The sequence below is a fragment of the Kitasatospora sp. NPDC048407 genome (assembly GCF_043200475.1).
Lineage (GTDB): Bacteria > Actinomycetota > Actinomycetes > Streptomycetales > Streptomycetaceae > Kitasatospora.
In genome coordinates this window covers 1-56,463 of the sequence record NZ_JBICXW010000013.1, presented here as the reverse complement: position 1 = coordinate 56,463, position 56,463 = coordinate 1, and the positions used below count along the sequence as shown (strand labels likewise).

52 protein-coding genes and 1 pseudogene (1 of these 53 only partly in view) are annotated in these 56,463 nt (G+C 72.2%); 22 read left to right on the top strand and 31 right to left on the bottom strand.

Annotation, left to right across the window (positions count from 1 at the left end; genetic code table 11):
- From ACGFWJ_RS23160 to ACGFWJ_RS23150, 3 genes are all read left to right on the top strand, one after another.
- Positions 1-341: the 3' end of a hypothetical protein gene (locus ACGFWJ_RS23160; RefSeq protein ID WP_392952586.1), read on the top strand. The gene continues 496 nt to the left of window position 1, outside the view; the window shows 341 of its 837 coding nt (coding positions 497-837); the start codon falls outside the window, past its left edge; its stop codon occupies positions 339-341.
- Positions 342-483: 142 nt separating this feature from the next.
- Positions 484-1,545, top strand: coding sequence for a LacI family DNA-binding transcriptional regulator (locus ACGFWJ_RS23155; RefSeq protein WP_392952584.1), 1,062 nt, complete (start codon positions 484-486; stop codon positions 1,543-1,545).
- Positions 1,546-1,605: 60 nt separating this feature from the next.
- Positions 1,606-2,001: a hypothetical protein gene (locus tag ACGFWJ_RS23150; protein WP_392952581.1), complete on the top strand. Its 396-nt coding sequence runs from the start codon at positions 1,606-1,608 to the stop codon at positions 1,999-2,001.
- On the opposite strand, the gene ACGFWJ_RS23145 is transcribed toward ACGFWJ_RS23150, so the two are convergent.
- Positions 1,964-2,509, bottom strand: a complete 546-nt coding sequence (locus ACGFWJ_RS23145) for a hypothetical protein (protein ID WP_392952578.1) — start codon at positions 2,507-2,509, stop codon at positions 1,964-1,966. The two genes, ACGFWJ_RS23150 and ACGFWJ_RS23145, sit on opposite strands and share 38 nt — an antisense overlap.
- A gap of 121 nt (positions 2,510-2,630) precedes the next feature.
- Here ACGFWJ_RS23145 and ACGFWJ_RS23140 point away from each other — a divergent pair, with 121 nt between their 5' ends.
- Genes ACGFWJ_RS23140 through ACGFWJ_RS23130 form a run of 3 tightly spaced genes read left to right on the top strand, consistent with a single transcriptional unit; the run spans position 2,631 to position 4,619 of the window.
- Complete coding sequence (locus ACGFWJ_RS23140) at positions 2,631-3,083, top strand: GntR family transcriptional regulator (protein ID WP_392952575.1); 453 nt, start codon at positions 2,631-2,633, stop codon at positions 3,081-3,083.
- Complete coding sequence (locus tag ACGFWJ_RS23135; protein WP_392952573.1) at positions 3,073-3,951, top strand: ABC transporter ATP-binding protein; 879 nt, start codon at positions 3,073-3,075, stop codon at positions 3,949-3,951. The genes ACGFWJ_RS23140 and ACGFWJ_RS23135 overlap by 11 nt, the downstream gene beginning before the upstream one ends.
- Positions 3,948-4,619 (top strand): ABC-2 transporter permease, encoded by a 672-nt coding sequence (locus ACGFWJ_RS23130; protein WP_392952570.1) that lies wholly within the window; start codon positions 3,948-3,950, stop codon positions 4,617-4,619. Before ACGFWJ_RS23135 ends, ACGFWJ_RS23130 begins: the two co-directional genes overlap by 4 nt.
- Before the next feature lie 57 nt (positions 4,620-4,676).
- Here ACGFWJ_RS23130 and ACGFWJ_RS23125 read toward each other — a convergent pair whose 3' ends face one another.
- The 4 genes from ACGFWJ_RS23125 to ACGFWJ_RS23110 form a co-directional block, all read right to left on the bottom strand.
- Positions 4,677-5,699 carry an LLM class flavin-dependent oxidoreductase gene (locus tag ACGFWJ_RS23125; RefSeq protein ID WP_392952568.1) on the bottom strand — a complete coding sequence of 341 codons (1,023 nt, stop codon included), beginning with the start codon at positions 5,697-5,699 and terminating at the stop codon, positions 4,677-4,679.
- Between the two features lie 335 nt (positions 5,700-6,034).
- Positions 6,035-7,468, bottom strand: a complete 1,434-nt coding sequence (locus ACGFWJ_RS23120; RefSeq protein ID WP_392952565.1) for a dihydrolipoyl dehydrogenase family protein — start codon at positions 7,466-7,468, stop codon at positions 6,035-6,037.
- 120 nt (positions 7,469-7,588) lie between these two features.
- Positions 7,589-8,140: a hypothetical protein gene (locus tag ACGFWJ_RS23115; protein ID WP_392952562.1), complete on the bottom strand. Its 552-nt coding sequence runs from the start codon at positions 8,138-8,140 to the stop codon at positions 7,589-7,591.
- A gap of 175 nt (positions 8,141-8,315) precedes the next feature.
- Positions 8,316-9,338: an ArsR/SmtB family transcription factor gene (locus tag ACGFWJ_RS23110; protein WP_392952559.1), complete on the bottom strand. Its 1,023-nt coding sequence runs from the start codon at positions 9,336-9,338 to the stop codon at positions 8,316-8,318.
- A 243-nt stretch (positions 9,339-9,581) separates the two neighbouring features.
- On the opposite strand from ACGFWJ_RS23110, the gene ACGFWJ_RS23105 reads away from it, so the two are divergent.
- Positions 9,582-9,854: a hypothetical protein gene (locus tag ACGFWJ_RS23105; protein ID WP_392952556.1), complete on the top strand. Its 273-nt coding sequence runs from the start codon at positions 9,582-9,584 to the stop codon at positions 9,852-9,854.
- A 104-nt stretch (positions 9,855-9,958) separates the two neighbouring features.
- On the opposite strand, the gene ACGFWJ_RS23100 is transcribed toward ACGFWJ_RS23105, so the two are convergent.
- The 18 genes from ACGFWJ_RS23100 to ACGFWJ_RS23015 form a co-directional block, all read right to left on the bottom strand.
- Positions 9,959-11,272, bottom strand: coding sequence for an MFS transporter (locus ACGFWJ_RS23100; protein ID WP_392952553.1), 1,314 nt, complete (start codon positions 11,270-11,272; stop codon positions 9,959-9,961).
- On the bottom strand, positions 11,269-12,402 hold the full coding sequence (locus ACGFWJ_RS23095; RefSeq protein WP_392952550.1) for a PLP-dependent cysteine synthase family protein: 1,134 nt from the start codon (positions 12,400-12,402) through the stop codon (positions 11,269-11,271). The genes ACGFWJ_RS23100 and ACGFWJ_RS23095 overlap by 4 nt, the downstream gene beginning before the upstream one ends.
- 135 nt (positions 12,403-12,537) lie before the next feature.
- Positions 12,538-12,912, bottom strand: a complete 375-nt coding sequence (locus tag ACGFWJ_RS23090; protein ID WP_392952548.1) for a hypothetical protein — start codon at positions 12,910-12,912, stop codon at positions 12,538-12,540.
- 323 nt (positions 12,913-13,235) lie between these two features.
- Entirely contained in the window at positions 13,236-14,081 is an 846-nt protein-coding gene (locus ACGFWJ_RS23085) for a hypothetical protein (RefSeq protein WP_387863225.1), read from the bottom strand.
- Complete coding sequence (locus ACGFWJ_RS23080; protein WP_392952546.1) at positions 14,078-18,652, bottom strand: AAA domain-containing protein; 4,575 nt, start codon at positions 18,650-18,652, stop codon at positions 14,078-14,080. The genes ACGFWJ_RS23085 and ACGFWJ_RS23080 overlap by 4 nt, the downstream gene beginning before the upstream one ends.
- A 610-nt stretch (positions 18,653-19,262) precedes the next feature.
- Positions 19,263-19,694, bottom strand: coding sequence for an SsgA family sporulation/cell division regulator (locus tag ACGFWJ_RS23075; RefSeq protein ID WP_387863221.1), 432 nt, complete (start codon positions 19,692-19,694; stop codon positions 19,263-19,265).
- Between the two features lie 186 nt (positions 19,695-19,880).
- Positions 19,881-20,432, bottom strand: a complete 552-nt coding sequence (locus ACGFWJ_RS23070; RefSeq protein ID WP_387642579.1) for a YceI family protein — start codon at positions 20,430-20,432, stop codon at positions 19,881-19,883.
- A 179-nt stretch (positions 20,433-20,611) separates the two neighbouring features.
- On the bottom strand, positions 20,612-21,487 hold the full coding sequence (locus ACGFWJ_RS23065) for a phosphate ABC transporter ATP-binding protein (RefSeq protein WP_392952542.1): 876 nt from the start codon (positions 21,485-21,487) through the stop codon (positions 20,612-20,614).
- 122 nt (positions 21,488-21,609) lie between these two features.
- On the bottom strand, positions 21,610-22,491 hold the full coding sequence (locus tag ACGFWJ_RS23060) for a sortase domain-bontaining protein (protein WP_392952539.1): 882 nt from the start codon (positions 22,489-22,491) through the stop codon (positions 21,610-21,612).
- Between the two features lie 65 nt (positions 22,492-22,556).
- Complete coding sequence (locus ACGFWJ_RS23055; RefSeq protein ID WP_392952537.1) at positions 22,557-24,236, bottom strand: substrate-binding domain-containing protein; 1,680 nt, start codon at positions 24,234-24,236, stop codon at positions 22,557-22,559.
- 32 nt (positions 24,237-24,268) lie between these two features.
- The gene (pstA, locus tag ACGFWJ_RS23050; RefSeq protein ID WP_392952535.1) at positions 24,269-25,447 is read right to left on the bottom strand and encodes a phosphate ABC transporter permease PstA; all 1,179 of its coding nucleotides are present in this window, start codon (positions 25,445-25,447) and stop codon (positions 24,269-24,271) included.
- A 14-nt stretch (positions 25,448-25,461) separates the two neighbouring features.
- The gene (gene pstC, locus ACGFWJ_RS23045) at positions 25,462-26,472 is read right to left on the bottom strand and encodes a phosphate ABC transporter permease subunit PstC (protein WP_392952532.1); all 1,011 of its coding nucleotides are present in this window, start codon (positions 26,470-26,472) and stop codon (positions 25,462-25,464) included.
- A gap of 95 nt (positions 26,473-26,567) precedes the next feature.
- Complete coding sequence (locus tag ACGFWJ_RS23040) at positions 26,568-29,042, bottom strand: hypothetical protein (protein ID WP_392952530.1); 2,475 nt, start codon at positions 29,040-29,042, stop codon at positions 26,568-26,570.
- A 289-nt stretch (positions 29,043-29,331) separates the two neighbouring features.
- Positions 29,332-29,916 carry a hypothetical protein gene (locus ACGFWJ_RS23035; protein ID WP_392952527.1) on the bottom strand — a complete coding sequence of 195 codons (585 nt, stop codon included), beginning with the start codon at positions 29,914-29,916 and terminating at the stop codon, positions 29,332-29,334.
- 108 nt (positions 29,917-30,024) lie between these two features.
- Complete coding sequence (locus ACGFWJ_RS23030) at positions 30,025-31,044, bottom strand: PstS family phosphate ABC transporter substrate-binding protein (RefSeq protein ID WP_392952524.1); 1,020 nt, start codon at positions 31,042-31,044, stop codon at positions 30,025-30,027.
- Between the two features lie 357 nt (positions 31,045-31,401).
- Positions 31,402-31,782: a hypothetical protein gene (locus ACGFWJ_RS23025; RefSeq protein ID WP_392952522.1), complete on the bottom strand. Its 381-nt coding sequence runs from the start codon at positions 31,780-31,782 to the stop codon at positions 31,402-31,404.
- Positions 31,779-32,132 (bottom strand): DUF1508 domain-containing protein, encoded by a 354-nt coding sequence (locus tag ACGFWJ_RS23020; RefSeq protein WP_387642598.1) that lies wholly within the window; start codon positions 32,130-32,132, stop codon positions 31,779-31,781. Before ACGFWJ_RS23020 ends, ACGFWJ_RS23025 begins: the two co-directional genes overlap by 4 nt.
- 268 nt (positions 32,133-32,400) lie before the next feature.
- A complete protein-coding gene (locus ACGFWJ_RS23015) occupies positions 32,401-32,931 on the bottom strand; it encodes a hypothetical protein (protein ID WP_392952519.1) in 531 nt (176 codons plus the stop codon).
- Between the two features lie 251 nt (positions 32,932-33,182).
- Between ACGFWJ_RS23015 and ACGFWJ_RS23010 the strand changes: the two genes are divergently transcribed.
- Together ACGFWJ_RS23010 and ACGFWJ_RS23005 are read left to right on the top strand one after the other, a co-directional pair.
- Positions 33,183-34,244 (top strand): sensor histidine kinase, encoded by a 1,062-nt coding sequence (locus ACGFWJ_RS23010; protein WP_392952516.1) that lies wholly within the window; start codon positions 33,183-33,185, stop codon positions 34,242-34,244.
- A complete protein-coding gene (locus ACGFWJ_RS23005) occupies positions 34,241-34,888 on the top strand; it encodes a response regulator (protein WP_387642601.1) in 648 nt (215 codons plus the stop codon). The genes ACGFWJ_RS23010 and ACGFWJ_RS23005 overlap by 4 nt, the downstream gene beginning before the upstream one ends.
- A 9-nt stretch (positions 34,889-34,897) precedes the next feature.
- Here ACGFWJ_RS23005 and ACGFWJ_RS23000 read toward each other — a convergent pair whose 3' ends face one another.
- Entirely contained in the window at positions 34,898-35,539 is a 642-nt protein-coding gene (locus ACGFWJ_RS23000; protein ID WP_392952513.1) for a hypothetical protein, read from the bottom strand.
- 336 nt (positions 35,540-35,875) lie between these two features.
- Here ACGFWJ_RS23000 and ACGFWJ_RS22995 point away from each other — a divergent pair, with 336 nt between their 5' ends.
- The gene (locus ACGFWJ_RS22995) at positions 35,876-37,120 is read left to right on the top strand and encodes a hypothetical protein (RefSeq protein WP_392952510.1); all 1,245 of its coding nucleotides are present in this window, start codon (positions 35,876-35,878) and stop codon (positions 37,118-37,120) included.
- Positions 37,121-37,210: 90 nt separating this feature from the next.
- On the opposite strand, the gene ACGFWJ_RS22990 is transcribed toward ACGFWJ_RS22995, so the two are convergent.
- Complete coding sequence (locus tag ACGFWJ_RS22990; protein WP_392952507.1) at positions 37,211-37,369, bottom strand: hypothetical protein; 159 nt, start codon at positions 37,367-37,369, stop codon at positions 37,211-37,213.
- A gap of 17 nt (positions 37,370-37,386) precedes the next feature.
- On the opposite strand from ACGFWJ_RS22990, the gene ACGFWJ_RS22985 reads away from it, so the two are divergent.
- Complete coding sequence (locus ACGFWJ_RS22985; RefSeq protein ID WP_392952504.1) at positions 37,387-38,235, top strand: MerR family transcriptional regulator; 849 nt, start codon at positions 37,387-37,389, stop codon at positions 38,233-38,235.
- Between the two features lie 196 nt (positions 38,236-38,431).
- Here the strand turns inward: ACGFWJ_RS22985 and ACGFWJ_RS22980 are convergent, their stop codons facing one another.
- Positions 38,432-39,298, bottom strand: coding sequence for a hypothetical protein (locus ACGFWJ_RS22980; protein WP_392952501.1), 867 nt, complete (start codon positions 39,296-39,298; stop codon positions 38,432-38,434).
- Between the two features lie 347 nt (positions 39,299-39,645).
- On the opposite strand from ACGFWJ_RS22980, the gene ACGFWJ_RS22975 reads away from it, so the two are divergent.
- From ACGFWJ_RS22975 to lanL, 4 genes are all read left to right on the top strand, one after another.
- The gene (locus tag ACGFWJ_RS22975) at positions 39,646-40,134 is read left to right on the top strand and encodes a tyrosine protein phosphatase (protein WP_392952498.1); all 489 of its coding nucleotides are present in this window, start codon (positions 39,646-39,648) and stop codon (positions 40,132-40,134) included.
- Between the two features lie 135 nt (positions 40,135-40,269).
- The gene (locus ACGFWJ_RS22970; RefSeq protein ID WP_392952495.1) at positions 40,270-42,513 is read left to right on the top strand and encodes an MMPL family transporter; all 2,244 of its coding nucleotides are present in this window, start codon (positions 40,270-40,272) and stop codon (positions 42,511-42,513) included.
- 196 nt (positions 42,514-42,709) lie between these two features.
- A complete protein-coding gene (locus tag ACGFWJ_RS22965; protein WP_392952492.1) occupies positions 42,710-42,871 on the top strand; it encodes an SflA family class IV lanthipeptide in 162 nt (53 codons plus the stop codon).
- Between the two features lie 2 nt (positions 42,872-42,873).
- Entirely contained in the window at positions 42,874-45,378 is a 2,505-nt protein-coding gene (gene lanL, locus ACGFWJ_RS22960) for a class IV lanthionine synthetase LanL (protein WP_392952489.1), read from the top strand.
- A gap of 18 nt (positions 45,379-45,396) precedes the next feature.
- Here lanL and ACGFWJ_RS22955 read toward each other — a convergent pair whose 3' ends face one another.
- Positions 45,397-45,813 (bottom strand): nuclear transport factor 2 family protein, encoded by a 417-nt coding sequence (locus ACGFWJ_RS22955; protein WP_392952486.1) that lies wholly within the window; start codon positions 45,811-45,813, stop codon positions 45,397-45,399.
- 202 nt (positions 45,814-46,015) lie between these two features.
- Between ACGFWJ_RS22955 and ACGFWJ_RS22950 the strand changes: the two genes are divergently transcribed.
- On the top strand, positions 46,016-46,960 hold the full coding sequence (locus ACGFWJ_RS22950) for a PQQ-binding-like beta-propeller repeat protein (RefSeq protein WP_392952483.1): 945 nt from the start codon (positions 46,016-46,018) through the stop codon (positions 46,958-46,960).
- A 7-nt stretch (positions 46,961-46,967) separates the two neighbouring features.
- Here the strand turns inward: ACGFWJ_RS22950 and ACGFWJ_RS22945 are convergent, their stop codons facing one another.
- Together ACGFWJ_RS22945 and ACGFWJ_RS22940 are read right to left on the bottom strand one after the other, a co-directional pair.
- Complete coding sequence (locus tag ACGFWJ_RS22945; protein ID WP_392952481.1) at positions 46,968-47,309, bottom strand: family 20 glycosylhydrolase; 342 nt, start codon at positions 47,307-47,309, stop codon at positions 46,968-46,970.
- A gap of 59 nt (positions 47,310-47,368) precedes the next feature.
- A pseudogene (locus ACGFWJ_RS22940) lies at positions 47,369-47,844 on the bottom strand (glycoside hydrolase family 3 C-terminal domain-containing protein); the annotation flags it as partial.
- A 112-nt stretch (positions 47,845-47,956) separates the two neighbouring features.
- Between ACGFWJ_RS22940 and ACGFWJ_RS22935 the strand changes: the two are divergent.
- From ACGFWJ_RS22935 to ACGFWJ_RS22925, 3 genes are all read left to right on the top strand, one after another.
- Positions 47,957-48,154 carry a hypothetical protein gene (locus ACGFWJ_RS22935; RefSeq protein ID WP_392952479.1) on the top strand — a complete coding sequence of 66 codons (198 nt, stop codon included), beginning with the start codon at positions 47,957-47,959 and terminating at the stop codon, positions 48,152-48,154.
- Positions 48,155-48,423: 269 nt separating this feature from the next.
- Complete coding sequence (locus ACGFWJ_RS22930) at positions 48,424-50,256, top strand: putative Ig domain-containing protein (protein WP_392952476.1); 1,833 nt, start codon at positions 48,424-48,426, stop codon at positions 50,254-50,256.
- Between the two features lie 82 nt (positions 50,257-50,338).
- The gene (locus ACGFWJ_RS22925) at positions 50,339-51,004 is read left to right on the top strand and encodes a class F sortase (protein ID WP_392952473.1); all 666 of its coding nucleotides are present in this window, start codon (positions 50,339-50,341) and stop codon (positions 51,002-51,004) included.
- A gap of 79 nt (positions 51,005-51,083) precedes the next feature.
- Here ACGFWJ_RS22925 and ACGFWJ_RS22920 read toward each other — a convergent pair whose 3' ends face one another.
- A complete protein-coding gene (locus tag ACGFWJ_RS22920; RefSeq protein ID WP_392952470.1) occupies positions 51,084-52,019 on the bottom strand; it encodes a ferritin family protein in 936 nt (311 codons plus the stop codon).
- 69 nt (positions 52,020-52,088) lie between these two features.
- Here ACGFWJ_RS22920 and ACGFWJ_RS22915 point away from each other — a divergent pair, with 69 nt between their 5' ends.
- Positions 52,089-52,688: a S8 family serine peptidase gene (locus tag ACGFWJ_RS22915; protein WP_392952467.1), complete on the top strand. Its 600-nt coding sequence runs from the start codon at positions 52,089-52,091 to the stop codon at positions 52,686-52,688.
- Between the two features lie 95 nt (positions 52,689-52,783).
- Here ACGFWJ_RS22915 and ACGFWJ_RS22910 read toward each other — a convergent pair whose 3' ends face one another.
- Positions 52,784-53,425 (bottom strand): GNAT family N-acetyltransferase, encoded by a 642-nt coding sequence (locus tag ACGFWJ_RS22910; RefSeq protein ID WP_392952464.1) that lies wholly within the window; start codon positions 53,423-53,425, stop codon positions 52,784-52,786.
- Positions 53,426-53,812: 387 nt separating this feature from the next.
- Here ACGFWJ_RS22910 and ACGFWJ_RS22905 point away from each other — a divergent pair, with 387 nt between their 5' ends.
- The gene (locus tag ACGFWJ_RS22905) at positions 53,813-55,309 is read left to right on the top strand and encodes an APC family permease (RefSeq protein ID WP_392952462.1); all 1,497 of its coding nucleotides are present in this window, start codon (positions 53,813-53,815) and stop codon (positions 55,307-55,309) included.
- Between the two features lie 102 nt (positions 55,310-55,411).
- Positions 55,412-56,463: arginine deiminase family protein (locus ACGFWJ_RS22900; RefSeq protein ID WP_392952459.1), on the top strand; the 1,052-nt coding region annotated here is incomplete at its 3' end.

The following is a 56,463-nucleotide window of genomic DNA, read 5'->3' as shown; positions in this document are numbered from 1 at the left end:
ACTCAAGCCGCACCACGCTGTGGTCCGGCAGCTGGCTCGAGTCGAACTCGGTCTGGCTGATCATGCAGCTCGACGGGAACCTGGTGCTCTACCGCAAGCGCGACGGCGCCGTACTGTGGGCCAGCGGTTCCCAGGGCCACCCGGACAACTACGCGCACGTCTGGGGATCGTCGAGCAACCCGGCCCTGTTCCTCTCCAGCGTCCAGGCCGGCAAGACGTGGGAGCTCCCGATCCCGGGCCGGTCCGGTGACCGCGCGAAGGTGCAGGACGACGGCAACTTCGTGCTCTACGGCAGCGACGGCACCGTCCGCTGGAGCACCGGCACCTGGGGCAACTGGTAGCCGCTCGCCCCTCCCTGGGGTGCGCCGGCTCCGTTGCCGCGCGCACCCTTGACGGTGCACCGACCAGCACCTACGGTGCGGACACCGGTGGCCCCGGGCGGGTGGCCACGGCATTCCCCAGTCCGTGCCAGGAAGGGCGGCCGTGTTGCCCGTTCACCCGCTCCCCCGTCCCGACGGTGCCGACTCGCTGCCGGGCGGCGCCGTCCCGTTCCAGAGTCCCCCGCCGCCCGGGCCGACGCTCGCTCAGGTCGCGGCGCACGCGGGGGTGTCCAGCGCCACCGCGTCCCGGGTGCTGAACCGGTCCGCGCCGGTCTCGGCGCAGGTCGCCGCCCGGGTCGAGTCCGCCGCCCTCGAGCTGCGGTACGTCCGCCACCGGGCGCCCACCGCGAGCGCGCGGGACACCGGTGCGATCGCCGTGGTCGCGTTCGCGGACGTGCTGCGGTTCCATGCCGATCCGTTCCCGGTGCGACTCCTCGCGGGGGCTCAACGCGTCGCCCCCGAGCGGGAGTTGGCCGTGATCACGGCGGGCCCGGGGCCGGCCAGGCCGTCGCTGGTGCGGTACCTGTGCGGCGGGCATGTCGACGGGGTGCTGCTGGTCGGACGCTGGGGGGACCCCGCGCTGCCGGGGCTGTTGCAGGCCGCGGGCGTGCCGGTGGTCGCGCTGGGGCGGCCGCCGCAGTCGCAGCGCCTGGCGCACGTGGACGCCGACAACCTGCGCGGCGCCCGCGCCGCCGTCCGCCTGCTGCACCGGGCCGGTCGCCGCCGGATCGCCACCATCGCCGGGCCGCCCGACACCGCGGCGGGCGCGGACCGCCTGGCCGGCTACCGCCGCGCCCTGCTCGACCACGACGACCAGGCCCGCTGCGCCGTCGCGTACGGCGACTTCGGATCCCGCTCCGGCGAGCACGCGATGCTCCGGCTGATCAGTCAATTCCCGGACGTGGACGCCGTGTTCGCCGCCTTCGATGCGATGGCCGTGGGCGCCCTGCGCGCGCTGCGCCGGCTGGGCCGCCGCGTCCCGGACGACGTCGCCGTGGTCGGCTTCGACGACTCCCCCGCCGCCGCCACCGCCCGCCCCGGACTCACCACCGTCCGCCAGCCCGTCGAGGACCTCGGCGCCCGCGCCGTCGAACTCCTCCGCGACCCGTCCCCGTCCCGCTCCGTCGTCCTGCCCACCCACCTGGTGGTCCGCCAGTCCTGCTGAGCCCGCCGCAGACCTGCGATCATGGGCGGCCGAGGCCAATACGCGTGCGGAGGTGGGGCGGTGACGAGCGAGACGTGGCGGGGGTTGCAGCCGTTGCGGGTGGCGCCCGGCTGGGTGATCGACATGAACAGCCTCTACGCCGTGGACCCTTCACCGGAGACCATGGAGTGGCTCTACGGGTCGGTGCTGGTGAGTGGTCACCTGGTGCACGACGGGCTGTGCTTCGACGCGCGCTGGGAGCCGGAGGGGGATCCGGAGGGGCGCTACGAGGTCGACTTCCTCGTCCTGGCCGGGTTCAAGCGGAAGGGCGTTCCGGCCGGTGTGCACACCTACGTCGGCAGCTGGAGCACCCGGAGTCGGCCCGAACTCGTCGCGGTCCTGGAGGAGTTCATGTTCACCAGGAAGCCGCCGGCCGACCTCACGCCGCCCCCTCCGGACACCGCAGGCAACAACTGACCGGCCCACGACGGAATGGGCAGCTGCTGGAAGGCGGATCCGCCAGCAGCACCACCCGGTCCGCCGCCGGGTCGAAGCCCAACACCGGGTGCCCGTAGTCGCCTTCGGCGGCCAGCTGCACCGGCTTGCCGAGTCGGCGGCCGATCGTGCGCAGCAGGTGGCACAGGTGGTCGACTCCGGTCTGGCCCTGCAACTCGCGCAGGTCGACGTCGAAGTCGATCTCCTCGTCGGACAGCAGCCGGAAGATCGCCAGCACGCCGGGGACCGGCCGCACCCGCAGCTCGACCGTCTCCGCATCGGCGGGCCGCGCCAATACCTCGGCGGCGCAAGGCAGTTGCTCGGCTACGCCGCCCACCAGGTACTCCCACGTCCACCCCGCCGTTCCGACCAGGTCGAACAGCGCCTGCCAGTCCGCCACCGAGGCGCCCGGCACGGACACGTCGGGCAGCGCACCCATCAGGTCGGGGTCGAAGAACTCCCTGACGTCGTCCCACAGCAGATCCGGCATCCCGCCATGCTGCCCGATGGCGGCGGATGTGACGAACTCCCTTCCACTCATACTGTCCTGACTGTCTATAGTGTCCATGAACAGTATGAGACGAGGCGAAGGGGGCGCCACCGTGCGCGTGGTGTTGTCGAACAGTTCCGGGGTCCCGCTGTATCAGCAGATCAAGGACCAGATCGGGCTCGCCATCCTCTCGGGGGAACTCACCGAGGGCACCGCACTGCCGTCCGTCCGGGCGCTGGCACGCGACTTGCGGATAAGCATCATCACCACCGGCCGGGCCTACGCGGAGCTGTCGGCGGACGGGTTCATCACCACCGTCCCCGGCAAGGGCGCGTTCGTGCTGCCGCTGGATTCGGCGCTGGTACGGGAGCAGTTGCTGCGGCAGGTGGAGGACGGGTTGCAGGCGGCGCTGAACGCGGCGGGGCGGGCGGGGCTCGAACGGGAGGACGTGATCCGGATGCTCGACGGACTGATCGAGGCCGAACCGGAGCGCGCGCACGAAGGGTCGAGGCACGGGCACGAAGGGTCGAGGAAGGTGCACGAAGGGTCGAGGGAGGTGGCCGATGCCAAGTGACCTCGCTTTCGCCCTGCGCGGAGTGCACGCCACCGCGGGCCCCGAATTCGCGCTGCGCGACGTGAGTTTCGAGCTGCCGACCGGGTACGTGATGGGGCTGATCGGCGCGAACGGCGCCGGCAAGACCACCACCATCCGCTGCCTGCTGGGCATGCGCGGGATCGACGGCGGCGAGATCGAGCTGCTCGGCCACCGGGCGCCGGGGCCGGTCGAGTTGCGGCAGGACGTCGGGGTGGTGCTCGACCACTCCTACCTGGTGGGCGAGTGGCGGCTCGCCGAGGTCGAGCGCACGCTGCGCCCGTTCTACCAGCGCTGGGACGGCGACCGCTGGCGGCACTTACTGGACGAGTTCGGCCTCGACCCGCGGGCGAAGGTCAAGGACCTGTCGCGCGGCATGTCGATGAAGCTGATGATCGCCGTCGCGCTGTCGCATCGGGCGCGGCTGTTGGTGCTGGACGAGCCGACCAGCGGGCTGGACCCGGTCGCCCGGGACGAACTGGTCGGCATCATCGGAGAGTTTCTGCTCGACGAAGGACACAGTGTGCTCTTCTCCACGCACATCACGACCGATCTTGACCGGATCGGCGATCATTTGACGATCATTCACGGCGGCCAGATCATCCGTGCAGGGACTAAAGACGAGATCCTGAACGCGTACCGGGTGGTACGCGGCGGGCCGGACGACCTGACCGGCCTGATCGGCGTCGAACTGATCGGCCCCCGCCGGACGGCGACCGGCGCCGAGGCGCTGGTGCACACCGAGGAGGCCGACCTGCTCGGCCGCGACGTGCTGGTGGAGGCGCCCACCCTGGAGCAGATCGCCGTCCACATCGGCGCCCCGGCGCGGACCGGCGGGGTGACGCGATGACCGCCCTGGCCCGGGTGACCGTGCTGCACCTGCGCACGGTCGCGCCGTACCGCACCCAGGGGCTGCTGGTGTTCGGCGTGATGGTCCTGGTGCTGGCCCACCAGCCGGCCCGGCTACTGCCGGTGCTGGCCGTCCTGCTGGCCCCGCTGATCGCCGTCCACCCGTTCGTGGTGGCCGACCGGTCGGGGCTGGCGACGCTGTACGCGGTGCTGCCGGTGCCGCGCCGCACCGTGCTGCTGGGGCACTACGTCTGGGCGCTGGCCGGGTTCGTCGCCACCGTCGGCGCGGGCACGGCGGCGGCCGTCCTGATCGCCCGCGCCGGGGGCACGCCGCTCGGAACGCACGACGTGCTGATGGTGCTGACGCTGTGCTGGGCGCTGTTCGCCGTCAACATCGCGATCCAGTTCCCGCTGCTGATCCGCTTCGGCTACGCGCGGGTGAGCGTGCTGGCCACCACCCTCCCGCTGGTGCTGGTGATGACGGCCGTGGTCCGGCTGCACCTGACGCTCGAATCCGTCCGCCCCTGGCTGCCCCTGCTCTGGCCGGCCGGCCTCGCCACCGTGGCGCTCTCCGCGCTGCTGGCCGTCCGTCTGCCCGAACCCCGGCCCCGGACTCGGCCCCGGCACCGGCCCCGGCGCCTGTCGCCGCTGCCGCCTGGATCGGGCTGACGGACGGCCAACTCACCGTTCCACCAGGCTGGTTCGCTACCGCGCGGGCCCACACGGTCAGTTGGCAGTGGGCTTCCAGCCGAGCAGCGGGCCGAGGCGGGTGGCGAGGTCGGTCAGGATCTGCGTGTAGTCCTCGGGCTCGAAGGTGAACGGCAGCGCGAGCGCCACCTCGTCCACCTCGCGGAACGCGGCGTGCGCGTACAGCAGTTCGGCGAGCTGTTCGGAGCCGCCGACCAGGTCGGGGGCGAACAGCAGCCCGCCGGGACCTTGCGGGGCGAGGGTGCGGGCGTGCCGGGAGGCCGCGTACGCACGGTACTTGGCGCGCTGGGCGGGCGTGGCGCTGTCGGTGGGGATCACCACCAGGCCCTGCGAGACCCGGGCCCGTTCGCCGTCGGGGTGTTCGGCCCGGAAGGCGCGGATCTGGGCGAGCTGGTTGGTGGTGAAATCCGCGCTCTCCTCGGCCTTCACCACGCTGCTGGTGAGCAGGTTCAGTCCGTGCTGCCCGGCCCAGCGGGCGGAGCGCAGGCTGCCGCCGCCGTACCAGAGCCGCCCGGCCAGTCCGGGGACGTGCGGCTGGACGCGTTCCGAGTACGACTCGATGCCCTCGGTACCGCGGAAAGCGCTTGCCGCGTCGCCGCGCAGCAGGCCGAGCAGCCGTTCGACCCGGCCGTAGCCGAAGTCCTCCCGCTCGGCGGAGTCGGGGTACAGCGCGTCCTTCACGTCCTCGTAGTGCGCGGGGATGCCGACGCTGACACCGGGGTTGAGCCGTCCCCCGGACAGCACGTCGACGGTCGCCAGGTCCTCGGCGTACCGCAGCGGGTTCTCCCAGCCGAGCGGGGTGACGGCGGTGCCGAGGGCGATCCGGCGGGTGCGCTGGGTGGCGGCGGCGAGCACGGTGAGCGGCGAGGAGATGCCGTACTGGAGGTGCCGGTGGCGCAACCAGGCGCTGTCGAAGCCGAGTTGTTCGCCGAGTTCGATCAGCCGCAGGGTGGCTTCGTGGCCCTCGGCGGGCCGGTGTTCGTCGAACAGTCCGATGGTCAGGAAACCCAGCGAACGCAGTGGCCGGTCGGGGGTGGGCACCGGGTTCCTCCTGGGGTTCCTCCGCGCGCGGCGACGGCCCCGCACGGCCGCCCGTCCCGCTTCCGCCACGCTCACACACCGAGGGCGGCGCGATCAACGGGGCGGCGGGCGATTGTGACGGGACGTCGCGCCACCGCAATGGCGCGAAATCCTCCCGTCACCTCGCCCGCCGCGTCCGACCGTTCCGGCCTCAGCCTCGGTACGTTCCGCCCCTGAGGCCCAGCCCCGGTTCGTTCCACCCCTGAGGCTCAGCCCCGGTACGTCCCACCCCTGAGGCTCAGCCCCGGTACGTCCCACCCCTGAGGCCCAGCCCCGGTTCGTTCCGCCGCTGAGGCTCAGCCCCGGTACGTCTCCAGCAGGCGCAGCCACACCTCGCTGATCGTCGGGTAGGCGGGGACGGCGTGCCAGAGCCGGGCGAGCGGGACTTCGCCGGCGATGGCGATGGTCGCGGAGTGCAGGAGTTCGGCGACGCCGGGGCCGACGAAGGTGATGCCGACCAGGGTTTCCTTGTCGAGGTCGACGACGGCGCGGGCGCGGCCCCGGTAGCCGTCGGCGTACAGCGAGGCGCCGGCGACGTTGCCGAGTTCGTAGTCGACGGCGCGCACCCGCAGGCCCGCGTCCTCGGCCTGGCGCCGGGACAGCCCGACGGCGGCGACCTCGGGGTCGGTGAAGACGACCTGCGGGACGGCGGTGTGGTCGGCGGTGGCGACGCTGCGGCCCCAGGGCGCGAGGTCGAGGGGGCGGTCGGCGGCGCGGTCGGCGATCACCTGGCCGAAGATCCGGCCCTGGTACTTGCCCTGGTGGGTGAGCAGGGCACGGTGGTTGACGTCACCGGCGGCGTACAGCCAGCCGCCGGGGACGTCGGTGGCCAGGCCGGTGTCGTCGGTGGTGATCCAGTGGCCGGGGGTGAGGCCGACGGTGTCCAGGCCGAGGTCGCCGGTGTTGGGGACGCGGCCGGTGGCGAACAGGGCTTCGTCGGCGGGGAGTCGGGTGCCGTCGGAGAGGTCGAGGATGAGCGTGCCGTCCTCGGCGCGGTGCACGGCGGTGGTGGAGACGCCGAGCCGGACGTCCACCCCGGCCTCCCGCAGCCCGTCGGAGACCAGCTGTCCGGCGAAGTCCTCGGTCCGGTCGAGCAGCCTGCTGCCGCGCACCAGCAGCGTGACCTCGCTGCCCAACGCCCGCCAGGCGGTGGCCATTTCGACCGCCACGACACCGCCGCCGACCACCGCGAGCCGTCCGGGCACGCTGCTCGCGGAGGTGGCCTCCCGGCTGGTCCACACCTTGGCCTCGGCCAGCCCGGGAAGCTTCGGCAGCGCGGCCCTCGTCCCGGTGCAGACGGCGACGGCATGGCGCGCGGTGAGGGTGCGCGAACCGCCCTCGGGGGTCTCCACGGTGACGCGCCGCTCGCCGTCCAGCCGGCCGTGGCCGCGGACCAGGTCGATGCCGACGGAGGTCAACCAGGCGACCTGCCCGTCGTCGTGCCAGTGCGAGGCGAAGTCGTCGCGCCGCTTCAGCACCGCCCCCGCGTCGAGCTCCCCGCCGACGGCCTCCCGCGTCCCGGCCAGCCGCCGGGCGTCCGCGAGCGCGGCGACCGGGCGCAGCAGCGCCTTGCTGGGCATGCACGCCCAGTACGAGCATTCCCCGCCGACGAGTTCACTCTCGACGATCGCCACGCTCAGCCCACCGGCCCGCGCCCGATCCGCCAGGTTCTCGCCCGTCGGCCCCGCTCCGAGCACCACCAGGTCGTAGCTGTCGCCGTCCGTACCCATCAGCAGCCGCCCTCCCGCCTTCGTCGTCCGTGTCGCATGGTCCGGGGCGTCCAACGACGCACCGCAAGCCCATTCGTACACCACGAGCTTTGCGCGATGGCGCCAACGTGGCCAAGTGAACTACCGCTTCGTTGTTACCGGCTCGCCCGGCCGACCGCTGACGGGGTCCAGGGTGAAGACCGCGATCTCCTTCTCCGACGTCACCGTGATCCGGTTCGGCCCGGACCACTCGGCGCCCTTGAACCAGCCGCGCCCGTCGCGTTCGTCCCACACCCCCAGTTCCCAGTGGCGGGCGGACCAGCCGCTGCCGGTCAGCACCTGCACCTTGTAGATCGGGTCGATCGAGGCAGCGATGTTGGTGACCGCCAGCACCTGGTCCGGGTGCTCCGGGCCGGTCTCCCGGGTGAATTCCAGCCCGTCCCCGCCGAAGATGAACACCAGCCAGGCGAACGGCAGTCCGACGAAGAGGAGCGCCACCAACCCGACCGCGCAGCCGACTTGCGACACCCAGGTGCGGAACTCCAGCTCGACCACCAGCGAGACCACGAACAGCGCGACCGCGATCCCACCCAGCAGCATCGGGTGGTTGAGCCAGCGCTCGACCTCCACCAGCCCACCCGAGTACGAGGCGTGAAGTCCCGGCAGGTACACCAGGGCCGACACCAGCGCCAAGCCCCTCAGCCACCACGCGATCCGTCTGCGCCGCGCCTTTGCCATAAGTCCCCCCATGGTGATCGTTTCGGCGGACTGTACTACGGGTCGCCCCACGGCTTCAGGTCACGCCGGTACGGCTACCTGGCCCGGCGGGAGTTGGGACGCAGACCCACTGGACCGGGGCGCCGGGTGATCAAGTCCGGAAGTGCCATCCGTTGAGCAGGGCGCTGCCGAGCGGGGTGAGAGCGTGCAGGACGGCGCTGCCGCGTCTGGTGGTGGTGATCAGGTCCGCCTTGCGGAGGACGGAGGCGTGCTCGCTCGCGGTGGGCAGCGACGCGCGGATGCGCTCGGCGAGCTTGCCGGTGGTGCACGGGCCGTCGCCGATGGCGTGCAGGACCTGGGCCCGGGTGCGGCCCAGGAGTGCGGACAAGGCGCTGTCGATCCCGTGCCGGGCCGTCGTCAGCAGCGCGGCAGCATCGGAGACACCGCGCATGACCGGGAGGAACAGCAGGACAGGCGCCTGTTCGTCACGCACGTCCGCGTAGCTGATCGGCCTGGTCCGGCAGAACGCGGACGGGACCAGCAGCAGGCCCCGCCCCTTCAGGTCGACGGTGCCCGTGACCGCTCCTCTGCCGATCTCCAGCGTCGGCGGCTTCCAGCGGAACTCCGGCGGCAGGCCGGCGAACATCGCCTCGGGCCCGTCCTGCGCGAGCCTGAGCGCGTGGGTGGTCTGCTCGGCCCGCAGGCGGGACAGGATTCGCTGCCAGTGGGGGGCCACGGCGATGCGGTGCACGTCACGGAGGAACACCAGTAGCTCCTCACGGTCCCCCCGGTCGTACGCGATGTCGCCCCACGTCACACCCGCCCAGGGGCCCTTGCAGCGCGAGAAACGGGCCCGGGCCTCGTCGGCCCCTTCGAGTTCGTCACGCAGGAGCTCCGCCGGAGCCGCCCGCAGCGCCTCGAGCCCCTCCTCGACGGACGATGCGGCGCCGGTGACGGTGAACAGGTCCAGGACGGTTTCCCGAAAGAGGGACGAGGCCGGATGGACGAGGGAGGGGGAACGGGCGTGGACCTCCTGTCGCCATGCGCCGAACATCGCCGTGCCGTGCGGCTGGTGCAGAGTCGTCAGCGCGAGGAACGTCTCGCCGAGCGGGCCCCACGTCGTCGCTATCCGGGTCCGGGCGAGATCCTCCGGGGTGAAGTGGATGCGCAGCACGTGAGGCCCTCCCGGGTTCTGTTCGGACGCCCACCTTCCCGGCTTCCATCGTCTCCGGTCACCCGCGAATGCATCAAGTAGGCCTCCCCCCAGGGCATTTCGGCGAGGACCGAAAGGGGTGGGGCCGCACCCACCGACACCGCCAGGATGGATCCCGAGGGCGGCGGGCCGGGGGCGCGAGAAACCGGCGGGTCCCCGGGCCGAAGGGCCGCCTGACTCGAGAAACCACCTATGGAGGCAATCATGCGTATTCGTCGTGCTCTCGCTGCCACCGCTGTCGGCGCCGCGCTCGCCCTGGGTGCCGCGGCCGGGCCGGCCATGGCAGCCACGCCCGCCCCCGCCTCGTCGGGGTCCGCCGTCCAGGCCGTGTACACCTGGCAGCACACCGGCGAGTACTACTCGGCCTGGTCGACCTGCGACAGCCGCCGCGCGTTCTTCATGAAGGCGTCCAACGTGAAGGCCTACAAGTGCGTCCCCGAGGGCGGCCTTTGGGCCGGCATGGTCTACGCCAGCTGATCGAACGCAGGACGCGCCCGAGGCCGGCACGGGGCGGCCTCGGGCGTGCGTGACGTAGAGACGTCGGCGATCCGCGACGCCTCTACGTCGCGCACGACAGTTCGTCAATTTCGCTCGGCTGCACGGCAGTTCGGCCCTCCGACCTGCCACGTCGGCGCCGGTCCCGGGCCCGCCGGGGCTCGGCCGAGGCGGCCGGTGCGGGCGAGGTGGTGGACGGCGAGGCCGCAGAGCAGGCCGGTGGCGGCCAGGGTCAGCCAGGGGACGAAGAGGGTGCCGTGCTGGGCGGAGTGGTCCCAGAGGGCGCCGGTGGCGAGGTTGCCGAGAGTGATGCCGAGCCCCGACACGGTGTTGTAGAGGCCGTAGTGGGTGGCGACCAGGCGGTTGCCGGAGAGCGTGACGACGGTGTCCATCTCGAAGGGGTAGACGACGGCGCCGGCCGCCGCGAGCACCGCCACCGCGGCGGTGAGCGTGGCGAGTTGAAGGGCCGTGCCCGCCCAGCCGGCGTGCCGGGGCAGCAGGGCGAGCGGGACGAACGCCAGCCCCATCGCGGCGAGTCCGCGGACCAGGGCCTGCGACGGCGTCCAGGTGCGTTTGGCCCAGCCGGTCAGGCGCAGTTGTCCGGCGACCGCGACGGCGGCGGAGACGATGAACAGTCCGGTGGTGGCCTTGGTGCCGTCGCTGCCGAGCATCAGGTCGGCGGCGAGGGGCAGGGCGAGGTAGACCTGGAAGGTCAGCACGTACGAGCCGATCATCGCGGCGGAGAACAGCAGGAAGGGCCGGTTGGAGACGACGGTTCGCCACTGCGCCAACACGCCATCTGCCGGGGCGACTTCAGCCGGTGAGTGGCGACGGGGCGGCAGGGCGCGCCACTGGAGCAGCGACAGGGCGGCGAAGATCGCGGCCGCGGCGGTGCAGACGGCGGCGAAGTCGGCGGTGAGCAGAGCGAGTCCGACGAGTGGGCCGAGCAGCATGCCGGCCTGGTAGTAGACGTTGAAGGTGGCGAAGGCGTCGACCCGGTGCTCGCCGGCCTCGGCGGCCAGGTAGGCGCGGACGGCCGGGTTGAACAGGGCGCCGGCGAAGCCGGTGGCGGCGGAGGCGGCGAGCAGGGCGGGCACCGAGTCGGCCCAGCCGAGCAGAGCGAATCCGGCGGTGCGCAGCAGGCATCCGGCGATGATGGGGGCGCGGTAGCCGTAGCGGTCGGCGATGGTGCCGCCGATCAGGAACATGCCCTGCTGGGAGAGGTTGCGGACGCCGAGGACCAACCCGACGGTCCAGGCGGCGAGTTGGAGGTCGTCGGCGAGGTGGGTGGCCAAGTAGGGCATCAGCATGTAGAAGGCGAGGTTGATGGCGAACTGGTTGGCCATCAGCAGCCGGGCGGTGGGGCTGAAGCGGCGGGTCTGCTGCCAGAGCGTCTTCATCGGGCGGCCTCCGAACCGGGCTGCGCGGCAAGGGGGTTGAGGACGGTCCGGCAGCGGGTCCAGCGGGTGACGGCGCGTTCGCGGGGGTGGCCGATCTCGTCGGGACGCTCGGGCGGTCGGTGGCCGAGCAGGCCGTGGGTGCGGCAGTAGTCGTCGTTGAAGACGGTGCCGATGTAGCGCTGGGGGCCGTCGGGGAAGATCGCGGCGATCCGGGTCTCGGGTGCGCTGGTGGCGGCGAGCCAGCGGGCGACGAGGGCGACCGCGCCGACGCTCCAACCGCCGCTGGCGTAACGGGAGATGGCGAGGGCGCGGGCGGCCCAGACGGCTTCGGGGGCGGCGACCCAGTGGACCTCGTCGAAGAGCCGGTGGTCGACGTTGCGGGGGTGGATGCTGCTGCCGAGTCCGCGCATCAGGCGGGTGGTGGCGGGCTGGCCGAAGATGGTGGAGCCGGTGGCGTCCACGCCGACCACGCGCAGCCGGGGGAAGTAGGTCCGCAGGACGCCCGCGATGCCGGCCGAGTGGCCGCCGGTGCCGACGCTGACCACCAGGGCGTCGATGCGGCCGAGTTGGGCGATGAGCTCGTGGGCGAGGGGCCGGTAGGCGGTGACGTTGTCGGGGTTGTTGTACTGGTCGGGGCACCAGGAGCCGGGGTGGGCGGCGAGCAGTTCGCGGACCCTGTCGCGCCGGGCCTGCTGCCAACCGCCTTGCGGGTGCTGGGTGTTCACGACGACGACCTCGGCGCCGTGGGCGGCGAGCATTCCGGTCATCAGGGGTTCGATGTCGGGGTCGGTGACGACGGTGACGGGGTGGCCGTAGGTGACTCCGGCCAGCGCGAGGCCCAGGCCGAGAGTGCCGGAGGTCGACTCCACGATCCGGGCTCCGGGCCGCAGTTCGCCGCGTTCGCGCGCGGCGCGGACCATGTGCAGGGCCGGGCGGTCCTTGATGCCGCCGGGGTTGCGGCCTTCGAGTTTCGCCCAGAAGCCGCGGCCCGGGGTGGCGAACGGCTCGCCGATCCACAGCATCGGGGTGTCGCCGACCAGGCCGGCGGGTGTGTGGGCGGGCCGGGCCGCGGCGGCGATCAACTGGGCGGGGGTGGCGGGGACTTCGGGGCGTGCGACGGCGTGGGTCATGGCAGGGCTCTCCTGCGGTCCGCCGATCCGGAAGGAGGCAGACCGCTGCGGTGACGGGCGGGCGGGGTGCGCGCGGCCGTCACGGCGCCGGGTGCCTGCCAGGGGCACAGCGGCATGCCGCGACGGCGGGCCCTGTCAGGTCCGCCAGCTACCCAGTGCCGCTCTCGTGGTGCCGCCGCGGTCCACCGCGGCGCGTACGTACGGCGGTTGAGCCGCCGCGACGCGCGGCGCCGGGGCGGGCAGCGCGACCGAGGCGGCATGGGGACCCGTCTCGTGCTGGTCCGCCGTCGCCGGCTGGTCGGCCCCCTGGCACTCCTCCTGGTGCGACGGACCGTCGGGCCGATCCGACGGCGACGGGCAGTGCGCCGCCGCGCTCGGCACCGAGTCCGCGCTGGGCGAGATGCCGGTGAACGGGCCGTGCGCGCAGGCCAGCAGGTGGAGCAGCGCGGACAGCACGGCGATGACGCACAGGAGCCTCAGCTCGCGTCGCCCACCGAACCGTTCCGTCACGTCACCGAACGTACCCGACCGGACACGTAAAGCTGCCGTGAGGACGTGTGCGATTCGACGCCCGCGCCGTCCGCTTTCGCCCGCAGCCGCACGGGCCCGGGGTTCGAACAGCGTTGACGTCGGGCCCCATTGCGGCATCACCCGCACGGGGGACGAAGCCCGCTCCGGAACGGCGCCCACCACTGCCGTCGCCGCCGTGAGCAAGCCGTTCCTCTCTCGGCCCCGCGCCGGCGTCTGACACCTCGCCCGCCTGTTGACGACTCGAAGAACGGGTGGCCCCCGCGCGCTGCGACGGCCACCCGTTCCGCTGCCAGCGGCGATTCCTACCGGCCGGGAACCGAGGCGGCGAGGTCGTTGAGCGCGGCGTTGACGACCTGCCAGCCGATGCCGAGGGTGTCACGGTCGGGGCGGCTCGGCTCGCGGGCCTCGGCGGCGGGGTGGACGAAGTTGCGGTAGCGGCGCAGCACGTGGCTGAACTTCTGGGCGTCCGCGTCGAGCCAGCCGGCCTTGTGACACACGTCGATGAGCGTCTCGAACCTGACGTTTCCTCCGGAGTTGTTGCCCAGCAGGGACTGGTCGCGTTCCACGATCACCTGCTGCAGGACGCCTTCCAGCAGGCTGCCGAGCATCACGAGAGCCGCCACGTGCGCGCCGTTGGCGTAGCAGGTGCGGGCCTCGTCGAGGCGGCGTTGGAGCAGCAGGGCCATCTTGGGGTCGGCGACGATGTCGGTCATCGCGGCCTTGAGTTCGGAGGCGCCGTACTCGGAGGGGTGGGCGAGGGCGGGGTCGCAGGGCACCAGGCGGGGACCGCCGCCGGCGCTCTCCAGGCGATAACCCTCGTGGACCAGGAATGAGTTGACGGCGGTGACCACGTCGGCGAGCAGTTCCGGCTCGTCCAGGTATTCGCGGGCGTCGGCCAGCCGAAGCAGTACCTTCTCGATATCGGCGGGCTGGTCGCGTCGGCCCATCAGCAGTTCGAGGGACCACTCACGACGGAACTGGCCTTCGTACTCGGGGACGTCCTGCCAGCCGGCGCGGCGCAGGAATCCGGCGATCTCGTAGCCCCTGCGGTAGTAGAGGTCGTCCTCTCCGGTGACCACCCGCGAGAGTTCGGTAATGGTCTTCTCGTCGAGCAGCGGGCTGTCGGGCAGGGTGCGTGCGGTGGTCATCGTTTTCCTTCGGTGTCGTTGACGGTGTCGGTCTGAATGTCGGTGCTGTCGGGGGTGCCGACCTCCTCGTCGGCCTGTTCGTCGCCCGGTTCGGGCAGCAGCAGCGGCGACCAGGGCTCGTCCTCGGTGGCGGGGCGGTTCTGGTGGTAGTTGGCGGGCCGGATGCCCTGGCGGTCGAGTTCCTGCCACAGGCCGGCCAGCGCCTGTTCGGGGTCGAAGCGGAACTCGCTCTCGGGGATGCGCCAGAACCGCCAGCCGACGCGCTGGAGTTCGCGGTCGCGCTGCTGGTCGTGGCGGAGCTGTTCGAGTGTGGAGTGGTAGCGGTCGCCGTCGCACTCGACGCCGAGCCGGCCTCGGGCGCCGACCACCACCAGGTCGATCCGCTTGTTGCCGGCGGGGTACTGGGGGACGACGTGGTAGCCGCGTTCCTTGATCCGCAGGTAGACCTGCTGTTCGAACAGCGAGTCGAAGGGCTTGCACGGCACGTCGGGCAGCACGGGGCCGAGGTCATCCAGTTCGGCGAGCGCGGCGGGCGGGTTCTGCATGTAGGAGAGCAGGTTGAGCCGCAGGTCGCCGGACTTCAGCTGGTCCGGCGGGACGGAGTAGAACAGGTGCATCTGGTCCTGGGCCCGGCTGGCCGCGACGTTGTAGGCCTGCTGTTCGCTGCGCTGGCCTCCGGCGATCTTGCGGACCCGGTCGACCACCATGGACAGCAGGATGATGTGGCGCTCGTCGCCCTGGAACATCGCGGCGGTGCCGACCCGGATGTCGTGCTTCTCCCGTACGGGTGGGGGGATCCGTTGCTGGATCAGCTGTTCCAGTAGTTTCACCTGGCCGCCGAAGCCGCCCTGGAGCACGATGACGCCCATGGTCCGGCCCTCGTAGGCGGGGTCGGCAGTCATCTCGGCCAGGCAGTCGACGATCGCCTCGGCCTCCTTCTGGTTGCGGATCCGGTGGTCACGGCCTTCGGCGACGCCGTCGGTGACGTAGTGGGTGAGCAGCGGGTCGAGGCGGTCGCCGCCGAACTGGCGCAGCGGGATCAGCCCGGGCGAGGGGTAGAAGGTGGCGGACGACCAGCCAATGATCTCCGGCATGCAGCGGAAGTGTTCCTGGAGCCGGATGGTGGACGGGAAGAACGTGGAAAGCAGCTGGTAGAGGTTGGAGTGCGGCATGTACAGCTGCCTCAAGTGCCGTGGCACATCAGGGAGGTGGGCGGTGAGGCGGTCCTGGATCTGCTGGGTGCGGCCGAAGCCGGTGACCGGCGGGGTGCACTGCTTGTCGTCGCCGACCACGATGATCCGGGGTGCCAGCCAGAGCAGGAACAGGGCGTCCATGCCGGCCTGGCTGGCCTCGTCGACGATCACCACGTCGAACGCGTCCTGGTGGGGCTCGATCATTTCGGCGACCCGGGAGATCGGCATCACCCAGGCGGGGACGGCGCCCTGCGCGACCTGCATGGCGCTGCGTGCGGCGGCCCCGAAGTGGGCGGCGCTCTTGCCCGTGCCCCTGCCGTAGGAGGCCATGTGGGAGCGGTAGGCCTGCAGGGCGGAGCGTTGTTCGTTGGTCATCCGTTCCAGGCAGTGCAGCCGCCCCTTGGCGGCGGCCAGATCGCCGGTCAACTCCTCTAGTTTCGCCTCATGTTCGGTGAGTTCGGCGTCCAGCCGCTGCTCCCGGCCGGGGGCGCGCTCGTCCTCGACGAAGCGGCGGGCGCCGGCCCACGCCCAGGCCTCGTCGAGGCGGGCGAGGCGCTGCGGCCAGTCGGGGTCGCGGCACTCGTCGGTGAGCCGGCCGGCCAGTGCGGGGGACGCGGCGGCGAGCGCGTCCAGCAGGTGTCGACAGCGTTGGCCGCGCTGCTGCCGGGTGTGCGCGGCGGCGTAGGCGTCGAGTTCCTTGGTGTAGCGGTCGAGGTCGTGGTCGGCGACGGCCTGTGCCATGGCCAGTGACTCGGGGATGGCGGGTGTGCCGTCGGCGGGGGCGCGCAGCGAGCGTTCCCAGGCGGCCAGCCGTTCGGCGGCCTCCTCGGCGCGCTGTCGGCCGGACATCGCGGTGACCGCGGACGTGAAGTCCTGCCAGGCCTGCGGGTTCGTCAGGTCGAGGAACACGGAGCGGCCGACCAGCAGTTCGTCGATCCGTTCGCGCAGCCCGCCGAAACCGGCGATCGCGCTGAGGTGCCGGTAGCGCTCCTGGAGGTCGGCGAGGCGCACTTCCAGCGGGCCGTTGTCGAGCGGTGCGCCGGCCTGGGCCCAGCGGACCTCGACGGTGCTCAGGGTCAGGTGGGCGCGAAGGTGGGCGCGGACGGCGTCGAGGTCGGCGGTGTCGGCGGGCGGGTGGCCGTCGATCCGGCAGCCGGCCAGCAGGTCCTCGGCCTCGCGCAGTGTCCGGGGGGCGAACAGGCCGCGCAGGGTGCGTGGTCCGGCGAGCTGTCTGCGCAGTTCGGGGATGGCGGTGGCGATCCGGTGGGCCTGTTCGGCGGTGAGTCCGGTCGGCAGGGTGACGGTGCGGACGCCGACGGAGGCCAGGCCGACGGCCGTGTCCGTGAGTGCGGGTTCGGCGTCGGCGACGCGCTGCCACAGGTCGTGACGGCGGCGGGCGAGCCGGTCGGCGAGGGCGCGCCGGGTCCAGTCGGCCTCGCCCCAGTGGCGGGCGTCCCAGGGCACACCGAGGCGGTGCAGCAGGCCGCGTCCGGCGCTGAGCAGGTTGACGAGGTGGTCGGTGGTGGGGGTGTCGAGGGTGGCGAGCCGGGTGCGCAGTGCGGCGGCTTCGGCGGACAGTCCGGCGACGGCGGGCTGGGCGTCGGCGATGGCGGTGGCGACCTGGCCGGGGGTGGGCAGCAGGCCGGGCGCGGGCGGCAGCGGCCCGGCCGACCAGTCGGCGGCGCCGTCGCGGAGCAGGACGAGCAGTTCCTCCGCCTCGACGGGGGTGAGCGGCGGCCTGGCGGGGGCCCGGTCGGAGAGGCTGCCGATCCAGGACAGCCCGGGTGCGGCGTCCTGGACGCGCTGCACGATCGCGGCGAGGGTGCCGGAGTAGCCGGGGGCCACCTCGGGGTGCTGGTAGAGCTCGGCCTCCCGCAGCGCGATGATCTTCTCGGTGAGGAGCTTCTGCCGACTCTGCAGTTCCTGCCGGCTCCGGGTCAACCGGCGGATCTCGTCGCGCAGTTGGGCGGGGTCTCCGGAGGCGGCCTGATCGCTGAGCGCGTTGACGGTCCGTTCCAGTTCGCTCGCGCCGTCCTGCCGGGCGCCGGACAGCAGCAGGACGCACAGGTCGCGGATGGCGGGCGGCAGTTTGTCGCGCAACACGGTCAGGGCGTGGTCGCGGGCGCTGGTGACCAGGACCCGCTGGCCCTGGGCGAGCAGGGCGCTGAGCAGGTTGGCGATTGTGTGGGTCTTGCCGGTGCCGGGCGGGCCCTGGACCACCACGCCGGTGTCGCGTTGCAGGCGGTCCAGGACGGCGCGCTGCTGGGCGTTGGTCTTGAGTGGGAACAGCGGGTCCTCGTCGAACAGACCCCGGGTGGGGGTGTCGGTCCAGGCGGCCCGTTCCTGCGGGTTGAGGGTCATCACCAACTGGGCCAGCCCGAGCGGGGCTTGGCGTTCGGACACCACGGACTGGGCGATCCGCTCGTAGCAGCGCAGCACCGCGTTGCGGTCCAGCGGGCGCAGCATGAGCGTGGGTGCGAAGGTCAGCCGCATGCTCGCGTCGGGGGCGGCCGGCGGCCGCCAGCCGGCGTTGAACGACACCGGCCGGGGCAGGACGAGTTCCTGCCAGCGGGTCAGGCACTCCAGGGCGGCCTCGCCGAGCGGGTGCACGGGGTTGGCGGACAGTTCCTCGGCGAGCGCGGTGGAGCGCTCCTGGATCAGGCCGTCCTCGGAGTCCAGGAAGTCCTGGTCCTCCAGGCGCATTTCGCCGTCGGTGGTGAGGTGGACGGTGATCCGGGCGGTGCGGCGGTCGACGTGGGTGACGGCGCGCCGGGTGAACACGTGCCGGTGCAGGACGGTGCCGCGCGGCTCGCTCCAGGTCAACAGGCCGGTGCCGAGGACGAGTTCGACCTGGTCGTCCTGCTGCACCAGGCGCTGGTGCCAGCGATAGACGGTCTCGTACAGCTCGCGCAGCGGCCGGTCGGCCCGTTCGCGTTCGGCCCACCGGCGCCAGCGGCTCAGCCAACTGCCGTACGAGCGCAGTACCTCGTCGGCGTCCCCGCGCTCCACCGTGGCGCCGGTGTCCTGCCAGACTTCCACGGCGGCGCCGACGCGTTCGGGGCCGCGCTCGGCGAGCGGCGGGTCACCGCCGTCGGGGTTCGCGCAGTCCTTCTCGTCGAGCCAGTCGCGCAGTTCGGCGGGCACGTCGGGCGGTGCGCTCTGCGGGACGTGGTCGAGCACCAGCAGCGCCCGGTCCGGCTGGTCGGTCGGCCGCGCGATCGCGGCGGGCAGGTCGCTCAGCCAGAACTGCTCCCTGGAACTGGTGTCCCGGGCTCGCTGAGTCCCGCTCTGCACCACTTCGCGCAGAAATCCGAGCAGCGCGGCGGTCTGCCCGATGACCTCCGGATTCCGCGCATGCAGCCGTTGAACGTCCACCATTCTCCCCTCGGTCGGTGACGAACGTTCCAGGATGACCACGGACGCTCCGGCCGGGGGGAGATGACAGCAAAGTGGCTTGATCTACACCGCGTCATGGCTTGGACACGATGCGTTCCCGCCCGCCGGCGTCTCCTGGGCTCCGCCTCGGGCCGGCGGACGCGTCGAACCTTGCAACGTGCCCTACTCCGCACTGACCGGCGGTCACCAGTACCACTGGTGGGCCAACGCCTCCGACGGCGTTCTCACCTCCCCGGACTCCGGCCCCTGCTCGTTCCGCGTCGACAAGACGCCGCCGACCGTGAGTGTCAGCTCCACCGACTTCCCGCCGTCCGGGCTCCCCGAACCCGGGCAAGCCGGCCGGCACCGCGGGGTCGTTCACCATCACCGGCACCGACCCGGCTCCCGCCGGCACCGCGGTCTCCGGCCTCGCCTGCTTCCGGGTCAGCACCAACTCCACGCCGGTGACCGGCTGGACGTGCGACCAGAGCGGCGTCCTGCTGCCCGATGCCAACGGCACCGCCACCTACAGCTACACCCAACGTGTTCCACTCCTGCTCAGGCCCGCCGGACGCGCCGCGTCCGGCGGGCCTGCCGCTTTCCTCCCCGACGCTCAGGGGTGGTCCGGCGTCAGGGGCTGCTGCCGGTCGGGGAAGAGGGGGGACGGGTCGGAGGGGGCCGGCTGGTGGGTGGGTTCGGTGCCCGGGGGGACGAGGGTGTGGGTGGCGGTGAGGAATTCGGTGAGGGGGGCGGTGGGGGCGAGGACGGTGGCGCGGGTGCCGTCGGTGCCGCGGAAGGCCAGGCGGAGGCGGCCGTTGGGCCAGGGGCGGATGCGGACGGCGCCGTTGCCCGCGGGGCCGGCCAGGCCGGCGGCGAGGAGGTCGCGGGCGATGAGCCAGGTGACGCCGCCGTCGGGGGCGCCGTCGGGGAAGGTGAGCCGGACGGCGTACGGGTCGCGGGGGTGGTAGCCGCAGATCATGGTGCGGCGCCCCCCAGTCGGGCCGAACACGTGGACGGGCAGGTGGCGTTCGACGCACGTGCGCATCAGGCGGGTCTCCTCGTTCCGATGTCCGCAACCGCCTTCCCCGGGTGGGGTGTTGTATGCGTCCGATGGACGGGCGGGTCCACATGGTACGGCGCGGGCAGGTCGTCCGAGGGTTGGGGCCGGGTCACCGGCCGCAGCGGGAAAGCGGTTTCCCGCTGCGGCAGGTCAACGGAGGTTGACGAGTCGCTACTTCTGCTTGATGGCGGAGACGTCGAACTCGAGCACCACCTTGTCGCCGACCAGCACGCCGCCGCCCTCCAGGGCGGCGTTCCAGGTGACGCCGTAGTCCTTGCGGCTGATGGTCACCGAGCCCTCCAGGCCGACCCGCAGGTTGCCGTACGGGTCGACCGCGTTGCCGGTGTACTCGAAGTCGATGGTGACCGGGCGGGTGGTGTCCTTGATGGTGAGGTTGCCGGTGACCCGGTAGTCGGTGTCGGACTTCTTCTCGACGGAGGTGGTGCGGAAGGTGATGTCGGGGAAGTTCGGCGCGTCCAGGAAGTCGTTGGTGCGCAGGTGCTGGTCGCGCTGCTCGACGCCGGTGTCGATGCTGGCGGCCTTGATGACCAACTCGCCGGTGGAGCGCGAGGGGTCGGCGCCGTCCAGGTGCGCGGTGCCCTCGAACTGGTGGAAGGCGCCGCGCACTTTGGTGACCATGGCGTGTCGGGCGACGAAGCCGATCCGGGTGTGGGCGGGGTCGAGGACGTAGTCCCCGGTGAGCTCGGGCAGGCTGACGGTCATGGTCTGCGCTCTCCTCAGTGACGGTGAAGACGTGGTGACGCGGCGACTTGACGAGGTGACTCCGGCAGGTGCACCGCGGTCTACATCAACGGTCGCCCCGTCCACGCTAGGCGTTCGCGCCGCCCGGCCCGGATGTGACACACCGTCATCCGGGCCGAAGCGGCGCAAGCGGTAAGGGCTCAGCCGAAGCGGCCGTTGACGTAGTCCGCGGTGCGCGGGTCTGCGGGGTCGGTGAACAGGCGCTCGGTGGGGCCCGCTTCGACGATCCGGCCGGGGGTGTCGTGGGAGGCGAGGAAGAACGCGCAGGACTGCGAAACCCGCTGCGCCTGCTGCATGTTGTGGGTGACGATGACGATGGTCAGGCGGTGGCGCAGCTCGGCGATGGTCTCCTCGATGCGGCGGGTGGAGGTCGGGTCGAGGGCGGAGCAGGGTTCGTCCATCAGCAGGATGTCCGGGGAGACGGCCAGCGAGCGGGCGATGCACAGGCGTTGCTGCTGGCCGCCGGAGAGTGCGCCGCCGGGGGTGCCGAGGCGGTTGCTGACCTCGGTCCAGAGGCCGGCCTGGCGCAGGCTGGACTCCACCAGGTGGTCGCGTTCGTCGCGGCTCGCCTTGATGCCGGCCAGCTTCAGCCCGCTGATCACGTTGTCGTACAACGACATTGCGGGGAACGGGTTGGGCCGCTGGAACACCATGCCGATCCGGCGCCGGACCTCGGCGGGGCGGCGGCCGGTGGCGTACACGTCCTCGCCGTCGAGCAGCACCTCGCCGGCCAGTGCCGCGCCGCGCACCATCTCGTGCATCCGGTTGAGGATCCGCAGGTAGGTGGACTTGCCGCAGCCGGACGGTCCGATCAGCGCGGTGATCTCGCCGGCCCGCATCTGCAACGAGACCCGCTCCAGCACCTTGCGCTGCCCGAACCAGGCGGTCAGGTCGCGGGTCTCGAGTCCGGAGAGCGTCCCCGAGGGAGCGACGGCGGGCAGCGGAACGGTCGGCGGATCGGTCGGGTCCTTCACCAACTCGGCTGCGTCGTACGACGGTTGTGCGGTCTCGGTCATGGGCGGACGGGTCCTCTCCGGCAAACGGCAGTACAAACGGCGGTACAAGCGGCAGTACAAGCGGTAGAACGAGCGGCAGAACGAGCGGCAGTACAAGCGGCAGAACGGGGAAAGCAGCGGGGTCAGTAGACGTTGGGCAGCAGCGCGGCGGCGTTCTCGTACACCGCCCACAGCAGCGCGGCGGCGACCGGCGCGAAGCACAGGTAGGTCGCGCTGCGCCGCCAGTACCGGGCCGTCACTCCGGCGCCGACGACGGACAGCAGCAGGGCCAGCGACCAGAGTTGGAGCGCTGACAGGGCGCCCTTGTCGGCGGCCAGCGCCTTGTCCGTGGGTGCGGCGGCGGGGCGGCGGGCGCCGAGCGCCTCGGGCTCGCCGTCGAGGCGGGCGCCGATCAGCACGGTGCTGGTGGGGATCCAGTCGGAGTCCCCGGTGACGAGGACCAGCCGGTTGGGCGCGGTGTCCCGGATCGGGTGGTCGCCGTCGCCGGACGTGTTGACGGTGTAGTGGAAGGTGCCCTGGCCGGTGGTGATGTCGATGCCGTCGCCGACGTGCAGCCCGGCGAGTCCGGCGAACGGGGCGCCGAACGCGGTGGAGCGGCCGAACAGTACGGCCACGCCGGGCTGTCCGGGCAGTACGGTGTCGCGGCGGTGGCCGGGGCCGCGCATCAGGTCGCGGCCGCCGGTGCCCTCGACCACGACGGCCTGGTGCAGGCCGAGCGCCGGGATGTCCAGTACGGCCACCGGCGCACCGTCGGTGGTCGGCCCGGTGGGCGCGGTGGCCTTGCCGAGCTGGTCGCGCAGGGTGGCGTAGGCGGTGGTCTGGTGGCGCGCCTCCTGCAGTCCGGAGAGCGCGAACAGGTAGCCGACGAAGCCGAGCAGCAGCACGGCGGCGAGTGTCACCGACCAGGCGACGGCCAGCAGCCGCCGTCGCCCGCGGCCGGGCGCAGTGGAACTACCGGTCTTGGAGGGCGACATGGGGGGCCGCTCCACGGCGGTCGCGGTCATCCCGTTCTCCTCGGGTGCGGTGCCAACGGGACGGGGTGCCAGGTCTGTTGCGGCGGTCACGAAGCTCACCGGGGCCCCGCCGTGGAGTTGCGGCGACGCCACCACGCGGCCAGCAGCGGCGGGACGGTCACCACGCCGAGCAGTTCGAGCGCGGTGAGGGTGGACAGCAGCCAGTCCTGCGGGCGCCCGCCGAGCGCGACCACCGTCCCGGGTGCGTTGCCGCTCGAACTGCCGCCACCGGAGCCGGAGTTGTCGACGATCTCGCCGGTCTGCGGATCGACGGCCTGCGTTCCGGTCCCACCGCCGGCCCCGGCATCACCTGAGCCGGCGCCGGCGCCGGCGCCGTTGTCCCCCGTGCCCGAACCGCCGTTGCCGCCACCGGACTTCTTGCCGCCACCGGTGTTCACGGCCTGGCCGTTCTGCACGGTGCAGTCCAGCGGGCTGCCCTTCTTGTCGCAGGGGCTGGGCTGCGCGGCGTTCTTCAGCACGATCAGCTGGCCGCCCGAATCGAAGGTCGGGTTGGGGCAGTTGGAGAGGGTGTTCGGATCGACGGGGCTGGCGTTGCCGGGAATGTGCTGGGTCTGGAGCAGCCCGCCGCGCACCAGGTTGCGCGGGATCGGCGAGTAGCCGAGGTCGTCGGCCTCGTGCTGGCCGCCGCACAGCACGTACGCCAGGTAGCGGCTGAGCGCGCTGCCCTTCGCGTCGTTGAACTTCGGCGTCACGGGCATCGAGGTGCCGGCCCGCGGCACGATCAGGTAGCTGTAGGAGGAGATCGGGTAGGAGCGCGGGTCGTTGTTGGTGTAGACGCCGTCGAGGTTCTGCTGCAGGTAGTCGGGGTCGCTGGTGGAGGTGTTGTCGTCCACGCCGCGGATCTTCGCGGCGGTCAGCGCGACGGCGACGTTCGACGCGGTCGGCAGGGTGTAGTACCCGGCCGGGTTGAGCACCTTGACGACGGGCCAGCCGCTGCGCTTGGCGAACGCGTACTCGTCGTAGCCGATCGCGCCGATGCCGGTCGGCGACTGGACGTAGTTCGCCACCACGTCGGAGCCGTTCTGCGCGGTCATCCGGCCGGCGGCGGGGAAGAACTCGGTGTAGTCGCCGCAGCTGACGCCGTTGACCTGGGTGCAGTAGGCGTCCCACTGACCCTTGTGGGTGTGTTCCATCCAGCGGGTGAACTGGGCGCTGGCACCGGAGCCGTCGGAGCGCACCACCGGGGTGATCGGGATCTTCGGCAGCGCGCGGCCGTAGTCGGCGGTGATCTTCGGGTCGTCCCAGGAGGTGATCTTGTTGGTGAAGATGTCGACGATGGTGTCCGGGGACAGACGCAGGTCGTTGACCCGCTTGCCGCCGACCTCCAGGTGGTACATCAGCGCGGTGCCACCGGCGGTGATCGGCACGTACGAGTAGGCGTACACCGGGTTCTCCGCCTGCCCCTGGCCGTTGCTGGCCCCGCCGCCGTTGACGCCGCTGTCGGGCTTGGAGCGGAACGGCACGTCGGAGGCGGTGAAGTCGTCCTGGCCGATCGACCACTGGACGCGGCCGGCGGCCGAGCCGTTGCCGGTGAAGTCAATCTCGATGCCCATCGGTTGGACGTCGCGCCGCCACTGGTCGATGGCCGGCCCGGCCCAGCTGGAGCCGTCCGCCTTGAGCGAGGTGGAGGCGTACGCGGGTGTCGCGCCGAGCAGTGCGGCGGGCAGGGCGAGCGCGGCGGCGAGCAGCGCCGACGTCAGGTGACGGAGTCGCACGGGACGGTTCTTCCTTCTCAGCTGAGGGTTCATCAGTTCGCCGGCTGTACAAGCGAGTTGGACGCGTCAGCGCGGGCCCGGCGCAGCGGGCGGCGGGTGCGCCGGTCGGTCGGGGTGCGGTGCCGGCCGAGGATGCGGGCGGTGACGAACAGGATCAGCACCACGGCCATCAGGGTGAGTCCGGCGGCGAACGCCCGGGCCACCATGTCGGGGTAGGGCTGCTTGATGTAGTTCCAGACGAACAGCGGCAGGCTGGTCTGGTTGCCGTGGAAGGCGTCCAGGTTGAGCCGGGTGGTGAAGCCGGCGGTGAGCAGCACGGGGCTGGTCTCGCCGACGCCGCGGGCCATGCCGAGCACGACGGCGGTGGTCAGTCCGGGCCGGGCGGTGGGCAGCACCACGTGCCACACGGTGCGCCACTGGCTGGCGCCGAGCGCGTAGGACGCCTCCTTGAGGGTGCCGGGGACGAGCCTGACGACGACCTCGGCGGCGCGGGTGACGATCGGCATCATCATCACGGTGAGCGCGAGGGACGCCGCGAAGCCGCTCTTCTCCACACCGAGGGTGAGGACGACCACGCCGAGGACGAACAGTCCGGCGACGATCGACGGCAGCGCGGTCATCGCCTCGACCAGCACCCGGACGGGCTTGACCAGGCGGGCGCCGCGCCGGGTCTGGCCGGCCTCGACCAGGAAGACCGCGGTGAGGACGCCGAGCGGCACCGAGAACAGGGTGGCCATGCCGAGCTGTTCGAGCGAGCCGACCACGGCGTGCAGGCAGCCGCCGGAGGTGATCGGGTCGAGTGCGGCGGTGCTCCGCATGGTCTCGGTGAAGAAGTTGAGGTGCCGGGCGGCGTCCACTCCCCGGTACGCCACGTAGCCGATCTGGTCGCCGATGAGGGCGAGCACCAGCAGGCCGGAGCTCCAGGCGAGCGCGGTGGCGAGGCGTTCGCGGACCGTCAGGGCGTCCCATTGGAGGCGTCCGGCGATCGCGTAGAGGGCGAGGAACAGCAGGTACCAGCAGAGCAGGAAGCCGAACGCGCCACTGAACGGCAGGATGCGCTCGTACAGCAGCCAGTCCAGGGCGAGCGAGCCGGCGCCGGCGCCCACCATGGTGAGGACTTCCTCGCGGGTGACGCCGCCGAGGCGGATCCGCTGCTGCTCTCCTGACTCTGACGAACCGTCAATTACGTTCTGTACGTCGATTGTTGTCATTGTCGGCCCTCCGGTCAGTCCGAGGTCGAGGCGCCGGACCGGGACCGGCTGATGATGAACCCGGCGGCCACGTTGACCAGCAGGGTGAGGGCGAAGAGCACCAGTCCGGCGGCCATCAGCGCGGACAGCGAGAGGGTGTCGGACTCGCTGAAGCGCAGGGCGATCAGTGAGGAGATCGAGTTGCCGCCGTTCTCCAGGACGTGCCAGGAGAGCCGGAACACCGGCGAGATGATCAGCGCGACGGCGATGGTCTCGCCCATCGCGCGGCCGAAGCCGAGCATCACGGCGCCGATCACGCCGCCGCGTCCGAACGGCAGCACCACGGTGCGGACCATGCCCCAGCGGGTGGAGCCGAGCGCGTACGCGCCCTCGCGTTCACCGGCGGGGGCCTGTGAGAACACCTCGCGGCTGAGCGAGGTGATGATCGGGATGATCATCAGGGAGACCACGGTGCCGGCGATGAACGTGGACGAGGTGTAGGAGGTGGCGATGTCGCCGGTGCGCACCTCCAGGAACGGCAGCGCCCCGCCGAGGTGGACGGCCAGCCAGCGGCACAGGCCGACGATCCGCGGCTGGAGGAAGAACAGGCCCCACAGGCCGTAGACGATGCTGGGGACGGCGGCCATCAGGTCGACCAGCGAGATCAGCATCGGCCGCAGCCGGACGGGCGCGTACTCGGAGATGAACAGCGCGGCGGTGAGCGCGACCGGTACCGCGATGCACAGCGCGATCACGGCGATCAGGATGCCGTCGGGCAGTACCGCGGCGATGCCGAAGGAGTGTGCGGCGGTGCGCCAGCGCTGCTCGGTGAGGAAGGACCAGCCGACGGCGTCCAGCGCCTCTGTGCCGCGCAGCAGCAGGAAGAACGCGATCAGGCCCATCAGCGCCAGCACGGACAGGCCGGCGGCGCGCAGCAGGCCGCGGAAGGCCCGGTCGGCGGGCGAGGCGGGGGCGCTGATCGGCCGGGGCCGGTCGGCGTCGGGTGGTGGGACGCGGGTTTCCGTCGGCTGGACGGCGGCGGTCATGGTGTCAACTCTCCGCGCGGTGAGGGTTCGTGGGGCGGGACGTCGGTCTGCCGCGGGTCGGGCGGGCGCGCGGGGCGCCCGCCCGACGGGGCGGATCAGCGGCCGAACAGGCGGGCGCCGATCCGGCCTGCCCGGCGGCGCAGTTCGGCGCCGGCGGGGGTGCCGCCGAGGAGCAGCGCGGCGGGTCCGCCGACCAGCAGGACGGCGCCGGTGGCGAGGATCACGGGCAGCAGCAGGCGGGCGAGGCCGGCCCGGTCGGCGGCGGACTGGCCGACGGCCTTGGCGCCGAGCGTGGGCGAGGCGCTGCCGTTGGGCTTGGCGCTGCCGCCGGGGGCGGCGTTGTCGCTCGGGGTGCTGCCGCCGGGGGCGCCGTCGGCAGTACCGGCACCGCCGCCACCGCCGCCGGGGTATCCGCCGCCGCCTTCCGAACCTCCGCCGTTTCCAACGGAGTTGCCGCCCTCGCCGGATCCGGGCGCGGTCTGGTTGCCGGGCAGGGCGCTGTCCTGGGCGGCGACGTGTCCGGCCGCGGCCTTCGCCGCCTTGAGCTGATTGTCCGTCAGACCGGCGAATCCGGCGGCGAGTTGGCCGGGCTGGCGGCCGTAGATCTGACCCTGGCCGGGGTCGGTGACGGTGCGCAGGAAGCGGGTGACCGCGCCGGCCTTGTCCTCGGGCAGGCCGCGGGTGGGCACCATGGCGTACTGGACCATGGTCAGCGGGTATGCCTTGCTGTCCTTGGCGTACGCCGAGTCGCCGTCGCCGTAGGGCAGTTGCTGGGTGCCGGTGGCGGCGTCGAGCGGCATGTCGGCGGCGGCGGCCTGCATGGCGCCGATCGTCGGAGTGGTGAAGCCGCCTGCGGGGTTGGGGAGTTGGGCTTCGGGCAGGCTCATCGCCTGGGCTTGGCCGGAGTCCATGATGGCGAACAGGGCGCGCTTGCCGTTGTCCTGGCTGATGCACTTGGCGTGCTGGCCCTGGACTTCATCGGGGTTCAGGCAGGACGGCCGGACCTCCAGGGTCATCCGCAGCACCTGGCCGAGGCCGCCGAGCACCGGGTTCCACTCGTACTGCTTCCAGTTGTTCTTGCCGGAGTAGTCCTGCGGCTGGAACGCGTCGACCGGGAAGCCGGGGTAACTGGAGCGCAGGTACTTGGTGTTGACGTGCGCGTCCCACGGGTCGGCGGCGCCCTGAAGGAACTCGGCGGCGTCCTGGTCGGCGGCGATCCAGGTGGTCAGCCGGGTGACCAGGTCGGTGGTGCCGCCGACCACGATCGGGGCGGTGGCGGCGAAGGTGCCGCCGGCCAGGCAGCCAGGCCAGGTGGGGCCGTTGGCGCCGGACGGGTTGAGCTTCAGGAACTCGGGGTCGGCGAACACGCACATCGGGTTGCCCTTGACGCTGTCGGTCCCGTCGTCGGTGCCGAGCCGGTAGCTCTGGGTCAGCATCTTGGCCAGCAGCCGCTGGTTGAGTTTCAGGCTGCGGATCTGCCGGTGGCTGTCTCCGTCGTCGACCAGGAAGACCACCGAGATCGCGCTGTTGGCCAGCGGCGCGTACACGTACGGGCGGCCCGCCGGGTTGCGGTCGGGGATCGAGGTGAGCGCGATGTCGGCGCCGGAGCCGCCGAGGAACGCCGACCGGGCCTGCGGCTCGCCGCCGCCCGAGGTGTACTGGACGGTCAGCGGGTTGCTGCCCTGGCACAGGCCGGTCCGCCACTGCTGGACGGCGCGGTCGGCCATCTCCAGGCCGATCGCGGTGAAGTCGGCGTTCTTGGCGACGCAGGCCGCCGGGGTGGGGCCGAAGTCCAGCGGCACCACGACGTGGTTGGCCCAGGAGCAGGCCTCGCCGCTGGCCCAGCGCTTGCCGCCGGTGTTCTCCACGGCCACCACGTTGTCGCTCGCGGTGTTGAACACGCCGTCGGAGTCGACCGAGTGGTCGTCGCAGTTGATCTCGCCGATCGGAAACTGGTTCGCGCCGATCGAGTCGCCGCCGTAGTTGGCCTCGATCACCAGCGAGCACTTGTGCTTGGGGTCGCAGCCCAGGGTCTGGCTCTGCTGCGCGGTCCACACCTCGATGTCCGCCTCGCCGCTGCCGTCCGGACGGGTGGCCGCGATCGCCATGTTGGACGGGAACTCGGGCGTGTTGGTGCCGGGCGCGGGCCGCTCCTGGAGGAAGCCCTTGGCGGGGTCGGCGTTGTACAGGCTGGAGCCGTAGCAGTCGGTGACCTTCGGGTCCTCGCCCCGGCACTGGTAGATCCGCACCGGGTAGCGGGCGACCTTGTCGAAGCCGGAGTTCCCGTGCGGGTTCTGCACCACCGGAACGGGCTGGAAGTCGGCGTCCACGGTCGGCGTGAATCCGCTCCAACTGACGTGCAGCACCTGGTTCCCGAGGCCGCTGGTCGGCGTGACGGTGACGGAGCCGCGCGGCCCGCTCGTCCAGGTGAACGGGTCCCAGCGGGGCGGCCCGGGCACGGTCGTACCGGCGGCGGCCTGCGCCTGCTGGACGCCCGTCCCGCCGAGCGGCAGCAGGACGGCCGCCGCGCCCAGCGTCCACGTCAGCACGGCCGCCAGCCAGGCCTGCAACGGGCGTGATCGGGTTCTGGCCCCTGACGGGCGGACTCTCATCGGCACAGCACCTCCGGCGACGGCGCACCGGAGCAGGCACGCACGGATGACAGGGAGCGGAGCGGCGACGTTCGGCGGCTCCGACGATATTCGGCCATTCACGTCTGACCGGATGCTGTCCACCAGGTGTACGAGGCCCCAATTGGTGCTCGAATCAAAGGAACTGACGCTCCATCAGCTCACGAACGCGCGTACCGCCCGACCCTGCTGGGTCGAGCGGTACGGGAGTTACGAATGTGACGATGCGTCAGGAGGCGGGCGTGTAGGCGACCGTGAAGGAGCCGACGCTCTGGCCCGCGGTGAAGAACGAGGTACGCAGCTTGCCGTCCAGGTACTGTGCGCCGGCCGGGTCGAGCGTCAGCGAGGAGGCCGACAGGTTCTGGGTGGTGCCGCTCTTGGTGACCACGGTGTCGCCGGCCGGGTCGAACAGCGCGACGGGGGTGGTGGAGCCGTCCGGGACGCCGGTGACCTGCCAGTTGTCGACGGAGAACGCCAACTGGCGGAAGGCGACCGCGCTGCCGGTCCGCGCGTCGACGAACAGCAGGCCGCCGCCGAACTGGATGTTCCCGTAGAACTGGGCGAGGTTGCCGGAGCCGTCGGTGACGGGGAAGCTCGCCGACAGGCCGGTGTTCGCGTCGTACCCGGCGGTCGCGGTGGGCAGCGGCACGGCCACGATGCCCGCCTGCGCGGCCTGCTGGAAGAACGCGTTGCTCTCGCGGATCACCGCGTTGCCGGCCGCGGGCGCGGCCGAGGCGGTGGTCGCGGAGGCGGCGGTGACGGCGATCGCGAGGCCGGCGGCAGCGGCGGCGATCCGGGCGAACGTGCGGGACATCGTGGCTCCTTCGAACTGGGTGCGGGGTACGTCGTGCACGGCGCGTGGGCCGCCGCCCGTCCCCGGTGAACTGCGGGACGGGCGGCGGTGGTTGAGCAGGGCGGAAGGTCAGTGGATGATCGCGCCGCAGCCGGCGCCCGGCAGCGGCAGGAAGCCGTAGCTGATGATGTCGGCGCGGCCGGTCGGGCCGCAGATCCAGCCGGTGGGGCCGAAGATGGCGCGCAGCGCGGTGCCCTGGGTGGTGGTGGCGGTGTAGTCGCCGTCCCGCAGGACGTTGAACAGCACGCGGCCGTAGCTGCCGCCGGCGAAGGCGGGGCTCAGGGTGTTGGTCGGGGTCAGCGGCGCGACGCCGTTGACGTTGCGCAGGGTCAGGCTGCCGCGGTTGTCGGTGCTGGTGGTGTGGCCGTTCAGCTGGCCAACGTAGTGGCCGACGGAGTACGGGAAGACGGCGCCGGGGTCGGTCAGGCGGGAGTCGGTGCCCTCGTTCTCCTCCGGGCCGCTGACGACGCAGGCACCCGGGGTGACGTTGCCGATGGCCTGCAGGAAGAAGGAGCGGGTGCCGGAGCCGCTCTGCGGCAGGTACGCCTTGATGGCGCCGTTGCCGCCGCCGAGCTGCGACCAGTCGGTCTTGACGCAGGTGTAGATGTCGACCAGGTTCGCGGTGGTCAGGTTCGCCGGGGCGAGGCCGCCGGTCGGGGCGGACCAGGTGACCGCGTCCTTCGCGAAGGCGACGAAGTCGTCGCTCGCCGGGTCGGTGGACTGGGCGGCGCGGGAGGAACGGGCGAAGTCCAGGGTGAGGTTGTTGGTGGCGTTCAGCGCGCTGATGCCGGCGCCCGAGCCGTTCGGGCGGGCGATCGTGGAGCCGCCCGACTTCGGGGTGATCGGGCTGGTGCCGGTGGCGTCCCAGCTGTACAGGCGCGGCGTGGTGGTGTCGGTGGCCGGCAGGGTCGCGTTGTAGTCGGTGGAGAACTGGGTGAACAGCGCCTGCGTGGTGTCCGAGCCCACGCCGACGATGTCCTTCGCGGCGGGGAGAGCGGCGGGGTCCGCCATGGCGGGAACGGTGGCAACAGTCGACAGGGCGGCGGTGAACGCAACGGCCGCGAGCGCCTTGGCAGCGGTGTGACGCATGGTCCTCTTCCTCCGAGGGGGATCGTGCCTCGCTGGACCGGACCTGGCGGGGTCCGGTACCGGGCAGCTCCGCGGCTTCCCGGCGGAGTGATCCTCGCCGCTGCCGACCGCCGCCCGGAAGGCTCTCCCGACTCCCCCGCCCCGCCGTCCGCCCTTGCCGCGCTCTCGCAACCTTGCTGGCCAGAGGGCTGATTGGGGCACCTTCACCCTTCCTCCCCGCCATGGACACGTTCTTCTCCAGGTGTGCTCACGGGGGCACCTCGGCCATCTCCGCTTCACCCCCGCACCACCGACACCGCCCGGACAAACACGAACCCCCCTCGTGAACATCCGGGAGCCCGTCTCACACACCTCAACTCACCAGGGGTTCCCGGACGTTCGCCACATCCGCCGCACGTGCTCGACGCCCTGCAGGAACCCGGTCACGCTCTGCCGGCACTGGTCGCGCCGCAGGTAGCCCCGGGCGCTGCGGGCCACCGCCTCCCCGCCGGCCGCCCCGGCCCGGGTACTGCGGGCGGGCAGGTACGCGGTCCAGGTCCACTGCCGGTCCTCGCTCTGACTGAGCACGAACCGCAGGGCGGCCCGCTCGGCGAGCAACTCGGCCACACCGGATGCCAGTTCCGGTTCCGAACGGTAGCCCCGGACGGCCGTGGCCAGCCGCCGCCCGTTCGCGGCGACCAGCGACCATCCGGCCCGTCCGTCCGCACCGCGCACCGGCACCAGCCGCGGGCCGCTCACCGCCCGGCCCCGGGCGCGGCGGTCTCCGCCATCCGGGCCAGCAACGCCATGAACCGGCGGAACGCGTTCTGGCACGTCGCGTAACGCTCGTACGCCCGACTGGACTTGACCAGCGGATTACCCCGCACCCCCGGCACCACCCAGGTCCAGCCCAGCCCACCCCGCACATGGGTGATCCGCGCCACCAACGCCGGTCCCAGCGCCACCAGTTCGGCGAACGCCCGCTCGGCGTCCCCGGGGGAGTCGTAGACGGACGAGGACACCGCCACCACCCGCCCGTTCAAGGCCTTCAACTGCCACTGGAACCGCCCGTTCGCCGCCCGCTCCGTACCCAGGCCCTCCCCGCGCACCGCCCGCCACCCCCCGGGTCTCCACCGGCCCGAGACCGCCCTCGGCCACGGCGCCGCACGCCCGCCCGCCCCGCACACACGCACGAACCGGACGCACATCGTCACGCCGCGAACGCTATGTGTGCACAGACGACGTCCGGAAGCGGAATCCCTCCTGAGCTGCCTCTGTTCGCCCCGAAGTTCTCCCTTGTTAATGCACCCACCGCCATGGGATCCGCCAACTGACGGACGCCCAGGGCGAGTCGGTGGGTGCATCGGCAAGGGAGTCTCAGACCCGAACCGCGACCACCCTGGACGCGTTGTGGGCGCGGCGGGCGTGGTCCACCGTGACCGCCGCCAGGAGCGGGCCCCAGGCCACCAGGGGCAGGTAGCACAGGGTCATGATCACGCCCGCGAGGCCGTGCGGCGAGTCCGGGTTGCTCATGTTGTGCTGCCACGGGCCCATTGCCGCGGACCAGGTCACCGCCGTCACCGCCAGTGCCCCCAGGGTGGCCGGGAACAGGGCCACCCAGGCGGGGAAGATCCGGCCGCCGAAAGCAGGGACCCAACGGGGCACCCGCCGCCCCCAGGGGCGGACCAGGCCGATCGTCAGGAACGCCAGTGCCTCCGCCAGCGCGCTCAGGGCCAGCACGTAGACCGTGCCCCAGCCGGGCATCCAGCGGCCGAACATCCGCTCCAGGTCTCCGTGGAAGCCCACCGGGAGACCCACACCCAGCGCAACCCGCCACAGGCCCGACGGCACCACCGACCAGGCCGCCGCCCGCGCCGCCCGTACGGCCCACCGCGGTGCCGGTTCCATGTTCTCACTCACTGCTCGTCCTCTTCTCGTGCCTGGTCGGCCGACCGCCGGCCACACCGAGGACTCTGCTGCCCGCCCCCACCCCGCCGGCAGATGCCGAACGGCCAAGCCCCGGGCCGGAGATGTGCCGATCGGCACACCCGCACCCGGCCCGGTCGCCCCTAGGGTGATCACATGAACGGGGACCAAGGGGCAGCCGCGTACACGCGAGAGCGCCCCACCACAGCAGCAGCACCCGCCGGAGTGCGCTTATGAGCAGCGAACTCCTTTGGGACGCAGCGGGGTTCGCGGTGTCCGGAGCGGTGATCACGTGGGCGCTGTACCGGCCCCGACGGACCGAACCGGCGGCGGCGCTCTCCGTCGCGCTCAGCCTCGCCGCCGGGTGGGCCGGTCCGTACCGTGCCGGGGCGCCCGCCGTGGGGCTGGCCGGGGTGGTCGAACTCGCCGCGCTGCTGGGGCTGGTGGCGCTCGCGGTCCGGCACGGGCGGCACCGCTCGGCGCTGTGGCCGGCGCTGGCCACGCTCGGCTGGCCGATGCGCTTCGTCGGCTTCGAGCCGCCGCTGTTCGCGTTCGGCGCCCTCGCGGTGGCCGTCGCCTGCACGGTCGGCCGCTACCTGCACTCGCTCGACCGTCAGCGCGAGCGGGCCGTGGCCGCCGCCCGGCACGCCCAGCGGATCGAACTCGCCCACGACCTGCACGACTTCGTCGCCCACGACGTCAGCGGGATGGTCGCGCTGGCGCAGGCCGGGGCGCTGCTCGCCGAGCAGTCACCGGACCGGGCGGCCGCGCTGTTCGCCCGGATCGAGCAGGCCGGGCAGCAGGCCCTCTCCTCGCTGGACCGCACGGTCGACCTGCTGCGCGCCCCCGACCGGCCCGAGGACGGTTCCGACCGCACGACACACCGCAGCCTGGACGAGCTCCCGGAGCTGGCCGCCCGGTTCACGGCCACCGGCGGCCCGACCGTCCAACTCGCCATCGACGCAGGCCCGGTGGGACGTGAGTGCGCCGCCACCGTCCACCGGATCGCCGTCGAGGCACTCACCAACGTCCGCCGCCACGCCCCGACCGCCCGCACCGTCCGGATCGAACTCGCCTGCACCAGCGACCGGTTGGAGCTGCTCGTACACAACGACGGCCCGTCCGCCGCCCGGCGTTCGCGTCCGCGCGGCGGTCACGGCCTGGCGGGTCTGGCCGCCCGGGTCGAGGCCCTCGGCGGCACGTTCCACGCCGGCTCCGTCCCGGACGGCTGGCAGATCACCGCCGCCTTCCCGCAAACCCCACAAGCCCCGACCCCTCACCCGGAGACCCCGTGACCATCCGGATCCTGCTCGCCGACGACCACGAGGACATCCGCACCGCGTACCGGATCATCCTCGACGCCCAGCCGGACATGCAGGTCGTCGCCGACGCCCCCGACGGCCGCACCGCGCTCCAACTCGCCCGCCGGATACGGCCGGACGTCGTTCTCGCGGACATCCGCATGCCCCACCTGGACGGCCTGGACCTCACCTGCCAGCTGGCCGGCCCGGACGTCGCCGACCCGCTCCGGGTGGTCGTCGTCACCACCTTCGACCTCGACGAGTACGTCCACACGGCGCTCCGCCACGGGGCCAGCGGGTTCCTGCTCAAGCGCTCCAGCCCCGCCCTGCTGGCTGAGGCGATCCGCGCCGCGATGGCCGGAGACACCCTGATCAGCCCGCAGTTGACCCTCCGACTGCTACGCCACTACGCCCCGCCGGAGCCGTCCCAGCAGGCCCCGCGCGAGGCCCTCAGCCCGCGCGAGCGGCAGATCGCCGAGCTGGTCTCGGACGGCGCGACCAACGCCGAGATCGCGGCCGACCTGTTCCTCTCCCCCGGCACCGTCAAGAACCACCTGGCCAACATCCAGCGCAAACTCGCCACCCGCAACCGCGTCGGCATCGCCGCCTGGGCGCTGTCCCACCGCGCGCGCCACTGACTCCCGCGCTCAGTGGAACAGCTTCAGGCCCGCCGGGGTCAGCGCCCAGTCACCGAGCGGGTTCTCGCCGATCCGCACCGCGTACAGCACGCCCTGCGCCCCGAAGTGGAACACGGCGACCGGGGCGTCCCGGTCCTCGCTCGCATAGCCGAGGGTCTTCGGGGCGGCCGGCGCCGGATCGCCGTACACCACCGAGGGCTCACCGAACTCGGCGATGACATCGGCCAGTTGACGGCGGTCCTCGGCCCAGTCCAGCACCCGGTCCAACAGCTGCCGCAACTCCTCACCGCCCAGCGCCCGGTCCAGCCGCAGCCAGCCCCGCCGGTGGGCGTCCTCGCCGTACTGGGAGGCGACCAGCGGCGGGTCGGCCTCGCCGAAGCTGCCGCGCAACAGGGTGGAGATGGTGCGGGAGTTGGTGTCGGCGATCCAGGCCGTACCGCGCTCGCCGTCCGGGTCGGCGGCGGCCAGCGTGTTGAGCAGTTCGACCACGGCCGCCGTACCGCCGAAGAGTTCGGGGTACCGGACGGCCTGGTTGAGCGAGTCGAGCAACTCGGCCCGCCGGGCCTCGCTCAGCTGCGGCCGGACGGCGTCCCCATCAGTGATCGAGTCGGCGATCGGGGCGGGGGGAAGGTGGCTGGTGGGGGAACTCATGAGGTCCAGTGTGCCGGGTTGCCGGCCATTCGGCGGCAAATGGGGCAGCGCGTCCGCCGCCCGTGTTCCAGCACCCGTGCGAGGACGGTGAGTTCGAGCACGACGGCGTGGCGGACGCCTCCGCGGCCCGGCACGGTCAACGGGGAGTCAGCGCGGCGACACCTTCCGTCGATTGGCCGGATCGTTGCACGACGGCGATATCTGGCATCCCGTCATATATCCAACCATACTGCCTGGTACTGGAGTTGACCTGTGAGGAAGTTGTGGAGAGATTGGTGACGCCTCGGGGCTTCCGCGGCGTGTCTCCGATCCCAAGCGCCAGTGAGTGAGTAGCACATGCGCCACCCCAGAGCCCTCCGCACCGCCGCCGTGACGGCCGCCGTCGGACTGATCACCGCGCCCGCCGTCTACACGGCCTTCGCAGCAAGCGGCAACACCTACGCCGTGAACCTGCACCAGGCCAAGGACCTGCCGATAACGGCGGCCGGGTTCGGCGGCCACGGCAGCTGCAACACCGTCCCAAAGAACCAGGACGGTTGGCACTTCGTCCTCTCCGGCAACAGCACCGACTTCGTCAAGCTCACCGTCACCTTCGAACCGGGCGGCCGCCAGGTCGTCACCGACTTCGGCCCGCCGAACGCCAAGCACGCCTACGTCGGCTCGGCCAAGGGCGCCAAGCTCACCTCGGCGGTCGCCGAGGTCCGCGGCGGCGACGTCAACAAGCTCAACTTCAACCTGAGCGACACCTGCCTCGCGACCGGGGTGACCCCATCGCCGTCCGGCTCGCCCGGCCCGAGCACCAGCCCCTCGCCCTCGCCGTCCGCGTCGCCCTCGCCCTCCGCCTCCCCCGCTCCTTCCGCGTCGCCGTCGCCGAGCCCGTCCGACAGCCCCTCGTCCTCTCCGAGCCCGTCCGACAGCCCCTCGCCGTCGACAGGTCCGTCGGAGAGCCCCTCGGAGTCCCCGAGCCCGTCGGAATCCCCCAGCCCCTCGGAGTCCCCGAGCCCGTCGGACACGCCGTCCCCGTCGCCGACCCCGTCCAACTCCCCGTCGCCGTCGGCCGATCCGACCGAGAGCCCGTCGGAGTCCCCGAGCCCGAGCACCTCGCCGTCGCCTTCGCCCTCCGAGGAGCCGAGCCCGAGCTCCAGCCCCGCTCCGTCGACCAGCCCGTCCGACGACCCCGCGCCCTCGCCCTCGCCGAGCCCGTCCGCGAGCTCCCCGGAGTCCCCTGCCCCGAGCACCTCCCCGTCCGAGGAACCGTCCGGCGGGCCGTCCAGCAGCCCCTCCGGCAGCCCCTCCGATTCGCCGTCCGGTAGCCCCTCGCCGTCGGCCGATCCGTCAACCGACCCGTCCAGCTCCCCGGACAGCAGCACCGCCCCCTCGTCCACCCCGTCCGGCAGCCCCGCGCCGTCCGTCGGCGAGTCGGCAGGGACGAGCACTCCGGCCTCCACCTCCGGCAGCCCGCAGGACGACACCCTCGCCTTCACCGGCGCCGACGTCCTCGGCACCACCGTGGCCGGTCTCGCCCTGATCGGCGTGGGCAGCGCACTGGCAATGCGCCGCCGCAAGGGTGCCCACCAGTAAGTCCCGCGCACCGCACCCAAGTTCGCGACGCGCTGGAGAGCGGCGGCGGTGGCCCGAAAACCCACCCCCGCCGCACCTCCGCGAACCCGGCTACGCCGACCGTCCCGCCCGGCACTTCGCCCCGGCCCGCATCCGCTCCCGCAACACGGCGTGGTAGTACGCGGACTGCTCGTCCCCCGGGTCGAGGTACTTGCTTCGTTGGCATTTGCTCTCGTTCTGGGTGCTGCGTTTGAGGTTCCTGCGGGGCAAGGCTCTAGGTTCGGGGCATGGTGGATGGACCCGAGCTGATCACGGTCGGTCAGCTGGCACGCCGTACCGGCCTGACCGCGAAGGCCCTACGGCACTACGACCGGGTGGGACTGCTGGCGCCCGCTGCGATCGACCCCGACACGGGCTATCGGCTCTACAGCGCCGAGCAGATCGCGCCCGCACGGTTGGTGCGGCTCCTGCGTTCGGTCGACGTCCCGCTGGACCAGGTGCGCGCCTGTCTGGCCAGTCCGGAGGACGAGGCTGCGATCAAGCAGGTCCTGATCCAGCACCGGGGCCGCCTCCAGGCACGCTTGGACCGGGTCCGGGGCGACCTCCACCGCACCGACCATCTGATCGAGGACGGAGTCACGACGGCGATGACCAACCAGGACACCCAGACCACACCCGTTGCCGCAGGCGATGAACGGCGAATGGCCGTCGACCTGTTCAACGGGGTGTGGCGGCTGCTGGAGAAGGAGGACCGCAGCGTCGAGGAGGACGACCGGATGCTGCACATGGCCCACGCCTCGCGCTACCACTGGGGCCAGGTCGGCGCCCCGGTGAACCTCAGCCGCGGCGAGTGGCAGTGCTCACGCGTCTACTCCGTACTGGGACGGGCCGAGCCCGCCCTGCACCATGCGCGACGGGGCCTGGAACTCTGCCAGGCGCACGGCATCGCCGACTGGGACCTGGCCTACGCCTACGAGTCCCTGGCCCGGGCCCACGCGGTGGCCGGCGACAAGGACCAGGCCCGCGCGTGGACCGAGCAAGCCCTGGCCGCAGCCGAGGACATCGCCCAGGACGAGGACCGCGAACTGCTCCTCACCGACCTGGAATCCATCCCCGCCCAACCCCGCTTCTGGTGACCCGCCCGCGCCCCACCCGCGACCTGAAAGAACAACAGCCCTGACCAGCACCACCTCCGCTGCAACGCGCTCGGGGACCTGCTGTTCGACCTCAGTCCCAGCACCCCGCGCGCCGAGCAGGACCACGCCCTCCACCTGAGTCCGAAGAGCGCCACTCCGGGCAGGAGTGGCGCTCTTCGATGTCGTGCGCGGGGAGTTACTGCCCCCAGGTCCCGGTGGACCAGATCGCGCCGCCGCCGCGCTTGTAGATGACGAAGTTGCCGTCGTCCTGGAGCAGGGCGTACGCGCCGGGGCTCCACGAGGTGCCGGTGGACCAGATCGCGTCCGTCAGTTGGGCGGCGGGCTTGTAGAGCACCAGGTTGCCGTCCTCCTGCATCTGCAGCATGGCTCCGGGGTTGCCCCAGGTGCCGGAGGACCACAGCACCTTGTCGTCGCGCTTGCGGTACATCACGATGTTCCCGTCCGGCTGGACGACCAGCCAGACCGAGGCGGACTGGGTCCAGGAACCCGAGGTGATCAGCCCCCGCGACCCCGGGATCCCGGGGCAGAAGGCGGACGGCGTCTCGAAGGTGTAGGTCGACCAGCCCCGGCCATCGGTCGCGACCGAGAGGGTGCCGCCCGGGTAGAGCCGCACGACGCCGCTGCGCTGCCCCTGGGTGCCGGAGGACCAGAGCGCGCCGCCGGTCTCCGCGCTGCCGCCGGCCTGGTACACCACGAAGTTGCTGTCGGCCTGCAGAACGGCGTAGGCGCCGGGGTGGCCCGAGGTGCCGCTGCTCCAGATCACGTGCTTCGGGCCGCCCGTGGAGTTGAGCAGGTAGAGCACCAGGTTGCCGTCGGCCTCCATCACCAGGCTGGAGACCTTGTCCATGGCGACCAGGCTGTCACCCGACCGCAGTTCGTGCCCCCGGTAGAGCTCGACCGAGCCCGGCCACGGGTCCTGCGACAGCGTGCACTTGGGCGACGGCGGCACCGGATCGGCGGCCTGGGCAGTCGGCACCAGGCCGACCATGGCGGCGGCGGCCAGCAGGCCGGCCGCCGCAGTACGGATCACGCGTCGACGCATGATCTCCCCCCTCGGGATCTTGCTCCGATGTTTCGATCGCGAAGATAACACGCATCAAGCTGATGCAATGTCACTACCCTGTGTGGGTAAAGTCCTTCGCCGAATCCGCGGCCGCCGACCCCGGCCCAGCACGCATCGCCCGCAAACCGGTGCTATCTTCGGCAGATGCGCGAGTTTCTCCACACCGCGCACCTCACCCGCACTTGCCGAGCAAGCCCGGCCACCGGCCGTTCTGGTGCTCCTCCGCAGCGGGCCAGCCACCGCAGGAACAGGTCCAACTCCCGTTCCCCCACGGCTATTTCCGACCATCGAAGCCAGCAAAAGCCCGTCGCCGCAAAAGGAATATCATGCGCCCCACCCTGTTCACCGTCGAACGAGCCGCCCCCGGCCGCCTGAGCACCATGGCCCGCCCGCGCGGCGGCGACTGGCTGGCCGACGAGTTGGCGACCCTCGCCGCCGCCGGGGTCACCGACCTGGTCAGCGCCCTGACCGCACCGGAGTGCGCCGAACTCGGCCTCACCGCCGAACCGGAGCTCGCCGTCGCGGCCGGCCTCCGCTTCCACAGCCTGCCGATCCCGGACTTCACCACCCCCGACCACGCCCAAATACGGCCCACACTCGACGAGTTGACGGGAATCCTCCGGTCCGGCGCCCACCTGGTGTTTCACTGCCGCGCGGGCATCGGCCGGTCCTCCCTGCTCGCGGCATCCGTGCAGATCCTCGACGGCCTGGACGCCGACACCGCCTGGGCACGCATCGCCCGCGCCCGCGGCCTCGCCGTCCCGGACACCGCCGAACAGCGCGCCTGGACCGACTCCCTCACGCCCTCCCCCTGACCTGGCGTTCAGATGATTTGCCCGTGTCGCGCCGCCCGCGCACTCGCGGGCGGAGCGGGCCCGCCTACCGTCGGAAGCTCCGGTCACCGTGCGTGGTGACGGTGGACCCAGACGGTGGACTCATGGGAGGGCCGAATGCCCGCGTCGGAGAACCGGTCCGAGCGCCGATCGGCGGCTCCGCGCAGGGGGTTGCTGTGGCGGGTGGGCGAGTGGTGTGCCCGGCATTCGGTGGTGGTGATCGTCGGCTGGCTGCTGGTGCTGGCGGGCGCCCAGATCGCCAACCGGACCGTAGGTGGTACGTATTCGGACGATTTCTCGTTGTCCGGTACGCAGTCGCAGAACGGCCGTGAGGTGCTTCAGGTGCACGAGCCGTCCGCGGGCGGGACGAGCGCGCAGGTGGTGCTGCACGACGACCAACCGCTGACGGACTTCCAGGCCCAGGTGAACCAGGCGGTGACGTCCCTCCAGCACCTGCCGCACGTGCTGTCCGCGCAGGATCCGTTGCCGCCGCAGGGGCAGAGCGCGCCGCCCGGCGGCCCACTCTCCTCCGACGGGCGTACGGCGTACATCACGGTGCGGTTCGACGCCAATCCGACCACGTTCGGCGACGACTACCTGTCGCAGGTGGACACCGCGGTGGCGCCGCTGCGGCAGGCGGGGGTGCAGGTCGAGTACGGCGGTCCGCTGGGCGAGTTGGCGCGACCGGCGCCGGACGACCGGGTGAGCGAGCTGATCGGGTTCGCGGTGGCGGTGCTGGTGCTGCTGATCGGTTTCGGCAGCGTGATCGCGGCCGGTCTGCCGCTGGTCAGCGCGCTGGTCGCGGTGGTGCTGGGCCTCGGGCTGCTGGGTCTGCTGGCGGCGCTGACCACGTTCGCGACGGTCGCGCCGACACTTGCCACGATGATCGGACTGGGCGTCGGCATCGACTACGCGCTGTTCCTGCTGACCCGTCACCGGCAGAACCTGATGGACGGTTCGGACCCGCCGACGGCGGCGGGCCACGCGGTGGCGACCAGTGGCCGGGCGGTGCTGATCTCCGGCTGCACGGTGGTGATCGCGCTGGCGGGCCTGTCGGTGTCGGGCATCGCGTTCATGGCGAAGCTGGGCCTGGCCGCGGGTGTCACGGTGGTGACGGCGGTGTGCGGCGCGCTGACGCTGCTCCCCGCGATGATGGGCCTGATCGGGCGCCGGATGGATCGTTTCACCGTGCGCACACCGGTCGCTGAGGGCACCGGACCGGACGGCGCGTCGCCGACCGGCATGTGGCACCGCTACGCGCGCCGGGTCGAGCACCGTCCGTGGTGGTACCTGGCAGCGGGGCTGGTGACGGTGCTGGTGCTGGCGATTCCGCTGCCGTCGATCCAGCTCGGGCACATCGACGACGGGGCGGACCCGGTGTCGTTCACCGACCGGCGGGCGTTCGACCTGATGTCCGCCGCGTTCGGGCCCGGCTCCAACGGGCCGCTCACCGTGGTGGTCGACCAGACCGCCGTCCCGGCCGCGGACCGTCCCGCGCTCGCGTCCTCCGTGCAGCAGGCGCTGACGAACGTCCCGAACGCGGCGAGCACCGCGCCGTTGCAGACCAGCGGCGACGGTGACGTGCTGTTCACCACCGTCACCCCGGCGCAGGCCCCGCAGGACGAGGACACCACCGACCTGGTGGGCCACCTCGCGGACACCGTGCTGCCGAACGCCGTCAAGGGAACGGCCGCCGCCACGTACGTCACCGGCACCACGGCGGCGCAGGTGGACTTCCTGGATCTGGTGGCGAGCCGGCTGCTGCCGATCATCGCCGTGGTCGTCGCCCTCGCTTTTCTGATCATCCTGCTGGTGTTCCGGGCGCCGCTGGTCGCATTGAAGGCGGCGATCCTCAACCTCGTGTCGATCGCCGCCTCGTACGGCGTGCTGGTCGCGGTGTTCCAGTGGGGCTGGGGCGGGCCGGCGCTCGGGGTGGCGGGCAAGGTCCCGATCGAGAGCTACGTGCCGATGATGATGTTCGCGATCATCTTCGGCCTCAGCATGGACTACGAGGTGTTCCTGCTGTCCCGGGTGCACGAGCGCTGGCTGGTGACGGGCGACAGCCGCGGCGCGGTGGCGCACGCGCTGGAGACCACCGCGCGAGTGATCACCTGCGCGGCCCTGATCATGGTCAGCGTGTTCGCCGCGTTCATCGTCAGCGACAACGTGGTAATCAAGATGATGGGCCTCGGCCTCGCCGTCAGCGTGCTGATCGACGCGACCGTGGTGCGACTGCTGATGGTCCCGGCAGCCATGACACTGCTCGGCAACGCCGCCTGGTGGACGCCCCGGTGGATGGACCGGGTGCTTCCGCACATCGACACCGAAGGCTCCAACACGGCATCTCCTCCGCGGAGTTGATCTCATCGCCGAATCCGATTGCACACGCCCCGCTTGTGCGCGAACCGTGAAGTCGGAGCGACCCGCCCCCTTGTCAGCTCCACCGATCCTCCCTACCTTCGTGATCCAGGACGTCGGCCCCACCGGGCCGGGCAGTCCTCGGAGTCCGCCGACCCGCGGCGGCAGCCGGAGACACCACACGACCTGGAGGCGTCACATGCCCGTTGCCACCCTCACCGAGATCCGCGATGCCGGCCCGCTGCTGGTCGACGACGACAACCTCCTCTTCGAGGACGACGACCGCGCCGACCACGACCCCACCGCCTGCCTGGTCGACCCGTGGGTGACCGCCACCACCCGCATCGCCTGCGACCGCTGACGGTGACCGGGCCCATCGCCGGCCGCCGTGCCTGGTCCGACGACATCTGGTCGTACCTGCTCGATCCGCGGATGCCGGCGATGGAGCACGGTTGGAAGCTCCACATCTCCGCTCGCCCCAGCACGCTTCACACCGTCCTCGCCCTCGTCCTGCCGGTGCTGGAGCAGCACGTCTGCCACGCCAAGTGGGCCCGCGACCCGGACACCCTGCGTACCCTCAACTCCGGTACCGAGAACGCCGCTTCGGTCGGCAAGGCATTCACGATCTACCCCGCCCCGGACGAACTCCAGCCGCTGGCCCACGCGTTGACCGCCGCACTGCGCGGACACCTCGGACCGCAGATCATCAGCGACCGCCGCCTCGACCCCGACGCCCCGGTGTACTACCGGTACGGCCCGTTCACCGGCGACTACCGCACCGGCCGCGGGGGGCGCCTCGAATCCGTGATGACCGGCCCCGACGGCCGGGTCTTCGACGGCCTGGCCGGCACCACCTACCGCTGCCCGCCCTGGGCCGAGGACCCGTTCGCCCCGCCCGCACCCGCCACCAACTCGGGCTTCGGCGGCGGCCGTTACCGCGTCACCGGCGGCATCACCCGCAAGCCGCAGGGCAACGTGTACCGCGCGCTCGACCAGGTCACCGGCACCACCGTGGTGGTCAAGCAGGCCCGGGCGTACGTCGCCGAGGACGCCCACGGCACCGACACCCGCGACCGCCTGCGCCACGAACGCGCAATACTCGACCTGCTCGTCACCACCCCCGGCCTGCCCCGCGCGCTCGACTACTTCCGGCACCGCGACGACGAGTACCTGGTGATGACCAGCTGCGGCGACCGCGACCTGCGCCGCGAGGTCCAGACCCACGGCCCCTACCGCGACGCCGAGTTGGGCCCACGCCGGCTGCTCCCGCTGGCCCGCGAACTGCTCCGCGTCCTGGACGGCATCCACCGCCGGGGCGTGGTCGTCCGCGACCTCAAGCCCAACAACGTGGTCCTCGCCCCCGACGGACGCTGCCACCTGATCGACTTCGGCACCAGCGCCGTCCACGGCACCGGCCCCGCCGGCTCCACCCCCGGCTACAGCGACCCCGTGGTCCGGCCCGACACGGCTGCTCAACCCGCCGACGACTACTACGGCTTGGGCATGACGCTGCACTTCGCCGCCACCGGAATGGACCCGGTGATCGTCGACCCCGACCCGGCCGTCAGCCGCGAACGCACCCTGGCCGCGCTGGAGTTCGCACTCCCGGGCGCTGCGCACCAGCAAGTCCGCGCCCTGATCGCCGAGTTGACCGACCTCGACGCGACCGCCCGCACGGCGGGCGCGGCCCGCCTCCGCAACGCCGAACCGGCCGCCACCGCCCGGAAGTTTTCAGGCCCGCGCCTCTCCCCCGACCTCCTCGCCGAAATCCTCGACCACACCACCGCGTACTGCGTCGCCGAGGCCCGGCGGATCGCCGACCCCGAACTCTCCGCCCGCGCCGCCGTCCCGACCCCGATCGACCTCTACAGCGGCAGCGCGGGCCTCGGCCTGGAACTCCTCCACCACCTCGACCGCCCGGGCGTCCGCGACGCCGTCACCGCGCTCGCCGACTGGACCGCACACCAAACCCGCACCCTGCCACCGGGGTTGTACTCCGGCCGCACCGGCGTCGACCTCTTCCTCACCGCCGCCGGACTCCCGCCCGGGCCCGCCATCGCCCTCCCCACGCACGGCCCCGACGGCAGCGGCCCGCCCGAGGCCGACCTGATCGACGGCATCGCGGGCATCGGCCTCGGCCACCTCCACCTCGCCCGCCACGAAACCCGCCACGGAACCCGCCCCGACACCCACCACGGCGCCCGCCACCTCGCCGTCGCCGCCGCCTGCCACGACCTGCTCACCACCGGCCGCGCCCGCCTCGCCCCCACCGCCTCACCGCGCCCGGGCGACGCCGCACTCACCCAGGGCCTCGCCCACGGCGACGCCGGAGTCGCGTACTTCCTCCTCGAGTACGCCCACACCACCGCCGACCCGACCGCCCTGGAGCACGCACACCGCGCCTGCGCGCAGCTCGCCGCCGCCACCCCCGCGATCATCGACGCCGCCAACCACCCTGCGGCCACCCGCCGTTACGGCTCCTGGTGCCGCGGCCTGGCGGGCATCGGCACCGTCCTGGCCCACGCCGCGGACCGGCTCGCCGACCCCACGTACCGCACCCTCGCCGAACAGTCCGCCCGCACCTGCCTGGCCATCGCCCCGCGGATGCCCCTGGTCACCCAGTGCTGCGGCCTGGCCGGGGTCGGCAACCTGATGCTCCAACTCTCCCCCGCCGCGGAGGAGTTCCACGCCGCCGCCACCACCGTCGCCACCCTCCTCCTCACCCGCACCGCCGGCCCCCCGCCCCACCCCGTCTTCCCCGACCCCGGCCTCACCCGCCCCGCGTTCCCCTACGCCACCGGCACCGCGGGCGTCCTCACCTTCCTCCGCCGCCTCGCCGACCCCACCGAGCCTGCGCCACTCCCCTGACGATGACGGCCGGCCGCTTCAGGCCCGCGCAGCCGCGTCCGCCATCATCCGCAGCAGGCCGGAGAGGTCCCGCTCGAAGGTGAACTCCCGCAGCAGCGTGGTCCATTGACCGGCCTCCCGGCGCCACACATAGCTGTACCGGGCCGGGGCGCCGCCACCCTCGGTGCGGTACATGATGACCGTTCCCTGGTCTCCGTGCCGGTTGGTCGCCACGAACCGAGCGTCGTCGATGCTGTCGCCCACCCGCATGCCCTGTTCCCGCAGGCTGCGGAAGCGGGCCATGAAGTCGGCCTTGGTCAGCACCACCGAACGCCCCGCCTCGTCGACCCGCACGTTCTCGAACTCCGAGTCGTAGAGCGCGTCGAGCGCATCGACGTCCATGGCCAGCCCTGCGGCCAGGTACGCCCGCATCCGCTCCACCAGTGTCTCGTCCATGTCCCGCTCCCCTGCCGATCGTCGCCCTGAGCGCCTCGGCCCACGTACCGCAGCGCCTCCTGTTGACAACCACGATGGCGCGCACCGCCGTCAGGTCAACGGCATCTCACCGTCGACCCGCTGTCAGCGGTGGCGTATCCTGTCCGGTTCGCCACTGGGGCGCACGCCGACCGCGCGGTCGGCCGAGTGGCGGGAGACCGACATGGTCACGAAACTGTGGGACCGGGTGCTGCACCAGCGCGGCGCGTATTCGAAGCCGGCGATAGCGAACGGCTCGGTGCTGGTGCACGAACGGCACACCCGCCTGGTCTGCCTCGACCTGGCCGACGGAGCCCTCAAATGGGATGTCCCGGTGGGAGATTGGCCCGATCGTCCGGTGGTCGCCGGCCCGCGCGTCCTGGTGCTCTCGCAGGGGTTGCGCTGCCTCTCCCTCGCCACGGGCGAGGTCCTCTGGCGTGACGAGGTGGAGCGGTACACCAGATATCTCGCCGTGGCCAACGACGTGGTGCTGACCGGCGGTTGGCGCGGCTACTCACCCCTACAGGCCTTCGACCTGACGGACGGCCGGCTCCGCTGGCAGACGCCCGAACCCGTCCGCACCCAGCGGCCGGTGGCGTGGGGCGACGGGCTGCTGCTCGGCAACGGATCCCGGGCCTGGCTGATCGACCCGCGCACCGGCCGGGAGCAGCAGTCCTGGCAGCTGCCCGAGCCCCTCCGGGACGCCGAGCTGCGGGGGCTGTTCACCGTCCTCGACGCCGACCGCTGCGCGGTCCGCTGCGGCACCTCGTCCGTCGCCGTCCTCCAACGCAACAGCACCGAGGCGGAGTTGCTGCGCACCCACGACGGCCCCCTGCTGCCCGAGGCCCCCGTGCTCGCCGACGGCCTGCTGTGGCTGCGCCGCCAAGGTGGCATCGGCGCCCTCGCCGTGGACCCGTCCGATGGCACGGTCGTCCATCGGATCGACGTTCAACTCCACCTCGCCCACGGCGTCTTCCCCCCGGCCGCCGCCGTCACCGAGGCGGGCACCGTCCTCCACCCCGACGGCACCACCACCCGCCTCGGCACGCGCATCTCCGCAGTCCAGGACCTCGGCGATGGCCGCCTGCTCGCCCTGACCCGCAACAGCCTTCGGGTGTACCGAATCTGACGCTCAATCAGCACCAGTCAACAGAAGGGGCCGGGAACCGCACATACCCGTCCCGCCGCCAGCCCGGCGCCTGCGCACCCAGCCGGACCCGCAGATCGTCCCAACTCCGCGCCGGACCCGCCGTCCAGGCGCGTTCGGCGAGGCCGGGGAGGCGTGGCAGCAGCAGGAACGACAAGCCGTCGGCGTCGTTCACGCTCTCGCACCAGATCGCCGCCTCGAACCCGGCGACCTCGAACCCGGCGACCTCGAACCCGGCCTCCGTGTCGATGCCCGCGATGGGCCCGGTGCAGGACAGTTCGACGGTCGCCGACGGATAGCCCCGGTGCCCGAGTCGGCTGCGCCGCGCCACACGGGGACGTCCTGCTCGCGGGCGGGCCAGGTGGTGGGCAGTCGGCCGCCGGGCTCGCGGGCGCCGGTGAGGACGTCGGCGAGGGCGGCGCCGAACTCCTGGTCGGGGACCCAGGACAGCACCACGGCCGCCGCCTCGTCGAGCCACGGCATCACCACGGGGAACCGAAGTTGACGATCACCACGGTGCGCGGGTTGGCCGCCAGGACCTGGCGGACCAGGTCGTCCTGGCCGGCGGGGAGGGCGGGGCCGGGCCGGTCGAAGCCCTCGGACTCGATGGCCTCGGTGGTGCCGACGACCACCACGGCGATGTCGCTGGCGGCGGCGGTCTCGACGGCCTGCCGGAGTTCCTCGGCGGGGTCGCCGAAGACGTCCTTGTAGCCGAGCTGGATCACGCCGAACGGGAGGTCGCCCATCGGCGCGGGGGTCCAGGTCAGCCGTAGCTCGACGGTCTGGCCGACCGCCAGTTCGCGCGGGAACACCCGGGTCGGCGGGTTGAGGACGGCCACGACGGGGTCGTCGCCGACCGGGGCCATCGGTTCGGTACTGACGCTCTCTCCGTCGATCTCGAACACGAAGCCGCCGATTCCGGCGAAGCCGAGGACGCACCGGCCGGCCCGGTCGGCGGTGAGGCGGGTGGTGATCTCGATGCGGGCGGCCCGGATCACCCTGCTCGTCACCCACAACCTCGCCAACGCCCGCCTCGCCGACCGCGTCGTCGTGGTCGACCGGGGCCGCATCGTGCAGACCGGAACCTGGACCGAACTCGCCCACCACGACGGCCCGTTCCGCGAACTCCCCACCCTCCAGGCCGACCGCACCATGCCCGCCCGGCGCCCCGCGTAGCCGCCGCCCCACCCCGTTCGCCGTCCTCCCCGGGACGACGAACGGGTGATTGGCAATCAAGGCGGCCCGAGCGTCCGGAGTGTTGTCCTATGCCTGGATTGTCCGGGTCCTAGCCTGCCGGGGGAGGTTGTCACATGATGATTATCAGAGCGTCACAATTCGGCACGAATGCCGCGTCCTCACACCCGCACCCACAAGGACGGCGGTCCGGCCGGCGCCGCTGTTTAAGCGCAGCTGCCATCGGCTGCGTCGTGGCGGCGGGATCGCTGGTGTGGATTCCCTCTCCCGCTTCGGCGGCGACGGTGGACATCCGCACGGTCTGCACCGCCTCGTCCACCTCGGGCACGACCATCACACTGACCGGCGACTGCACCACCACGGACAACCTCACCATCCCGGACGGGTACACCCTGGACGGCGCCGGCCACACCATCACCGCGACCGACACTTCCCTGGCCGACCCGCTGATGGGCGCGGTGCTGAGCAACGCCACCGGCGCCACCACGATGAACATCAAGAACCTGACGGTGCAGGGCAATTACCTGCCCCGGGATCCGAACGACTCCCGCACCAACGCGGCCTTCTTCGGCATCAGGTTCCTGTCCGCGTCCGGGTCGCTGACGAACGTGACGGTCATCGGCATCACCCGGCACCAGACCTACAACTTCGGTCAGGGCATCATGGTGGACGCCACCAGCGGCGGCCCGCAGACCGTGACGGTCACCGACGTCAACGTGGCGGATTTCCAGAAGAACGGACTGACCGCCAACGGCGCCGCGACCATGAACGTCACCGGCTCCACCCTCGGCCCGCCGGACATGAACATCCCGCTGCCCCCGCCGCCGATCACCGGCAACATCGCGCAGAACTCGGTCCAGTACTTCAACTCCGGCGGCACCTTCACCAACAACACCGTGCTGACGTACACGGCCAACAACTCGGCGAGCAGCTCCACCGGAATGCTGCTGTTCACCGCGAACAACCTGACGGTCGACCACAACACGATCGCCGGCCCGGACGGCGCGGACATCGGGATCAACGTCACCGGCGGCACGAACATCACCATCTCCTACAACGACATCAGCCGCTCGCCCATCCAGCCGCCGCTGCGCGACTTCTGGGGGTACGGCATCGCGGGCTACTCCGGCGCCGCCGCGACCACCACGCTGATCTGCAACACCTTCTCCGGCTGGAACCAGAACCTGTTCGGCGGCCTGACCCAGCCGCCGTGCATCACCACCCCGTTCCTGCACGACGGCACCGTCGGCGTCCCCTACTCGGACGTGGTCGAGGCGACCACCGAGAACCCGAACCCGCAGCTCACCTGGACACTCGTCGCCGGTGAACTCCCCCCGGGGCTGACGCTGAACCCGGACGGCACGATCACCGGCACCCCCACCGCGGCGGGCAGCTACACGTTCACCGTCCAGGTCTCGGACCCCGTCGACGGCACCTCGACGCGCGAGTACACCATCGTCATCAACCCGGCGGCTCCGGGACTGTCGCTCGCCAAGACCGCGACCGCCACGGACGCGGAAGGCCGGCCGATCACCGAACTCACCGCGGCCGGTGACGTCGTGACGTACGCCTTCGACGTCCTCAACAACGGCAACGTGCCACTGACCGAGCTGGCGATCAACGAGATCGAGTTCTCCGGCACCGGCCCGCTCGGCCCGGTCACCTGCGCCCCCACCCCGCTGGGCGGCACCCTCGACGCGGGAGCCTCCACCCACTGCACCGCCACCTACACCACCACCGAGGCCGACATCACCGCCGGCGGCACCCTGCACAACAACGCCACCGCCTCCGGCCTGCAACCCGACGGGACCACCCTCACCTCCACCGCCGCCGGCACCGCGCTGCCGATCATCCCGCCCGGCCCCACCCCTTCCCCCACCCCCAAGCCCACTCACACCCACAAGCCCACCCACAAGCCCTCGCGCGGCCCCCACCCCGAGGGCCCGTCCGTGGACACCGGCGGCTCGCTGGCCCTCACCGGCGCATCGCCCCTGGCCTGGGCGGTCACCGGCGCGGCAACGCTCCTGGCGACCGCCACCGGACTGGCCACCCTCACCCTGCGACGCAGAAAGCGCCGCCACTGACCCACCACGTCCCACCCGATCCCGCACCGCCCGCCGACCCCCCAGGGCCGGCGGGCGGTCGTGTCGAGGAGCAGCAACGCCCATGACCGTGACCCGCCGCGCCGAATGGCTGGTGCTGCTCCTGGCCGCCATCTCCCTGACCGGCGCCGCCCTCCTCGGCCACTACGCCCTCACCCACCACGACCACGCCACCACCGAAGTGGGCGTCGACATGAACGGCAGGCCCGTCCAGCTCGACCCCGGCGCCGAACTCCCCCCGGAGCAGCACCGGCAACAGGACGCGAAGCCCGACGGCGCAGGCCGCTTCATCGTCCCCTCGGTCGGCCTCGACGTCCCCCTCGGCACCATGAACGAGGTCGCCGGCTCGGTCGTCCCCCCCGGCTTCACCGCCGCCTACCGCATCACCAACCTCGGCACCCCCACCGCCCCCGAAGAGGGAACCGTCTACGTGGCCATGCACTCCCTCCGCCGGGGCGCCGTCGGTCCCGGCAACTACCTCTTCGCCACCGAAACCGGCACCTCCAACGTCGCCCCCGGCGCCATCATCGACGTCAGCAACACCCCCTACGTCGTCGACCGGGCCACCACCATCCCCAAATCCGACCTCCCGAACGACACCACCATCTGGTCCGACATCCCCGGCCGCCTGGTCGTCCTCACCTGCCTCGAAAAACCCGACAACACCCCCGCCGTCGACAACTTCGTCATCACGGCCCACCTCGCCCCACCCGACAACAGCGCCCAGTGAGGCGGCAGCCCCCCGGCCGAACTCCCGGCTCTCGGCCGCCGCCCAGTGTCGCTGCGCGCGTCAAGTCCGCTGCCGGTGGTCAGTCGATCCGGCGGAGAGCCTGCTGGAACGCCCGCGCGTGACCGGCTTCGTCGCGGGCGTTGTCGCTGAAGAGATCTGCCGCTTCGAGGTCACCTGCGGCTCGGGCACGCTTCGCGAAGGTCGGGTACATGAAAGTCGCCTCGTAGTTCTCGCCGGCGATGGTCCCGTGCAGGTTGGTCCGGGTGTCCTTGACGAATCCGAACAGGACGGCTTCGCCGGCGAAGTGCTCGTGCAGCTCGACCGAAGCGGTGCCGGTGAACAGTGCGGCCACCCGCGCGTCTCCGGACTGCGCGGCCTGCTCGGCAAAGGCCGTGTAGCGGGCAAAGGCGAGCGCCTCGCCGTGCAGGGCGGTGTCGAGGTTCGCCAGGGTCCGGGCCGCGTGCACCTGCGGCGGGCCGGCGGGCACCGGGACCTGGTCGGCCTGGGGCGGGGCGGGAACCTGTCCCTCTCCGGTCTGCAGGACGTGGAGCGCGGCCTTGAACGCCTCGTTGTGGCCAGCCTCGTCCTTCGCGATCTCCGCGAACAGCGCCGCCGCGTTCAGGTCGCCGTCCTGCTCGGCCTCCCGGGCGAACTGCGGATACATCGTGGTCGATTCGTACGTCTCTCCTTCGATGGCAGCAGCGAGGTTGGCCGCCTCATCGCCGATCAGGCCGTCGAGCAGTGCCTCCTCGTGGAAGTGCTCGTGGAGTTCCACCTCGGCGGTGCGGCGGTAGAGGTCCGCGACAGCGGGCAGATGCTCCCGGTCCGCCTGGTCGGCGTAGAAGGTGTAGGAGGCGTTCGCGAAGGCTTCGCCCCGCATCGAGGTCTGCAGATCGGTGAGGGTCTGCGGGTTGAGCCGGTGGACGGACTGCGGGGCGGCGACGGCGGTGGCCGGGGCGCCGACGGCCAGCAGGCAGGTCCCGATCGCGAGCAGGTGACGGGCGGAAGGCAGCACGTTCTTCTCCCAATGAGAAACGGAGTGGGGGCTGCTCGCATCGAAGCAGACGCATCGTCCACGATCGAGATGTCTACTCCGTTCGCCGTACGTCGGGGCCCGGTGGCCCGGCAGCATGTCCATGACGGCCCGGCGCCCTCGCCTTTCGGGCCGGGGCGGCCCGTCGACCAGCTCTACTCCCTCGACAGCGCGGAGCTGAGCGTCGCGCCCGAGCGGCCGTCCGGCAGCGGGTACCGCGAGCTGACGGCCGCCCTGGACCACGCGGCGGCGCACGACGTACTCACCGTCGTCGCGGCCGGCAACCAGGGCCGGCTGGGCAGCTCCGTCCTGACCCGCCACCCCTGGACCATCCCGGTCGTCGCCTACGACACCCGGAACCGCCCGATGGACCTCTCCAACCTCGGCAGCTCGATCGGCACCCGCGGCCTCGGCGCACCGGGCCGGGCCGTGGTGCACCTGAACCCCGGCGAGCGCCCACTCGCCCTCGCGGGCACCAGCGTGGCCGTCCCCTTCGTCACCGGAACCCTCGCCCTCCTGCTCTCCTGCTTCCCCCGGGCCACACCGGCCGAAGTCCGCGCAGCCGCCCTCCACGGCGTACGGCGCTCGGTGGTACCGCCGCTACTGAACGCCTGGACCGCGTACGAGCGCCTGCGGCGGGCGTCGACATGAACGGCCCAGCCGGTAGTTCAGCGTGACGCAGACGACGCCGTCCCGGGCGAGCACCTCGCCGTCGTAGGCCGCCCGGCACCTCCGCCAGCGATCTGTCACGGAGTTGACGCCCCGTCAGGCCGTGCGCGGCAACGCCCGGGGCCGGGCGGGACCGGCATGGTGCACCAGGTGGCCGCGGTGACCTCCAGGGTCAGCAGGCGCATGGTGGTGTCGGCTTCGGGGAAGTAGCGTTCGGTCTCGCCGGTGGGGGTGAAGCCGAAGCGGGTGATCGCGCGGATCGCGTCGGTGTTCTCCAGGGACGTCATGCTCCACACCCGGGTGAGGCCGAGTTCGGCGAAGGCGAGCTTGAGCATGAGCCAGCCGATGTCGGGGGCGCAGCCCGAGCCGCGGAGGTGCCGGGCCATGGTGAGGACGCCGCAGTACCCGGTGGTGTCGTCCTCGACGGAGAGCCGGATGCCGCCGACGGGACGGTCGTCGCCCTGGAGGCAGGCGGCCAACTGGTAGTGCCGGCGCGGTGTCTCGGCTGCGGTCGCCACGGCCTCGGCCAGCCTGCGCCGGATCCGGGTGTCGTCCATGACGCCGGTCGACAGGTGGCGCATCCCGGTGGCGTCGCCCCAGACCGGGCGCAGGGCGTCGAGGTCGTCGGCGCGGTGGTCGCGCAGCCGGACGCGGGCGGTCTCCAGGGCCGGCAGCGTCGCGGGCGGGGGCACGGGCGGGGGCACGGGCGGGCGATTCATCGTCGGGCCCTCACGGAGTGGTGGGTGGGGCGGGAAGTCGGGCCGCCCGCCGGTGCGGGGCCGCGCGCGAGTACCGCCCGCCGCGTCTGTGCCGACTGCCGTTCGCTCGACCACTGTTGGTCCTCCCGGGGCCTCGAAGGGGTCGGTGCTCGCAGTGAACCAGCGGTGAGTGGACATCCGATCAACACCGCCTGGTCGTGGACTTGTCGGCCCGCGCGGGCGGGGCCGCGGTTCGGGACCACGGGGGTGCGGGGGGCGGGACCGGTGGCGGGGGAAGCGGGACCCCTGGCCCTGGGGCGGCGCCCGGCCGGGGGCGGAGGATCTCCACTGTAGGCACCCGGCACGGTCGGGTCCCCGTCCTCCGGTGTCCCGGCAAAGGAGCCCCTGATGTCCGTATCCGATCGCAGAGAGCCCGCGGCCGACGCACCGCCGCAGCGCAACGGCACCTTCGGGCTCCCGGCCGCCACCGCGCTCGTCGTCGGCAGCGTCATCGGGACCGGGGTCTTCGCCCTGCCGTCGGCCCTCGCGCCCTACGGGCCGATCTCACTGGTGGCGTTCGTGCTGGTGACCGTCGGCGCGCTGGCACTGGCGGTGACGTTCGGGCGATTGTCCGAGCGGGTCCCCGGCAGTGGCGGTCCGTATGTCTACGCCCGGGAGGCGTTCGGCGAGTTCGCCGGCTTCCTGACCGCCTGGTCCTACTGGATCACCGCCTGGGCCGGGAACGCGGCCATCGCGGTGGCCTGGGTCGGCTACGTCGAGGTGTTCGTCAACAAGGGCCACCACACCGGCGCTTCGGTCGCCATCGCGCTGGCGGGGCTGTGGTTGCCGGCGCTCGTCAACCTGGCCGGCGTGCGCAGCATCGGGGCCTTCCAGGTGGTCACCACGGTGCTGAAGTTCCTGCCGCTGGCGTTCATGGCCACAGTCGGCCTGGTGTTCGTGAAGTCCGGCAACTTCGGGGCGTTCAACGCCAGTGGCGGCTCGGCGCTGGGCGCGGTCTCGGCGGCCGGGGCGATCGCGCTGTTCAGCTACATCGGTCTGGAGACCGCCTCGGTGGCGGCCGGCCGGGTGCGGGATCCGAAGCGCAACGTGCCGAGGGCGACGATATACGGCACGCTGGCCTGCGCGGCGATCTACCTGCTCGGCACGCTCGCCGTGTTCGGCACCGTCCCGCACGCCCAACTCGGTTCGTCCGCCGCTCCGTTCACCGACGCCGTGAACAACATCGCGGGCGGGCACTGGGCCGGGAACCTGGTCGCCGTCGCGGCGATCATCTCCGGGCTCGGCGCGCTCAACGGCTGGACGCTGATCTGCGCCGAGATGCCGATGGCCGCCGCCCGCGACGGACTGTTCCCGGCCGCCTTCGCCGGCACCCGCGGCCGCGGCGACGTGCCCGCCTTCGGCATCCTCTCGGCGACCGTCCTCGCCTCGGTGCTCACCGTGATCAGCTACACCAGTTTCACCCGCGTGTTCACCGAGATCGTGCTGCTGAGCGTGCTCACCGCCGTCGTCCCGTACCTGGTCTCGGCCGCCGCCCAGCTGTTCTGGCTGGTCCGCCGCGGGCGGGAGGAGCTGGACCGCCGCCGCCTGGTGCGGGACACCGCCGTCACCGTCCTGGCGCTCGCCTTCTCGTACTGGTCGATCCAGGGCAGCGGCTACCAGACCGTCTACTACGGCCTGTTCACGATCCTGCTCGGCATCCCGGTCTACGTCTGGCTGAAGCGGCCGAACGCCCGGACCGTCGCCGAGGCGCCCGCGGACACCGCGACCCCGCCCACCGTCACCGCGCCGGAGCGCCCCGGACCGCCCCGCAAGGCCGCCCGCACCCGCCCCGCCGGCCTGCCGGCCGTCCTGCGCCGCGCGCCGACCCCGCGTCACCCGCACTGAACGTCCGACCCCGCGTCACCCGCACCGAACGTCCGACCCCGCGTCACCCGCACCGAACGTCCGATCCCGCGTCACCCGCACCGAACCCCCGGGAGAACCCTCATGTCCACCCTTCGTGTCGATTCCGAAGCCGGCCGCCTGCACCAGGTGATCCTGCACCGACCGGGCCTGGAGCTGGCCCGGCTCACCCCGGGCAACGTCGACGAGCTGCTGTTCGACGACATCCTGTGGGCCAAGCGCGCCCGGGAGGAACACGACGCCTTCGCCCAGGTGCTGCGCGACCACGGCGTGCGCGTGCACCACTACGCCGACCTGCTCGCCGAGACCCTCGAACTTCCCCCGGCCCGCGCCTGGCTCCTCGACCGGGTCGCCGCCCCGGCCCTCGTCGGCCCGGCCCTGGTCGAACCGGTCCGCGACCTGTGCGAACAGCTCGACGGCGCCACACTCGCCGAGTACCTGATCGGCGGCGTCCTCAAGAACGACCTCCCCCTGCACAACCCGCACAGCCTGCACTGGCACACCCTCGGCGACCAGGACTTCGCCCTCCCACCGCTGCCCAACCACCTCTTCCCGCGCGACAACTCCTGCTGGATCGGCGCCCGTTACAGCCTCAACCCGATGGCGAAGCCGGCCCGCCGGCGCGAGACCCTGCACACCGCCGCGATCTACCGCTTCCACCCACTGTTCGCCGAGACCGCGCCCCCGCTGCTCGACGGCACCACCGCGCCCGCCGGCCTCACCGTGGAAGGCGGCGACGTCCACGTCCTCGCCCCCGGCGTCGTCATGATCGGCATGGGCGAACGCACCACCGCCACCGCCGTCGAAACCCTCACCCAGCAGCTGTTCCTGACCGGCACCGCACACCGGGTGATAGCCGTGCGACTGCCGCAGAGCCGGGCGTTCATGCACCTCGACACCGTCATGACGATGATCGACCGCGACACCTTCACCCTCTACCCGGGCCTCGCCGACCAGCTGCGCTCGTGGACCCTCACCCCCGCCCCCGAACGCCCGTCCGGCTTCGACGTACGGCCCGACACCGACCTCGCCGCCTCCCTCGCCGAGGCCCTCGACCTGGACAAGGTCCGCTTCCTGTCCGCCGACCAGGACACCCGCGCCGCCGAACGCGAACAGTGGGACGACGGCAGCAACTT

Bases quoted from the DNA above. Each gene is read 5' to 3' on its own strand.
- ACGFWJ_RS22995 (WP_392952510.1), top strand. From the start codon at position 35,876: ATGCGCCACCCCAGAGCCCTCCGCACCGCCGCCGTGACGGCCGCCGTC.
- ACGFWJ_RS23075 (WP_387863221.1), bottom strand. From the start codon at position 19,694: ATGCGCACGTGCGTCGAACGCCACCTGCCCGTCCACGTGTTCGGCCCG.
- ACGFWJ_RS23060 (WP_392952539.1), bottom strand. From the start codon at position 22,491: ATGACCGCGACCGCCGTGGAGCGGCCCCCCATGTCGCCCTCCAAGACC.
- ACGFWJ_RS22915 (WP_392952467.1), top strand. From the start codon at position 52,089: ATGTCTACTCCGTTCGCCGTACGTCGGGGCCCGGTGGCCCGGCAGCAT.
- ACGFWJ_RS23030 (WP_392952524.1), bottom strand. From the start codon at position 31,044: ATGCGTCACACCGCTGCCAAGGCGCTCGCGGCCGTTGCGTTCACCGCC.
- ACGFWJ_RS22910 (WP_392952464.1), bottom strand. From the start codon at position 53,425: ATGAATCGCCCGCCCGTGCCCCCGCCCGTGCCCCCGCCCGCGACGCTG.
- pstA (WP_392952535.1), bottom strand. From the start codon at position 25,447: ATGACAACAATCGACGTACAGAACGTAATTGACGGTTCGTCAGAGTCA.
- ACGFWJ_RS22985 (WP_392952504.1), top strand. From the start codon at position 37,387: ATGGTGGATGGACCCGAGCTGATCACGGTCGGTCAGCTGGCACGCCGT.
- ACGFWJ_RS22975 (WP_392952498.1), top strand. From the start codon at position 39,646: ATGCGCCCCACCCTGTTCACCGTCGAACGAGCCGCCCCCGGCCGCCTG.
- ACGFWJ_RS23035 (WP_392952527.1), bottom strand. From the start codon at position 29,916: ATGTCCCGCACGTTCGCCCGGATCGCCGCCGCTGCCGCCGGCCTCGCG.
- pstC (WP_392952532.1), bottom strand. From the start codon at position 26,472: ATGACCGCCGCCGTCCAGCCGACGGAAACCCGCGTCCCACCACCCGAC.
- ACGFWJ_RS23120 (WP_392952565.1), bottom strand. From the start codon at position 7,468: ATGGGTACGGACGGCGACAGCTACGACCTGGTGGTGCTCGGAGCGGGG.
- ACGFWJ_RS23095 (WP_392952550.1), bottom strand. From the start codon at position 12,402: ATGACCCACGCCGTCGCACGCCCCGAAGTCCCCGCCACCCCCGCCCAG.
- ACGFWJ_RS23135 (WP_392952573.1), top strand. From the start codon at position 3,073: ATGCCAAGTGACCTCGCTTTCGCCCTGCGCGGAGTGCACGCCACCGCG.
- ACGFWJ_RS22980 (WP_392952501.1), bottom strand. From the start codon at position 39,298: ATGCGTCGACGCGTGATCCGTACTGCGGCGGCCGGCCTGCTGGCCGCC.
- ACGFWJ_RS23065 (WP_392952542.1), bottom strand. From the start codon at position 21,487: ATGACCGAGACCGCACAACCGTCGTACGACGCAGCCGAGTTGGTGAAG.
- ACGFWJ_RS22965 (WP_392952492.1), top strand. From the start codon at position 42,710: ATGCCCGTTGCCACCCTCACCGAGATCCGCGATGCCGGCCCGCTGCTG.
- ACGFWJ_RS23015 (WP_392952519.1), bottom strand. From the start codon at position 32,931: ATGGAACCGGCACCGCGGTGGGCCGTACGGGCGGCGCGGGCGGCGGCC.
- ACGFWJ_RS23100 (WP_392952553.1), bottom strand. From the start codon at position 11,272: ATGAAGACGCTCTGGCAGCAGACCCGCCGCTTCAGCCCCACCGCCCGG.
- ACGFWJ_RS22970 (WP_392952495.1), top strand. From the start codon at position 40,270: ATGCCCGCGTCGGAGAACCGGTCCGAGCGCCGATCGGCGGCTCCGCGC.
- ACGFWJ_RS23000 (WP_392952513.1), bottom strand. From the start codon at position 35,539: ATGAGTTCCCCCACCAGCCACCTTCCCCCCGCCCCGATCGCCGACTCG.
- ACGFWJ_RS23145 (WP_392952578.1), bottom strand. From the start codon at position 2,509: ATGCCGGATCTGCTGTGGGACGACGTCAGGGAGTTCTTCGACCCCGAC.
- ACGFWJ_RS23085 (WP_387863225.1), bottom strand. From the start codon at position 14,081: ATGACCACCGCACGCACCCTGCCCGACAGCCCGCTGCTCGACGAGAAG.
- ACGFWJ_RS22950 (WP_392952483.1), top strand. From the start codon at position 46,016: ATGGTCACGAAACTGTGGGACCGGGTGCTGCACCAGCGCGGCGCGTAT.
- ACGFWJ_RS23105 (WP_392952556.1), top strand. From the start codon at position 9,582: ATGCGTATTCGTCGTGCTCTCGCTGCCACCGCTGTCGGCGCCGCGCTC.
- ACGFWJ_RS23010 (WP_392952516.1), top strand. From the start codon at position 33,183: ATGAGCAGCGAACTCCTTTGGGACGCAGCGGGGTTCGCGGTGTCCGGA.
- ACGFWJ_RS22925 (WP_392952473.1), top strand. From the start codon at position 50,339: ATGACCGTGACCCGCCGCGCCGAATGGCTGGTGCTGCTCCTGGCCGCC.
- ACGFWJ_RS23070 (WP_387642579.1), bottom strand. From the start codon at position 20,432: ATGACCGTCAGCCTGCCCGAGCTCACCGGGGACTACGTCCTCGACCCC.
- ACGFWJ_RS22955 (WP_392952486.1), bottom strand. From the start codon at position 45,813: ATGGACGAGACACTGGTGGAGCGGATGCGGGCGTACCTGGCCGCAGGG.
- ACGFWJ_RS23080 (WP_392952546.1), bottom strand. From the start codon at position 18,652: ATGGTGGACGTTCAACGGCTGCATGCGCGGAATCCGGAGGTCATCGGG.
- ACGFWJ_RS22905 (WP_392952462.1), top strand. From the start codon at position 53,813: ATGTCCGTATCCGATCGCAGAGAGCCCGCGGCCGACGCACCGCCGCAG.
- ACGFWJ_RS22935 (WP_392952479.1), top strand. From the start codon at position 47,957: ATGCGGGCGGCCCGGATCACCCTGCTCGTCACCCACAACCTCGCCAAC.
- ACGFWJ_RS23130 (WP_392952570.1), top strand. From the start codon at position 3,948: ATGACCGCCCTGGCCCGGGTGACCGTGCTGCACCTGCGCACGGTCGCG.